27 protein-coding genes and 3 pseudogenes (2 of these 30 cut by a window edge) are annotated in these 57,671 nt (G+C 43.3%); 27 read left to right on the top strand and 3 right to left on the bottom strand.

What is annotated here, in order from left to right; genetic code table 11:
- The 5 genes from NXX38_RS07810 to lpxA all read left to right on the top strand — a co-directional run.
- Positions 1-2,240, top strand: partial view of a glycoside hydrolase family 2 TIM barrel-domain containing protein gene (locus NXX38_RS07810; protein ID WP_258979005.1) — the 3' portion only. 868 nt of this gene lie to the left of the window's left edge; 2,240 of the gene's 3,108 nt are visible here — the last part of the coding sequence; its start codon lies beyond the left edge, outside the window; it ends in the stop codon at positions 2,238-2,240.
- A 181-nt stretch (positions 2,241-2,421) separates the two neighbouring features.
- Positions 2,422-3,597: an efflux RND transporter periplasmic adaptor subunit gene (locus tag NXX38_RS07805; RefSeq protein ID WP_195648963.1), complete on the top strand. Its 1,176-nt coding sequence runs from the start codon at positions 2,422-2,424 to the stop codon at positions 3,595-3,597.
- 16 nt (positions 3,598-3,613) lie between these two features.
- Positions 3,614-7,042, top strand: coding sequence for an efflux RND transporter permease subunit (locus NXX38_RS07800; protein ID WP_074558191.1), 3,429 nt, complete (start codon positions 3,614-3,616; stop codon positions 7,040-7,042).
- A gap of 11 nt (positions 7,043-7,053) precedes the next feature.
- Complete coding sequence (locus tag NXX38_RS07795) at positions 7,054-8,445, top strand: efflux transporter outer membrane subunit (protein WP_148365496.1); 1,392 nt, start codon at positions 7,054-7,056, stop codon at positions 8,443-8,445.
- Between the two features lie 18 nt (positions 8,446-8,463).
- A complete protein-coding gene (lpxA, locus tag NXX38_RS07790) occupies positions 8,464-9,234 on the top strand; it encodes an acyl-ACP--UDP-N-acetylglucosamine O-acyltransferase (protein ID WP_148365495.1) in 771 nt (256 codons plus the stop codon).
- Between the two features lie 133 nt (positions 9,235-9,367).
- Here the strand turns inward: lpxA and NXX38_RS07785 are convergent, their stop codons facing one another.
- Positions 9,368-10,009 carry a carbohydrate-binding family 9-like protein gene (locus NXX38_RS07785; protein WP_148365494.1) on the bottom strand — a complete coding sequence of 214 codons (642 nt, stop codon included), beginning with the start codon at positions 10,007-10,009 and terminating at the stop codon, positions 9,368-9,370.
- Between the two features lie 187 nt (positions 10,010-10,196).
- On the opposite strand from NXX38_RS07785, the gene NXX38_RS07780 reads away from it, so the two are divergent.
- The 22 genes and pseudogenes from NXX38_RS07780 (at position 10,197) to NXX38_RS07675 (ending at position 54,061) form a co-directional block, all read left to right on the top strand.
- Positions 10,197-11,207: a LacI family DNA-binding transcriptional regulator gene (locus tag NXX38_RS07780; protein ID WP_148365493.1), complete on the top strand. Its 1,011-nt coding sequence runs from the start codon at positions 10,197-10,199 to the stop codon at positions 11,205-11,207.
- Between the two features lie 125 nt (positions 11,208-11,332).
- Positions 11,333-13,970, top strand: a pseudogene (locus tag NXX38_RS07775) (family 78 glycoside hydrolase catalytic domain).
- Between the two features lie 125 nt (positions 13,971-14,095).
- On the top strand, positions 14,096-16,498 hold the full coding sequence (locus tag NXX38_RS07770; RefSeq protein WP_258978999.1) for a glycoside hydrolase family 2 protein: 2,403 nt from the start codon (positions 14,096-14,098) through the stop codon (positions 16,496-16,498).
- A gap of 5 nt (positions 16,499-16,503) precedes the next feature.
- Positions 16,504-17,470 (top strand): annotated as a pseudogene (locus NXX38_RS07765) (ROK family protein).
- 5 nt (positions 17,471-17,475) lie between these two features.
- Positions 17,476-18,054, top strand: coding sequence for an SIS domain-containing protein (locus tag NXX38_RS07760; protein ID WP_122136510.1), 579 nt, complete (start codon positions 17,476-17,478; stop codon positions 18,052-18,054).
- A gap of 22 nt (positions 18,055-18,076) precedes the next feature.
- A complete protein-coding gene (locus NXX38_RS07755; protein WP_008998210.1) occupies positions 18,077-19,678 on the top strand; it encodes a hypothetical protein in 1,602 nt (533 codons plus the stop codon).
- Positions 19,679-19,814: 136 nt separating this feature from the next.
- Positions 19,815-20,969, top strand: a complete 1,155-nt coding sequence (locus tag NXX38_RS07750; protein ID WP_258978997.1) for a sugar MFS transporter — start codon at positions 19,815-19,817, stop codon at positions 20,967-20,969.
- Positions 20,970-20,981: 12 nt separating this feature from the next.
- Complete coding sequence (locus tag NXX38_RS07745) at positions 20,982-23,081, top strand: glycoside hydrolase family 36 protein (protein WP_258978995.1); 2,100 nt, start codon at positions 20,982-20,984, stop codon at positions 23,079-23,081.
- Positions 23,078-26,587: an alpha-galactosidase gene (locus NXX38_RS07740; RefSeq protein WP_258978994.1), complete on the top strand. Its 3,510-nt coding sequence runs from the start codon at positions 23,078-23,080 to the stop codon at positions 26,585-26,587. The genes NXX38_RS07745 and NXX38_RS07740 overlap by 4 nt, the downstream gene beginning before the upstream one ends.
- A 37-nt stretch (positions 26,588-26,624) precedes the next feature.
- On the top strand, positions 26,625-28,373 hold the full coding sequence (locus tag NXX38_RS07735) for a hypothetical protein (RefSeq protein WP_258978992.1): 1,749 nt from the start codon (positions 26,625-26,627) through the stop codon (positions 28,371-28,373).
- A 28-nt stretch (positions 28,374-28,401) separates the two neighbouring features.
- Entirely contained in the window at positions 28,402-31,656 is a 3,255-nt protein-coding gene (locus NXX38_RS07730) for a TonB-dependent receptor (protein ID WP_148365483.1), read from the top strand.
- Between the two features lie 19 nt (positions 31,657-31,675).
- Positions 31,676-33,514, top strand: coding sequence for a RagB/SusD family nutrient uptake outer membrane protein (locus tag NXX38_RS07725; protein WP_195649799.1), 1,839 nt, complete (start codon positions 31,676-31,678; stop codon positions 33,512-33,514).
- Positions 33,515-33,526: 12 nt separating this feature from the next.
- Complete coding sequence (locus NXX38_RS07720; RefSeq protein ID WP_309569413.1) at positions 33,527-36,559, top strand: SusC/RagA family TonB-linked outer membrane protein; 3,033 nt, start codon at positions 33,527-33,529, stop codon at positions 36,557-36,559.
- An 11-nt stretch (positions 36,560-36,570) separates the two neighbouring features.
- A complete protein-coding gene (locus tag NXX38_RS07715; RefSeq protein WP_258978989.1) occupies positions 36,571-38,343 on the top strand; it encodes a RagB/SusD family nutrient uptake outer membrane protein in 1,773 nt (590 codons plus the stop codon).
- A 22-nt stretch (positions 38,344-38,365) separates the two neighbouring features.
- Complete coding sequence (locus NXX38_RS07710; protein WP_258978988.1) at positions 38,366-39,433, top strand: endonuclease/exonuclease/phosphatase family protein; 1,068 nt, start codon at positions 38,366-38,368, stop codon at positions 39,431-39,433.
- 167 nt (positions 39,434-39,600) lie between these two features.
- The gene (locus tag NXX38_RS07705) at positions 39,601-43,659 is read left to right on the top strand and encodes a two-component regulator propeller domain-containing protein (RefSeq protein ID WP_258978987.1); all 4,059 of its coding nucleotides are present in this window, start codon (positions 39,601-39,603) and stop codon (positions 43,657-43,659) included.
- A gap of 293 nt (positions 43,660-43,952) precedes the next feature.
- The gene (locus NXX38_RS07700; RefSeq protein ID WP_258978986.1) at positions 43,953-45,488 is read left to right on the top strand and encodes a sulfatase-like hydrolase/transferase; all 1,536 of its coding nucleotides are present in this window, start codon (positions 43,953-43,955) and stop codon (positions 45,486-45,488) included.
- A gap of 159 nt (positions 45,489-45,647) precedes the next feature.
- Entirely contained in the window at positions 45,648-48,806 is a 3,159-nt protein-coding gene (locus NXX38_RS07695) for a TonB-dependent receptor (protein WP_074558201.1), read from the top strand.
- Between the two features lie 27 nt (positions 48,807-48,833).
- Positions 48,834-50,607: pseudogene (locus NXX38_RS07690) on the top strand (RagB/SusD family nutrient uptake outer membrane protein).
- A gap of 31 nt (positions 50,608-50,638) precedes the next feature.
- The gene (locus tag NXX38_RS07685) at positions 50,639-51,682 is read left to right on the top strand and encodes a DUF5017 domain-containing protein (RefSeq protein WP_258978985.1); all 1,044 of its coding nucleotides are present in this window, start codon (positions 50,639-50,641) and stop codon (positions 51,680-51,682) included.
- Positions 51,683-51,826: 144 nt separating this feature from the next.
- Positions 51,827-52,771 carry a tRNA-dihydrouridine synthase family protein gene (locus NXX38_RS07680; RefSeq protein ID WP_148365474.1) on the top strand — a complete coding sequence of 315 codons (945 nt, stop codon included), beginning with the start codon at positions 51,827-51,829 and terminating at the stop codon, positions 52,769-52,771.
- A 54-nt stretch (positions 52,772-52,825) separates the two neighbouring features.
- Positions 52,826-54,061: a DcaP family trimeric outer membrane transporter gene (locus NXX38_RS07675; RefSeq protein ID WP_195649804.1), complete on the top strand. Its 1,236-nt coding sequence runs from the start codon at positions 52,826-52,828 to the stop codon at positions 54,059-54,061.
- A gap of 331 nt (positions 54,062-54,392) precedes the next feature.
- On the opposite strand, the gene NXX38_RS07670 is transcribed toward NXX38_RS07675, so the two are convergent.
- Positions 54,393-57,464 (bottom strand): chondroitinase family polysaccharide lyase, encoded by a 3,072-nt coding sequence (locus NXX38_RS07670; RefSeq protein ID WP_258978984.1) that lies wholly within the window; start codon positions 57,462-57,464, stop codon positions 54,393-54,395.
- A 35-nt stretch (positions 57,465-57,499) separates the two neighbouring features.
- Positions 57,500-57,671 carry the 3' portion of a DUF6250 domain-containing protein gene (locus NXX38_RS07665; protein WP_148365471.1) on the bottom strand. Its footprint extends 521 nt past the window's final position, so 172 of the gene's 693 nt are visible here — the last part of the coding sequence; its start codon lies off the right edge, out of view — the gene reads right to left on this strand; the stop codon is at positions 57,500-57,502.

Here is a 57,671-nt window from a genome sequence, read left to right as displayed (position 1 = left end):
CGGGCAAATTAAATACAACCTTGTCTGTCTCTAATCCGGCTAAATGGACTGCCGAGACACCTAACCTCTACACGCTGACCGCTACACTGAAAAACGGCAATAATGTAGTAGAAGTAATCCCCGTTAAAGTAGGTTTCCGCAAGATTGAGCTGAAAGGCGGACAGATACTCGTAAACGGACAACCGGTACTCTTCAAAGGAGCCGACCGTCACGAAATGGACCCGGACGGTGGTTATGTCGTTTCTCTCGAACGTATGCTACAGGATATCAAAGTGATGAAAGAACTGAACATCAACGCTGTGCGTACCTGCCATTATCCGGACGACAACCGTTGGTATGACCTTTGTGACCAATATGGTCTGTATGTAGTGGCCGAGGCCAATGTAGAATCTCACGGAATGGGTTACGGCGATCAGACACTGGCAAAGAACCCGAGTTATGCCAAAGCTCACATGGAACGTAACCAACGCAATGTACAACGCGGATACAACCATCCGTCTATCATCTTCTGGTCACTGGGTAACGAAGCCGGCATGGGACCGAACTTTGAGAAATGCTACACTTGGATCAAGAACGAAGACAAGACGCGTGCCGTACAATACGAACAGGCAGGAACCAGCGAATTCACCGATATTTTCTGCCCAATGTATTATGACTACAACGCTTGTATCAAATATAGTGAAGGTAATATCCAGAAACCGTTAATCCAATGCGAATATGCACACGCAATGGGTAATTCGGAAGGCGGATTCAAAGAATACTGGGACATCATCCGTAAATATCCGAAATATCAGGGTGGATTTATTTGGGACTTCGTAGATCAATCCTGCCACTGGAAAAATAAAGACGGAGTGAGTATCTATGGTTATGGCGGCGATTTCAACAAATACGACGCTTCGGACAATAACTTCAACGACAACGGCTTAATCAGCCCCGACCGCGTGCCTAATCCACATGCTTATGAAGTTGCTTATTTCTATCAGGATATATGGACTACTCCTGCGGATCTTGCCAAAGGTGAAATCAATATTTTCAATGAGAACTTCTTCCGCGACCTCTCTGCATACTATATGGAATGGCAATTACTGGCAAACGGGGAAGTAGTGCAAACAGGCATCGTGCCCGACCTGAAAGTTGCACCCCAGCAAACCGTCAAAGTGCAAATTCCGTTTGACGTGAAGAATATCTGCCCTTGCAAGGAATTATTGCTCAATGTGAGCTACAAACTGAAAGCTGCCGAAACACTGCTGCCGGCAGGAACGACTATCGCTTACGACCAGTTAAGCATCCGCGACTACAAAGCACCGGAACTGAAACTGGAAAACCAACAGGCTTCCAACGTTCCGGTTATCGTACCCGATATTTTGGATAACGACCGCAATTACCTGATCGTGAAAGGTGAGAACTTCTCCATGGATTTCAACAAACAGGACGGTTACCTCTGCCGTTACGACGTCAACGGTATGCAAATGATGGAAGACGGCAGCGCACTGACTCCTAACTTCTGGCGTGCACCGACCGACAATGATTTCGGAGCCGGACTGCAACACAAATACGCTGCATGGAAGAATCCGGAACTGAAACTGACTTCTCTGAAACACGCGATTGAAAACGATCAGGCAGTGGTTCGTGCTGAATATGACATGAAGTCGATAGGTGGAACATTGTCGCTGACTTATACCATTAATAATAAAGGTGCAGTGAAGGTTACTCAAAAGATGGTGGCAGACAAGAGCAAGAAGGTTTCTGAAATGTTCCGCTTCGGTATGCAAATGCGTATGCCTGTCAACTTCAACGAGGTAGAATACTACGGCCGTGGTCCGGGAGAGAACTATGCCGACCGTAACCACGGAGCCATGTTGGGCAAATACCGCCAAACGGTAGAAGAACAATTCTATCCTTACATCCGCCCGCAGGAAACCGGAACAAAAACGGACATCCGTTGGTGGAGACTTCTGAATATCAGCGGCAACGGACTACAATTCGTATCGGATGCTCCTTTCTCTGCTTCTGCACTGAATTATACCATCGAATCATTGGATGACGGTGACGGTAAAGACCAGCGTCACTCACCGGAAGTAGAAAAGGCGGACTTCACCAATTTCTGTATCGACAAGGCGCAAGCAGGTCTTGCCTGTGTCAACAGTTGGGGAGCTATACCACTGGAAAAATACCGTCTTCCTTACCAAGATTATGAGTTAAGTTTTATTATGACTCCTGTATATCATAAACTAAAGTAAAAAACATAGTTAAAAAACACGGTATCAGAGAACAAGAATACCGAATTTAAAGTACTTTTGCAGCCGGAAACTAATTTGCCTAAATTAGTTTCCGGCTTTTCTTCCTTAAAACCCTTGACTATATGAATGAACAGCACACTGGGAACAAACGCATTAAATTAAAAAACAGATATTTATAAGTATGAAAAGTAGAATTGTTTTATTTGCATTTTGCGTAGCCCTCTTGTCTAGTTGTGGCAATAAGGGCAATGGAACAGGAAAGGTTCCTGAATATGCAGTACAAGAGTTACAAAAGACGACTGCCCATTTAACAACTGCCTATCCGGCTACAATCAAAGGTAAACAAGACGTAGAAATCCGTCCGCAGGTATCGGGTTTCATCACGAAACTATGCGTGGATGAAGGAGCAACTGTCCGTAAGGGACAAGTATTGTTCATTGTTGATCCTACACAATACGAAGCTGCAGTGCGCACAGCAAAAGCTGCCGTTGCTACAGCCGAAGCTGCTGTCAGCACTCAACAAATGACGGTAGACAATAAGCGTGAGCTTAACAAGAAGAACATCATCAGTGACTACGACTTGTCAATGGCAGAAAATACGCTGGCGCAATCACAGGCACAACTGGCACAAGCAAAAGCACAGCTTACCACTGCACAGCAGAATCTCTCTTTCACCCAAGTGAAGAGTCCTTCTGACGGTGTAATCAACGATATTCCGTATCGTCTGGGAGCATTGGTAAGCCCTTCCATCTCTACTCCGATGACTACTGTTTCTGAAATTGATGAAGTATATGTATATTTCTCCATGACAGAAAAAGAGCTGTTGGCCATGACTAAAACCGGAGGTACTATCAAAGAAGAAATCAGCAAAATTCCAGCTATCAAATTGCAGCTGATCGACGGTACAGAGTACAGCATCGAGGGTAAAGTAGACGCAATTACAGGAGTGATCGACCAGTCAACCGGTTCGGTAAGTATGCGTGCCCTTTTCCCGAACAAAGAACACATCTTACGCAGTGGCGGAACAGCAAACGTACTGATTCCTTACACGATGGAAAATGTGATTACGATACCGCAATCAGCAACAGTAGAAATTCAGGATAAGAAGTTCGTTTACGTTTTGCAACCGGATAACACGGTGAAATATACAGAAATCAAGATCTTCAATCTAGACAACGGAAAAGAATATCTCGTAACTTCAGGTCTGAATCCTGGAGATAAAATTGTAATCGAAGGCGTGCAGAGTCTGAAAGATGGCCAGAGCATACAGCCTATCACACCTGCTCAAAAAGAAGCGAACTATCAACAGCATTTGAAAGACCAGCACGATGGTAATTTAGCTACAGCTTTCAATTAATAATTTAGATAATCGTATGAAGTTAGATAAATTTATTAACCGTCCGGTACTATCAACGGTTATTTCTATTTTGATAGTCATTCTGGGTGCTATCGGACTGGCAACACTGCCAATCACCCAGTATCCGGACATTGCGCCTCCTACCGTATCGGTAAGGGCCACTTATACGGGTGCCAGCGCGTCAACCGTATTGAATTCCGTGATTGCCCCGCTAGAGGAACAAATCAATGGTGTGGAAAATATGATGTATATGACCTCCAACGCATCCAACACCGGTGCAGGTGATATATCCATCTATTTTAAACAGGGAACAGACCCGGATATGGCTGCCGTTAACGTGCAGAACCGTGTTTCTATGGCACAGGGATTACTGCCTGCCGAAGTAACCAAAGTCGGTGTGACAACTCAGAAACGCCAGACTTCCATGCTAGTGGTGTTCTCTCTTTACGACGAAAGTGATACATATACAGAATCATTTATCGAAAACTATGCTAAGATCAACCTGATTCCGCAAGTTCAGCGTGTACCGGGTGTGGGTGATGCCTCTGTGATGGGACAGGACTACTCTATGCGTATCTGGCTACGTCCGGACGTAATGGCGCAATACAAGCTGGTTCCGGGCGACGTATCCGCAGCCTTGGCAGAACAGAACGTGGAAGCTGCTCCGGGACAATTCGGTGAACGCAGCAACCAGACTTTCCAATATACCATCCGCTACAAAGGACGTCTGCAACAACCGGAGGAATTCGAAAATATCGTCATCAAATCTTTGCCCGACGGTGAAGTGCTTCGCCTGAACGATATTGCAGAAATCCAACTGGACCGTTTGGGATACAACTTTACCAACCGTGTAAACGGACATAAGGCTGTAACCTGTATCGTTTATCAGATGGCAGGAACAAATGCGACACAAACCATCAGCGACATTCAGGTGTTGCTGGATGAAGCGTCCAAATCACTGCCTGCCGGTTTGAAGATAAACGTATCCATGAATGCCAACGACTTCTTGTTCGCTTCTATCCATGAGGTATTGAAAACATTGATCGAGGCATTTATCCTGGTATTTATCGTAGTATATATCTTCCTGCAGGACTTACGTTCTACATTGATTCCGACCATCGCCATCCCGGTAGCTCTTATCGGTACATTCTTTATCCTGTCCTTAGTAGGATTCAGTTTGAACTTGCTGACGTTATGTGCGCTTGTACTCGCCATCGCCATTGTGGTCGATGACGCCATTGTGGTCGTCGAGGGTGTACACGCCAAGCTAGACCAAGGCTATACTTCCGCCCGTCTGGCTTCCATCGACGCAATGAACGAATTGGGCGGTGCTATCGTATCCATTACACTGGTCATGATGGCCGTATTTATCCCGGTAAGTTTCATGGGTGGAACGGCGGGAACATTCTATCGCCAATTTGGTATGACTATGGCCATCGCCATCGGTCTGTCCGCTCTGAACGCTTTGACATTAAGCCCCGCCTTGTGTGCCGTTCTTCTGAAACCGCACAAGCAGGAAGGTTCCGAAGAAGTTCCTCCATTGAAGGAGCGTATGAAAACAGCCTACAAGACGGCTCATACAACAATGATAAACAGATATACCGAAGCAATCGGAAAGATGTTGCATCCGGGAATCACACTCACATTCACACTTGTTGCCATTCTCGGTATGATTTTCGGATTCTTCAGTATCAATCCGGTGATTACCGCCATCCTCATACTTCTTAGTATTTTGGCACTAATCGGAATGAGCACGAATAAATTCAAGAACAGATTCAACGATACCTATGAATCTATCCTGAAACGATATAAAAAGCACGTACTGTTCTTCATCCAGAAGAAATGGTTGTCCATGGGGTTGGTCGTTGCTTCTATTGTATTGCTTATGTTCTTCATGAACACCACTCCGACAGGTATGGTGCCCAACGAAGATACCGGTACACTGATGGGAGCTGTGACTTTGCCGCCGGGCACGTCACAAGACCGCTCGGAAGAGATTCTGGCACGTGTAGACAGCCTGATTGCCGCTGATCCGGCCGTATCTTCGCGCACATTGATTTCCGGTTTCAGTTTCATCGGTGGACAGGGACCGTCCTACGGTTCTTTCATCATCAAACTGAAAGATTGGGATGAACGTTCGATGATACAAAACTCTGACGTTGTGGTGGGGTCCTTATATATGCGTGCACAGAAGATCATCAAGGAAGCACAGGTGTTGTTCTTTGCTCCGCCGATGATCCCGGGTTATTCAGCATCTACGGATATTGAGGTGAATATGCAGGATAAGACGGGCGGTGACTTGAACAAGTTCTTCGATGTAGTCAACGACTATACCGCCGCACTGGAAGCCCGCCCTGAAATCAATTCTGCCAAAACAACGTTCAACCCGAACTTCCCGCAATATATGATTGATATTGACGCGGCAGCTTGTAAGAAGGCAGGCATCAGCCCGAGCGACATCCTTACCACTATGCAAGGATATTATGGTGGTCTGTATGCATCCAACTTCAACCGTTTTGGTAAGATGTATCGTGTAATGATTCAGTCGGACCCGTTATCACGTAAGAACCTGGAATCTTTGAAGAATATCAAGGTTCGTAACAGTGCCGGTGAAATGGCTCCTATCTCTCAATTCATTACGATTGATAAAGTGTATGGCCCGGATATCATCAGCCGCTTCAACCTTTACACTTCCATGAAAGTGATGGTGGCTCCTGCCAGTGGTTATACATCCGGACAGGCATTGGCTGCGCTGGCAGAAGTAGCCAAGCAGAATCTTCCGACCGGTTACACCTACGAGTTGGGTGGTATGGCGCGCGAAGAAGCTCAGAGCAGTGGAAGCGCTACCGGATTGATTTTCATCCTCTGCTTCGTATTCGTTTATCTGTTGCTGAGTGCACAGTACGAAAGTTACATACTTCCGTTAGCCGTATTATTGTCCGTTCCGTTCGGTCTGCTAGGCAGCTTCCTGTTTGTGAACGGAGTAAGTGCTATCGGTAATATCTCGATGTTGAAGATGATTCTGGGGACAATGTCCAACAATATCTATATGCAGATTGCGTTGATCATGTTGATGGGTCTGTTGGCGAAAAATGCCATCCTGATTGTAGAGTTCGCCCTTGACCGCCGCAAGATGGGTATGAGTATCACATGGGCAGCCGTATTGGGCGCCGGTGCCCGTCTCCGCCCGATCCTGATGACATCATTGGCAATGGTAGTCGGATTGCTTCCGTTGATGTTTGCCTTTGGTGTAGGTGCTCACGGTAACCGTACACTGGGTACTGCTTCTATCGGTGGTATGTTGATCGGTATGATTTGCCAGATTTTCATCGTTCCTGCCTTGTTCGTAATCTTCCAATATCTGCAAGAGAAAGTAAAACCGATGGAATGGGAAGATATTGACAATACAGATGCTGTAACAGAGATTGAACAATACGCTAAATAATGAAATTCGATATGAAGAAACAGATTCTATATATGTTGTGTGCAACTGCTCTCTTGAGCAGCTGCCACATCTATAAGTCGTATGACAGACCCGAAGATATCACCACTTCCGGCCTGTATCGCGATCCGGTAGCGAATAATGATACACTGGTTTCGGATACAGCCAACTTCGGTAATCTGCCGTGGAGAGAAGTCTTCACCGACCCGCAACTCCAGTCTCTCATCGAAGCGGGACTGAAACAAAACACTGACCTCTTGTCGGCCGCTCAGAATGTGAAAGCAGCAGAAGCATCCCTGATGTCTGCACGTCTGGCTTATGCTCCGTCACTGGGGTTATCACCGCAAGGAACAATCAGTAGTTTTGATAAAAACGCAGCAACAAAAACGTACTCATTGCCCGTTACAGCTAGCTGGCAGATCGACTTGTTCGGTCAGTTGCTCAACTCCAAACGAAATGCACAAGTTACTCTGAAGCAAGTGAAAGCTTACCGTCAGGCTGTGCAGACACAGGTTGTCTCCAACATCGCCAATATGTATTATACATTAATGATGTTAGACCGCCAGCTGGAAATAACCAAAGCCACAGCTGAAATTCTGAAACAGAATGCCGAAACAATGGAAGCGATGAAAAACTCTGCTATGTACAATATCAATTCGGCCGGTGTAGAACAGAGCAAGGCTGCTTACGCGCAGGTACTTGCCACTATTCCGGACATTGAACAAAGCATACGTGAGACGGAAAATGCCCTGTCTACTTTCTTGGGCGAAGCTCCGCACGCCATCAAACGTGGCGTATTGGAGGCACAAGTACTTCCGACGGAACTTTCCGCAGGTGTACCTATCCAGTTGCTATCCAACCGTCCGGACGTAAAAGCTGCTGAAATGTCATTGGCAAGCTGCTATTACAATACTAATTCGGCACGTGCCGCATTCTATCCGCAAATCACGCTTAGCGGCTCTGCCGGATGGACCAACAGTGCCGGTAGCGCAATTATCAATCCGGGAAAGCTGTTGGCTTCCGCCATTGGTTCACTTACGCAGCCTCTATTCTACCGGGGACAGAACATTGCCCGGCTGAAAGCAGCGAAAGCACAGGAGGAACAAGCTAAACTATCCTTCCAACAAACACTTCTGAATGCCGGAAGTGAGGTCAGCAATGCGCTAAGTTTATACCAAAAGACCAGTGAAAAAGTAGAATCACGCCAAATGCAGGTAGAATCTGCAAAGAAAGCTTCGGAAGATACAAAAGAATTGTTTAACTTAGGGACCTCAACCTATCTGGAAGTACTGTCAGCACAACAGTCTTACCTGAGTGCACAAATCTCTCAGGTTTCCGATTGCTTTGATCAGATGCAGGCCGTAGTAAGCCTTTACCAGGCATTGGGTGGTGGAAGAGAAGAATAACTTTAAACATATACTATTATGATTAGTCCGTTAGCTTATGTAGACCCTGAAGCAAAGTTAGGCAAGAACGTAACAGTCCAGCCTTTTGCCTACATTGAAAAGAATGTGGAAATCGGAGATGACTGTGTCATCATGTCCTACGCCAGTATCCTGAAAGGTACTAGAATGGGAAAAGGAAACAAGGTACATCAGAACGCTGTTTTGGGAGCGGAACCGCAAGATTTCCACTATACAGGAGAAGACAGTAGCCTGATTATCGGTGACAACAACGATATTCGTGAGAATGTAGTAATCAGCCGCGCTACGTTTGCCGGTAATGCTACCAAAATTGGAAACGGAAACTACCTGATGGATAAAGTACATCTCTGCCATGATGTACAAATCAGCAATAACTGTGTAGTAGGTATAGGTACTACCATCGCAGGAGAATGTACGTTAGATGACTGCGTTATTCTAAGCGGTAATGTAACCCTGCACCAATATTGTCACATAGGTAGCTGGACACTGGTACAAAGTGGGTGCCGTATATCCAAGGATGTACCTCCCTATGTTATTATGTCCGGAAATCCTGTAGCATATCACGGTGTGAACGCTGTAGTTCTTTCCCAACATCACAATACATCAGAAAGAATCCTCCGCCACATCGCCAATGCATACCGTTTGATTTATCAGGGTAATTTCAGTGTTCAGGATGCTGTACAAAAGATTGTCGATCAGGTTCCTATGAGTGAAGAGATCGAGAACATTGTAAATTTCGTAAAGAGCTCGGAAAGAGGGATTGTGAAATAGACAAAAGAACTTACTATAAAGAAAGGGTGATGCTCAAAGAAAAGCGTCACCCTTCTTATTTTATAGATGGATGACGCTTTTATAGGTAGATGATGCTCTGGTGATTTATCTTTCAATCCAGAGATTCAATTCATTATTCAAATTCCAAAGTACCGAAGAAATCAGGACGGTGAAAATCCGGCTGTTGAATCTCTATCGGATTCCATGAAAGGAAATGAGGAGTCTGCAATTCATCTCCACACTTATAGAAATTAGCTTTTATCTCCTTTTCATCAAGCGAATCGATCTGATGCTTAAAGAACACAGAATACGGAATAATAAGAGCCACTTCCCAATCCGTTTCACCGATACGTTCTGCAAAAGGCTGATTACCCAAACTAGACCAGCGTTGTACAAGAGCAGTCACTTCTTTCGGTGCATGTTCCCGGTTGTTACGGACAGGACCTGCACCCACCAAGATCGTTCCGATGCAATTGCATTCTATATTATAATAGATCCCGTCACCTGCTGGTATAGAAAAGAATTCCACGCAGGAGTCAGTCCATACAGAACCATTATCCTCCCCGTACTTGGCACGCACACTCTCCTCTTTCACTTTAAAATGTAGTAAAATTGAGTTCTGTGTGTGAGCAATTCGAAAATTCACTTTAGGTTTGTAAGGATATTCAGCCCAATTGACACACTGGATCGGCTGAAAATCTATTTTCTCTTCATCGAATAATTTAGGAAGCGAACAAGCCTCCACGTTAGCCGCACTAATTTTCTTTACTTTCATATATCTTTCGTTTGAATGATACAAATATAGTTACTTTCTTTGGTTTACGCCTTATTTCCATGTTATTTTTAAACTGCAAATTATCCTATCATATTGCAATTATTAGTTAAATATATATCAAATATTATATAATGAGATATTTTTTTATATATTTGCCGTCACTTAACCGATTAAACAAATACTATTTATGAAAACATCCCTTAAAGACATAGCAGAAACCTTAAAATTATCCAAGACTACAGTCTCTTGGGTACTTTCTGGTAAAGGGGATGAAAAAGGCATTAGTCTCGCTACACAGGAAAAAGTCTTTCAATGTGCCAAGCAACTGAATTACCAACCAAACTTATTGGCCAGAAGTCTGAATACAGGCATATCAGGCACTATCGGACTAATTATACCAGACATTACAGACTCCTTCTATTCCAAAGTTGCCCGTTCTATAGAAATGGAAGCAGAAGCACAAGGCTATTCATTAATGATTTGTAGTTCCGAATCAGAAATAGAAAGAGAAAACAGGATGATTCGATTGTTCAAAGCGAAACAAGTGGACGGGATTATAGTAGCCCCCACAAAAGTTTCCAAAATTGAAATACAGAATCTAGTCAAAGAAGGCTATCCTCTAGTCTTATTCGACCGCTACTTTCCCGAAATGCAGACAAACTATATCATTATTGACAACGAAGGAAGCAGCTACGAACTGGTTAAAAGAATGATTGACAATGGAGCATCCAAGATAGCTATTATCACGACTAATCCCCATCTCCGCACAATGAATATGAGGCGAGAAGGATATGCCAGAGCTTTAATCGAGGCCAATCTACCCGTTGATCCTGATTTATACGGAGAAGTGACTTTTGTGGATTATGAAGAGAATGTTTTCAAGGCACTGGATCAGATCTTCGGCAAAGTACCTGATGTAGATGGTTTCTTTTTCACAACACACATTCTAGCTTTGGAAGCATTCCGCTACTTTTATGAAAAAGGAATCAATATAAATAATGGATATGAACTAGCTTGTATTCATGGAGTATCCGCATTCCGTGTCTTAGCCCCCAATATGAACATTGCAAGGATGCCAATAGAAGAGATTGGGAAAAATGCAGTAAGGATTCTACTTGGCGATATTAAGTATCGCCTTGAAAATTCCAATGGCAAGAAAGAAGTAGAAACACTTGTCCTGCCGTGTTCATTACCTTAATCGTCATTTTATATTTTTTCCCTGATTACTTAACCGGTTTAGTGAAAATAAATAATGATATTAAATTAACAGATGTAACAAAAGAGAAAAACACTCCTTGATTATTAACAAAAAGAAACAGGATTATGAAGTTCCAAACTAAAAATGAAAAATACATGCTGGCTTTATTAGGACTACTAGTATGGGCATGTAACAGCAACAATATTGATATTGAAAATATGCGATGTGAATACCAAGTCGCTCCGCTCGGTATTGATTCACCAGCCCCGCGTTTTACCTGGAATTACACAACCAATAATAAAAATGGAAAAGAGTTTTCTCAAGACAGTTATCAGCTATATATAGCCACTCGGGAACAAGACTTGGGAAAAACATCCGATAATAGCTGGCAATCTGACACAATTTACTCTAATACTCCTCATGCGATCTATCAAGGATCAGAAAAACTAAAAACCAGAACTCGTTATTATTGGCAAGTAATAGCATGGGATAAAACAAAGAGACATAAGATTACCTCTCCGATATCCAGTTTTGAAACAGCTCAACTCAATCAAAGTGACTGGACAGGAGCATGGATTACTGATAATCATGATAAAGATTATATGCCAGCACCCATGTTGCGCAAGTCATTTATCGCTCAAGATGAGATACAGCAAGCAAGATTATATGTAAGTGCCGCTGCATACTATAAAATGACATTGAATGGTGAATCAGTAACATCTTCACATCTCAATCCGGGTTTCACTCATTATGATAAAAGAAATCTGTATAACACATACGATGTAACTCCCCTACTGCTTAAAGGAGAAAACGTACTATCTGCAGTGCTTGGAAACGGATTTTATAATGGAAGCAGCTCCTGTAGCAACATGGAGCTATGAGCAAGCCCGCTGGCGTAACCGCTCAAGAATGATCTGCGAAATGGAGATATTATATAAAAATGGAGAAAAGCAAACTATCCACTCAGATTCTACTTGGAAAGCGACTACCGGTCCTTATATACAAAACAATATTTATAGTGGCGATACGTATGATGCGCGTCTTACAATTGCCGGATGGAATAAACCGGGTTTTGATGACTCTAAATGGACAAATGCAATTCAGGTAGCTGCCCCTTCTCCCCTACTAGTATCACAAAACATGCCTGCCATTGAAACGGAACAATTTATCACTCCAATCAATATGCGTTCTTTTGGTGATACAGTCTATGTATACGATTTTGGAGTTAATATGTCAGGCGTCTGTACTCTTTCTGTTAATGGCGAGAAAGGCACTAAAGTCAGTATGCAACACGGCGAATTGCTAAAAAATAACGGACGCTTGGAAATACGCAACTTAGATATTTACTACAAACCACTACCTGGCCTCGCTTTTCAAACAGACACTTATATATTGGACGGAAAACAAGGTACATTCACTCCAGATTTTACATACCATGGATTTCAATATGTAGAAGTTCGTTCAGACCGTCCTGTGAAACTTACCAAAGAGAGCTTAACCGCACAATTCATACATACGGCTGTTCCTCCTGTTGGCAAATTCAGTTGTTCAAATGAACTATTAAATAAAATATGGAAAGCTGCTAATCAATCATACTTATCAAATCTGATGAGTATCCCGACTGACTGTCCCCAACGAGAGAAAAATGGATGGACTGCCGATGCACACATAACAATGGATTTAGGATTATTAAACTTCGATGGCATTACTTTCTATGAAAAATGGCTGGATGATATGATTGATAATCAAAATGAAGAAGGACGTATATCGGGAATCATTCCGAGTTCCGGATGGGGCTATGATGACTGGATAGGTCCTGTATGGGATGCTGCCATGTTTATCGTACCTATGGCAATTTACCACTATTATGGAGATACAAGAAGCATCGAAAAACTATGGCCTGTATGTACTAAATACCTTAATTACCTTGCAGGACGCGAAGATGTGGAAGGAACTGTAACTTACGGAATTGGTGACTGGGTATTCCATAAGACACAAACCCCTACAGAATTCACCACTACCTGTTATTATTATTTAGACAATCTGTATATGGCTAAATTTGCAGAGCTCATAGGAAAAGATGGCAGTAGTTATGCAAAGAAAGCAGAAGAATTGAAATTGCTTATCAATCACAAATACTTCGATACATCCAAAGCTATTTATGCCAATGGATCGCAAGCGGCACAAGGAGTCGCCTTATACCTTGGAATCGTTCCTAAAGAATACGAACAGCAGGTTGCAGATAATCTTTCTACAATGATAAAAGCCAATAATAATCTGCTCGATTTTGGAGTTTTAGGCAGTAAAACAGTCCTGCGGATGCTTTCCAAATATGGATATGCTGACTTAGCATACCAGATGGCCACACAAGAAGAAGCTCCATCTTGGGGTAACTGGATAAAACAAGGTTTCACTACACTGGCAGAAACATGGATACTTTCACCGGAGTTTAGAGACGCCTCTGTAAATCACATGTTTCTTGGAGACATTAATGCATGGATGTACAATGTATTGGCAGGCATTAATTATGATGAACAGGAACCCGGATTCAAACATATTCTTATCCAACCTCATTTCGTAAAAGGTCTTGACTGGGTAAAAGCCGAATATAAATCTGTAAATGGAATCATCCGTTCTGAATGGGAACGTAAAGAAGAACAGGTGATTCTCAAAGTCACGATCCCAGTCAATACGAATGCAACAATAGAATGTAATGGTAGAAAGATAGATTTAGGGTCAGGAGAACATCAACTCACGTTTTAATGGAAATAAAAGAAAGGAGGTTTTAATACAGATATACACAAAGAAGTAAAAATGAGACCGTTATGTAATACTATAAAAATACAGCACTAGTTACTTTGTCACACCATCAATTAAATCTATTAACAATGAATAAAATCAGTACACTACTATTTTTGATATTTCTCACTTGTACAAGTGGTGTTTTTGCCGATTCCGGTAATTCCATCTCCTTAAATGGAACATGGGAACTCTCTTATTGGATGCAACCTGAAGAACCTATAACTTCGCCCAAGGACATGCAACTCGCTGAAGTAAAGCATCTACCAGCCCAAGTCCCCGGTAATGTAGAACTGGACCTAATGGCTGCCAACTTAATCAAAGATCCGATGATTGGCAGTAATGTAAATGAATTACGCAAATGGGAAGGCTATCAATGGTGTTATTCCAAATCATTCGTAGCGCCACAACTAAAATCAGGGCAACAATATCAACTCTTTTTTGCCGGAATAGACTGTCTGGCCGATATATGGCTGAATGGAAAGCACATTGGCAAAGCAGAAAATATGATGATTGAACATGCTTTTGATGTAACTAAGGAAATAAAAGCAGGAGAAAGTAATCAACTCCAAGTGATACTCCGTTCATCTGTTATCGAAGGACAAAAACATCTGTTAGGGACATTCAGTATTGGAAACTTCCCGTCTGAAGAATCCGTATTCATCAGAAAAGCTCCCCACACCTATGGATGGGACATTCTGCCACGATTAGTCAGTGCAGGTTTGTGGAGAGATGTAGAATTACGCGTATTGAATTCGGCACGTCTCACAGATGTTCACTATATGGTCGCCAATGTAGACACTGCTACCAGAAATGTACGCTTATATACTGATGTACAAGTAAAACTACCTTTCGAAAAGTTCGACAAAGTGAAAGCCGTATATACATTAAGTCGCCATGGGAAAGAAATATATAAAGGAAGCTCTGTTGTCGTTTCCCCAGCATTCCGATATATAATGGAAATCAAGAATGCTGATTTATGGTGGCCAAGAGGATATGGAGAACCGGCTTTATATGATGCAAAAGTAGAGTTAGTAGATTCTGACGGCACTATTTTATCAACAGATAATAAACAGGTAGGTCTCCGCACGATTCAACTAGAGATTACAGACATCAACCTCCCACCGGATCATCCGGGTAAGTTCTGTTTCATTGTCAATGGAGAACCTATTTTTATCCACGGAACCAATTGGGTGCCCATGGATGCACTCCATAGCCGGGATCATTCTTTCGTAGACGAATCTATCCGCATGGCTGTAGAATTAAACTGCAATATGATACGTTGTTGGGGTGGCAACGTGTATGAAGATCATCATTTCTTTGATTTATGCGATGAAAACGGCATTATGGTATGGCAGGATTTTACGATGGGATGCACTTTCTATCCTCAACGCAGCTCATTTACACAAGCATTGGAAGAAGAGGCCATTTCTGTTGTATGCAAGTTACGCAATCATCCATCACTCGTTTTATGGTCAGGAAATAATGAAGACGATTGTGCACTGCGCTGGTCTTTGCAACCATTTAATATTAATCCAAATCAGGATGTAGTTAGCCGCAAGGTCCTTCCGGCAGTTATTTATGAGTTTGACCCTACTCGCCCTTATCTTCCCAGCTCTCCTTACTACAGCCAAGCGGTATATGAAAGAGGAAGTGCTGACCAATATTTACCAGAAAACCATTTATGGGGTCCCAGAGGATATTACAAAGACAAATTCTATACGGATGCTACCTGCTGCTTTGTCAGTGAAATCGGCTATCACGGCTGCCCTAATTTAGAAAGTCTCCAGAAAATGATGACGAAAGATGCCGTATATCCCTGGACAAAAAATCATGAATGGAATGATGAATGGGTTACCAAATCTGTTCGTAGATTCCCAGAATGGGGAAAGACATTCGATCGCAATAATCTTATGATTAATCAGGTACGTTTACTTTTTGGTGAAGTTCCCTCCAAACTGGATGATTTTATATTCGCTTCTCAATCCGTACAGGCAGAAGCTATGAAATATTTCATAGAAATGTGGCGTGGAAAGAAGTTTGACGACAAGACTGGTATTATCTGGTGGAACCTGCGGGATGGATGGCCAGTGATCTCTGATGCGATTGTTGACTACTACAATTCAAAGAAGATGGCATATTATTTCATCAAGAATATTCAACAGGATGTTTGTGTACTAATCAATGATGCAGAAGGCGGAAATTACCCACTGATAGGAACGAATGACACACGCAACGTACAAAGTGGTAATGTAACGGTAACAGATGCATCCTCGGGACGTAAAATCTATGAGAGCACTTTCCGTATTCCAGCCAATCAAAAGGTCAGAATAGCCTCACTACCGGAAGAAAGCGGTCAAGGAATCTATCTGATCCAATACCAGATCGGTAATCAGAAATTCATGAATCATTACCTATACGGCAAGGCACCTTTCAACTTGAAAGAATACAAGCGGCTGTTACAAAAAACCGGATTATACGCTAAAAAATAATAGTTATGAAAGAGAACTTGTTAGGAATTGACGTAGGAGGCACCAAATGCGCCATCATCTACGGTATCAAAGAAAACGACGAGCTACATATCATCGACAAAAAGAAATTTGATACGACCACAGTCGACGAAACAATAGCCAGAATTCTCTGTGAAACCGAAAAGATGATGAATCTCCACCAGCTAACCCCTACTAATACAAAAGCGATTGGAATCTGTTGCGGAGGTCCTCTCAACAGTGAAACAGGCATCGTGATGTCTCCCCTAACCTACCGGGATGGGACAACATCCCCATTGTGGCAATGGTGGAAAAAAGACGGGCATTAAAACCAGTCTACACAATGATGCCAATGCCTGTGCTTTGGCCGAATGGAAGTTCGGGGCAGGAAAAGGAACTAAGAATATGGTCTTTCTCACATTCGGTACGGGACTGGGAGCTGGATTAATATTAAATGGCAAACTGTATACGGGCACCAATGACAATGCCGGAGAACTGGGACACATCCGCCTGTCGGATTTCGGTCCGGTAGGTTACGGTAAAAAGGGCTCTTTTGAGGGATTTGCCAGCGGTGGAGGTATTGCTCAACTCTCCAAAATGTATGTGATGGAGAAATTGCAGACCGGACAGAAAGTTGAATGGTGTACCTTACAGGAACTAGATCAGCTTACTGCCCGAAAAGTGGCTGAAGAAGCTGCCAAAGGTGATAAATTAGCCCAAAGCATATATGAGACGTCTGCCATTTATCTGGGAAAAGGATTATCCATGGTGATCGATATCTTGAATCCGGAAGTCATTGTGATAGGTGGCATCTATACCCGGAATAAAAATATGATGGAACCCATCATGCAAAAGATAATCGACCAGGAGGCATTATCCTGTGCAAACAGAGTATGTAAAGTGAAACCAGCCGCTTTGGGAGAGCAGATAGGAGATTATGCAGCTCTTTCTGTAGCCGCTAACTTAACCGATTAACTATTATGAAAGAGCTTATTGAAACAACACTGGAAGAGGCTCGGCAAACGTTGGAGAGCTTTCTTGAGGAAACAACAACAGTCGGGGTTATTTCACAGGCAGCCTCTACCTGCGCCGAAGCATTAAAAGCCGGAAATAAGATTATCAGCTGTGGTAATGGAGGTTCTTTATGTGACGCCACCCACTTTGCAGAAGAACTAACCGGACGTTACCGCAACAACCGCATCCCGCTACCGGCAATTGCAATCAATGACCCGGCTTACATGACCTGTGTGGGAAATGATTTTTCGTTCAACGAGATCTTCTCCCGCTATGTAGAAGCTATGGGATGTAAGGGAGATGTATTATTGGCCATCAGCACAAGCGGACATTCCGAGAACATACTGAAAGCTGCCGTACAAGCACACAACAATGGAATGAAAGTGATAGCGCTGACTTCAAAAGGAGAGAATGAACTGTCACGACTGGCAGACATTGCAGTCTGCGCCCCACGAGCAGCACATTCCGACAGAATACAAGAAATTCATATCAAAGTTATCCACATTCTGATTCAGGCAATTGAGGCAGAATTAGGCTTTGAATAATAACCTACTAAATTTAATCAATATGGCAATGAAAATGACACATATCAGTAAAACTCTATTGAGTATTGTTTGCACACTTTGGGGAATGTCCGCCTGCTCGGATGATTATAACAAATATGACGATTGCCCGGCTTGCAACTATTATCCTGTTGCAGTAGGGAATTCAACAGGAACTCCGGTTCATGCTATCGGTGTCGAGATGGATCCGCACTTCTTCTCACAAAACATCACCCGCAATGATGGTTCAAAGGCTGAAGATTGGGAAAATATAGTTGTACAACGGGTAAAGAAAATGAAAGTACAACAATTCCGAATCATGATGCAGCCACAATGGTGGGAACCCTCCAATGACAACAACGATCCTAATGTCGCGGATATGAGCAAATTCACTTTTGATTCGGAAGAAATGCAGTCTGTATACAAAGTATTGGATCTGGCCCAGGAAAATAATATCGGAGTGACATTAGTCGTATGGGGAGCCATTACCAATATCGACTTACTATCAGGCATTAACAATGGTCAAAAGCATTTCTTGTGTGATGCACGAAGTTATAACGTTAATCCGGGTTGGATTGCCGGTATAGATAACTATGAAGAATTTGCTGAAAACTTCTCCACAATGGTGAAATACCTGATTGAAGAAAAGCATTATACCTGTATCAATCAAATTACTCCATTCAATGAACCTGACAGTCATATAGCAGGTTACGGCCGCATCATGTGGCAAGGTGATTTTGAAACCATGGGTTGGCAGGACACCTACGCCCCCATGGTGAAAGCACTGGATGCCAAGTTTAAAGCAGATGGAATACGCAGTAAGGTACACTTCAACCTTTCTGACAATACAGACGGTACACCCGGATATATCGCTGCCTGTGTTTCCGCTTTCACAAACGATGAAGCCGACCTGTATAACTCTCATGTATACAAGTTTGACTACAACACCCCTAATTCGACTCTCGTAAATTGGGAACGTCAAAATATAGCTTCTGCAGGAGGTAAAAGACATTTTGTTGGAGAATTCGGTTTCCCTGGATACGGAAGTGCCCGTCAATATGGTATAGACACATATACGCGAGGGGTACAGCTAATCCGCGTTGCTCTGAACTATCTGAATGCCGGTGCTTGCGGAGTAAGCTACTGGAGTCTGATCGATCAATATTATAACCGCAATGCCTCCTATTCGGAAATGCAGCAACTCGGTTTATGGAAATATCTAAAATCCGCTTATACCGAAGACCCAGATGTATATTCCAAAATCAAGGAAGACTACGAGGTACGTCCTCAATACTATGCATATAGTCTGTTGACACGTTTTGTCCGCCAGGGCGACGAAGTATATCCATTGGATCTCGGCGACGAGTTGATAGCCGGAAGTGCTTTTCTCAACACAGAGGGAAAATGGACGTATGTACTTTCCAACGCTACAGACAAAGACAAGATGATACAGTTGGAAAATGATAAAGAAGGTGCCAATGGAGAATACAATGTCTACAAATATATGGAAGGACGCCTACCGGAAGGTGATAATCTGATAGAATCAACAGAAACGGTCAACACGCAAGAGAATAACCTAAAACTTAAATTATCTCGTTCATCAATCAGGGTATTAGTACAAAAATAGAAGTATATATACCCCATTTAGTGGGGATATATATACACCGTATTGGGCATATATATTCACCATGTTAGCCATATATATCCACCGTGCTGGATATATATGCCCACCAACCAAGTAATTTATCATCAAAAGTACACGAATGAAAAAAGAAATATCCATAGTAAAAATGCTCTCCGTCATGTTCGGATTCTTCGTTATGGGATTTGTTGACATTGTCGGAATAACCACGAGCTATGTGAAGAATGATTTCAGCCATCTCACCGATACGATGGTTAATCTCATCTCTCTATCCTGTTTCTTGTGGTTCCTAGTGCTTTCTATTCCCACCGGAATGTTAATGAATCGCATCGGACGCAAGAAAACCGTACTACTTAGCTTCGCATTCCATGTATTAGCCATGTGCCTTCCACTCGTTGCATACGACTTTACCGCCATATTAATCGCATTTGCCTTGATAGGTATCGGTAACACTCTATTGCAAGTTTCACTCAATCCATTAGTAACGGATGTCGTTGCAAACGAGAAGTTGACAGGTACATTAACCCTAGGACAATTTGTCAAAGCAGTCAGTTCATTCCTGGGTCCTATCCTGGCAGCTTGGGTGACTGGTAGTTTTTTCGGATGGAAAATGATATTCCCCATTTATGCCGGACTGTCACTGCTCGCTTTGATATGGCTATGGCTTACGCCTATACAAGAAAAACAACAGGAACGGAAGAACATTTCTTTTAAAGTCACTCTTGAATTATTCAAAGACAAATACATTCTTGCTTTCTTTATCGGTATTCTCGTGCTGGTAGGTGTAGACGTAGGTATCAATATGACTTTCCCTAAATTCCTGATGGAACGTTGCGATCTACCACTGACAGATGCAGGAATGGGAAATAGTGTGTATTTCTTCGCCCGCACTGTAGGAGCCTTTTTGGGTGGTATCCTACTGATGAAATATTCAGAAAGTAAATTCTATATTTATAGCGTCTGGATAGCTCTCGCAGGATTGATACTGATGACCATTAGCACTAATCTCTGGTTTATCCTCGGATGTGTAGCAGTTTTCGGGATAGGATATGCCAATCTGTTTTCCATCATCTTCTCTCTGTCTTTGAAACGTGTTCCCGAGAAAGCGAACGAAGTATCTGCACTTCTTATCGTCGGTGTATCCGGCGGTGCCGTCCTCCCGCCTATTTTAGGAATAATCACTGATTCATTCCACAGTCAGTTATCTGCAATTATAGTACTTGCCATTGTATGGTGCTATCTGATCGGAATAATGAGAAAAGTAAAAACCACATAAACCTATATTCTAATGAAACATTTCAAGAAAATCGAATCGAAATTCCTGTTCTCATTACTGATTATGAGTGTGTGGAGCATCATAGCCGTGGGTCAGACGACGGCTAAAATCTCCAAACACATTCCTGAAATCGAAAAATGGATTCAGAAACAATTCGCTAAAGGAAAAACACCTCCGTTCTCGTTTATATGTGACGGGAAACCTTCCGCAGAATTTATCCGCCAATGGGACTATTCCCAGCAAAAGATAGAATCCGAAGAAGCGGATGTGATAAAGTATCTCTTTACCTACTACAATCCTACCAACGGACTGAAAGTAGAATGTACCGTAAAAGGCTATCCCAGTTATCAGGCTGCCGAATGGGTATTGAACTTCACCAACAAAGGTACGAGCAACTCTCCCACTCTGGAACAAGTGAAAGTAGTGGACCTTGCCATGCAATACGCTTCTAAAGGAGAATTCAAGTTACACTATGCAGATGGAAACCATATCTCCAAATATGATTTCCATCCACGTTCAGTTACTCTAGCAACGGGTGAAACCAAACAGATGTCTCCACAAGGAGGACGCTCTTCAGAAGGGGACTATCTTCCTTTCTTCAACATTGAATCACCTGCCGGACAGGGAGTCATATTAGGAGTAGGCTGGTCGGGCACCTGGTATGCAGATGTATGCGCACAAGATAATCGTACAATATCCATGGCTTCGGGAATGAAAACCATGAAATTATACTTACGTCCACAGGAAACAATTCGTACCCCAAGTATCAGTCTGATGTTTTGGGAAAATATCGACCGGATGGCAGGACACAATAAATTCCGCCGTTTTGTCCTGGCACACAAGTCACGGAAAATCAACGGAAAATTTGCCGAATATCCTCTTTCCAGCGGATTCAACTATCGGGACCCCGCACCTTGTACGGAATACTCATGCCTGACAGCCGATTATGCCATTGCCATGGTGAAACGTTACATACAGTTCGGATTGAAGCCCGAAGTATTCTGGCTGGATGCCGGATGGAACACCGATGCTGCAGACTTCGAACATGGCAAGACCTGGGCCAACACAGCCGGTAACTGGACTGTAGATACATTGCGCTTCCCCAAAGGACTTCGTCCTGTAGCCGACGAAATACACAAAGTAGGAGCTAAATTCATGGTCTGGTTCGAACCCGAGCGTGTCATCCGTGGTACCCAATGGGCAGTAGAACACCCCGACTGGATGCTCGACATTCCCGAACACAACAATGACACCTACCTACTGTTCGATCTGGGAAATCCGGAAGCCTGCCACTGGATGAGTAAATATATAGGCGATATGCTCGAAGAAAACGGCATAGACTATTACCGTCAGGATTTCAATATGCAGCCGGATATCTACTGGGCAGCCAACGATGAGCCCGGACGTACAGGAATGAAAGAGATACGACACATCGAAGGACTATACTACTTCTGGGATTATCTGCTGAACCGATTCCCGAACCTGCTCATAGACAACTGTGCCAGTGGGGGACGACGTATTGACTGGGAAACAATCGGCCGAAGCGCACCACTATGGAGGAGTGATTATTATCATTACGACGATCCGGACGGCTACCAATGTCACACGTATGGCCTGAATTTCTTCCTACCTTTACATGGAACAGGTAGTTTACAGACCGATCCGTATTCTTTCCGCTCAAGCATCAGCACTGCTTTGATTTATAACTGGAAAATAACCGATAAAAATGCCTCCGTTTACGAAATGCAACGTTGTCTGAAAGAATTCCACGAAATCAGACCTTACTATTACGAAGATTATTACCCACTGACGGGTACAGAAGACATGACGCGGGATGATATCTGGCTAGCCTATCAAATGCATCGTCCGTCGGACGACAGTGGTATTATCGTTGCTTTCCGCAGAACCGCCTCCAAAGACAAACAAATCACCGTCAGACTTTCAGGAGTGGATCCGGAAAAATACTATACAGTGACAAACATGGATAGCCGACAGAGCAAAATCTATCAGGGAAAAGAACTGGCCAGTCAGTTGCCACTGATCCTCGAAAAGCCACATAGTTCCTTATTACTAAAATATAAAGTTACCAACGAAAAACCGAATAAAGAATGAAAAAAAGAATACTATATTATCTATTCATTCTGCTTCTGTTCCCTCATAATGGAACAGGACAGACGGTAGCCCGCATGAGCGACCGCCCGGTAAACACCAGCCAATGGATAACCACCCACTTTGCCCGCGGTGTGGTCCCTCCTTTCTCTTTCGAATATGGAGGTAAACCTTCACAGGAATTTATCAAAAGCTGGTCTTATACGGCTACGCGTCAGAAAAGTGACGATCCCAAGGTTCTGAAATACCTTTATACTTATCGTGAACCATCCGGAGGATTAAAAGTCGAATGTGAAGTGAAAGGCTTTACCGACTTCAATACGGTGGAATGGGTACTCCGTTTCACCAACCAGGGAAAGAAAAATACGCCGGAGATTGCCAACGTAAAAGTGTCTGATATCACATTCCGCTACCAGCATCCGGGAGCATTCAACCTTCATCATTCCGAAGGCAGCCATGCATCCAAATCAGATTTCAGCCAGCAACTTACAATCTTGTCTCCAGGTGATAATCTTTATATGAGACCGGAAGGTGGACGCTCTTCACAAATGCGTATGCCATTCTTCAATATTGAATCTCCGGCCAATCAAGGAGTTATCGTAGCCATCGGATGGACAGGAACCTGGTTTGCCGATGTGCGCTGTGCAGACCAGCAAAGCGTAGCGCTTACCTCCGGAATTGAACGTTTGAAAACCTATCTGTATCCGGAAGAGAGCATCCGCACTTCCAGTGTATGCCTGTCATTCTGGAACGGTTCCGACCGGATGAAAGGACACAACCAGTTCCGCCGTTTCGTGCAAGCCCACCACACTTGGAAAGTAGATGGTAAACCGACCGTATATCCAATATCGACCAGTTTCAACTACGGTGATCCTACTCCCTGTAATGAATATACCTGCCTGACTACAGATTATGCCATTGCTATGGTGAAACGGTATGAACAATTCAAATTAGTACCCGAAGTATTCTGGCTGGATGCCGGATGGTACAATCACTCTGCAGATGTAGCCAATCATAAGAATTGGGCGAACACCGTAGGAAACTGGACCGTCGACTCTATTCGTTTCCCCGAAGGGTTACGCCCCATCGCCGACGAAGTGCATAGAGTTGGTTCCAAGTTCATGGTATGGTTTGAACCGGAGCGTGTTATGAAAGGCTCAGCTTGGGCACTGCAACACCCTCAATGGATGTTGGATGCCAGAGGAAAAGCCAAACAGGAAGACTGGACAAAAGATGGTGAGCACGACTCTTATCTATTCAATCTCGGAAATCCGGAGGCATGTCGATGGATGAGTAAATATATCGGAGACTTCCTCGAAGAAAATGGCATAGACTACTACCGCCAGGATTTCAATATAGAGCCGGAAGGTTTCTGGGCTGCCAATGATGAACCTGGCAGACAAGGTATCTGCGAAATCCGATACATTGAAGGACTTTATTCTTTCTGGGAATATCTGCTGAACCGCTTTCCGGGCTTGCTGGTTGATAATTGTGCCAGTGGCGGACGCCGTATTGACCTCGAAAGTATCTCACGCAGTGCACCGATGTGGAGAACAGACTACAGTTATGGAGAACCAATCGGTTATCAATGCCATACTTACGGATTGAACTTATACCTTCCCCTGCATGGTACAGGAACTGTGAGTGCCGATAAATTCACTTTCCGTTCCAGCCTCGGAACCTCTATTATCTACAACTGGAAAATAACCGAAGCCGGACAATCCATCTATGATATGCGCGACCGCCAGGCAGAGTTCAAAGAACTCCGTCCCTATTTCTATGAAGATTACTATCCGTTGAGTGGAATAAACAACATTACTTCGGAAAATATCTGGCTAGCATACCAACTTTATCGTCCGTCGGATGACAGCGGATACATCGTAGCTTTCCGCCGCAAAGACAATCCGGACAAGAGCTATACTGTCAATTTATCAGGACTACACCCTGACCACACTTATATACTCACCAATAAAGATACAGGAGAGGCTATAAAGAAAACCGGTAAAGAACTGGCTAACGGCTTCACGCTGACACTGGATAACCCGCAAAGTAGTCTGATAATCAAATACCAAAGTTCAACAACTGCCATACAGAAACTTTCTGTAGGAAAGAAAACCGGTGTAAACCTCCGTGCTATAGGTGCAGAACTAGATCCCCACTTCCTCTCACAAAATGTGACCCGCAATGATGGAGCCAAAGCTGAAGACTGGGAGCGCATCGTTGTGAAGCGTGTCAAAGAAATGGGACTGCAAAGCTTACGGGTGATGGTGATGCCACAATGGTATGAACCAAAGAATGACAATCCGGACGCATCCAAAATCGAGTGGCATAATTTCACATTCGACTCTTTAGAAATGCAATCACTCTACAAAGTATTGGATATGGCACAAGAACAGAAAATGGAAGTCACCCTTGTACTTTGGGGAGCCCCTCCGGGACATTTCCTGGCCGAAGGGAATTATGGTAACTGGGTAGTAGCCCCGACTAACTATGAAGAATGGAGCGAGAACTTTTCTGCACTTGTACAACACCTGCTCAACAACAAAAAATACACGTGCATCAAAGAGATTACTCCGATCAACGAACCAGATTGGTCATATATCATCAAAGGTAAAGCTGCTCCCACCGCCGACTATATTGAAATGTGTAAAGTACTCGACAGACGTTTCAAAGAGGATGGAATACGAAATAAAGTACATTTCAGTCTTTCTGACAATTCGGACGGAGGTACAGGAACGCATAAATATCTGGCAGCCTGCACGAAAGGACTGGCGAACGTTGCTGACGTATTCAACTCCCACACCTATATCTTCGGCTACGAAACTCCGAACTCCACAATTCTGGATTGGGAAAAACAAAACTCTCAATTGGCCGCTTCAGTTGGAAAAGCCCATTTCATCGGTGAATTCGGAGGTAATCAATGCGTAGGTGCCACCAGACAAAAAGATATCGACTTGTATGAACGAGGAGTACTCATGACACGCATAGTCATCAATCTACTCAATGCAGGAGCAAGCGGTGTTAGTTATTGGAGCCTGATAGACCAATACTACGGTAAAGATGCAGACTACGGAGCAATGCAGCAACTGGGTTTATGGAAGTATGTAAAAAAGACATACGCTTCGGAACCATACTACAACGATATCAAAAGTGATTACGAGGTACGCCCGCAGTACTATGCCTATTCTCTGTTGACACGTTTCATACGCCCGGGAGCTGAAATCTATCCGATAGCAACACCGGAGGAATGGTATGCAGGAACTGCCGTCCGGAACACAAATGGCAAATGGGTGTATGTCTTTGCCAACGGAATGGATCAGGAGAAAACAATAAGCCTCATCAACAAACATGCGCAAACCAATGGGAATTACAAGGTTTACCGGTATACCAAAGACAGTCTGCCTGTTACAGACCAAATGCTGCCTCCGGATGCCGAACCTCTAAAGGTAAAAGATGAAATTCAATGCTCTATACCACCTCATTCAGTGGTTGTCTTAAAACAAGAATAACGATATACTCTATTTATTCATTAAACAAATAGTATTTATGAAAACACATTTCTACATTTTATTAATGCTTGGAATGGTATTCCTTTTGGGATGTGAAGACGAAAAGTTAGGCACAGACCTGGGAGTAACCAATGTAGTGCTTCCGGACATTTCGGAAGAATCCCTGGGCACAGAGATTACCATTCAGGGAAATGGCTTTATTGACTGTGATGTACTGGCACTTTCTCCTTTATCAGGAGGGACAGAACAGCCCATCTACATGGAAACCAGAGAAGTATCCTCCGACCATATTACGGTACTATACCCCTCTACTGCAAACAAAGATTCTTATGGACTTGTATTAGTACGTGGTAGTAAAATGCGAACATTGGGAGTCATCAACAGTACTGTAGGAGTAATGCCCGATGAGAACTTGCGCAATGCCCTCTCTGCTCTCTTCCCCGATATATTCAAAGGAGAGAAGATTTCTTCCAGTGCGAAGTATGTCACATTCACTGATGGCGCACTGGATATCAGCGATAAGAATATCACTTCTTTGGAAGGACTCGAGTATTTCAGCAACATCCGTAAACTGATCTGCAACAACAATGATATAAGCGAAATTCCTGCTGAAGTTCTGTCCAGGCTGTCCGAATTGACTGCACAAAACACAGGATTGACTAAACTGGAACTGGCTACTGTAGAACATCCGAATAGCACATTGGTTTCTCTCAACATAGACGGAAGCATCCAACTAGAATCTATCGATCTGTATTACTGTTATACCATTGAAAGATTCTCTGCTCTAAACTGCAAACTGGTCTATTTGGATGTACGTAACTACCACAGCATCTATGGCGGATGTCTGAACTATAACAGTACAGACTTCAAATTTACTTTCAGTGACGATGCAAGCAAAGAACGACTTCTGAAAATGGAATCCTGGTGGATGGACTCATACTATAGCAATAGCGGTTCTATCGTAGATGCCATCAATAATGGAGTGACAGTGGAAGGGTACGATTGGATGCACGACTATCCGGATGGAAACAACAACTACTATTACAGTTACGGAAAATATCAGAAAACATTGAAAAAGTACGGGGAAATTCCTGATATAAACCTACGGAATGCCCTCAAAGCCTTGGTTCCGGATGTCTTCGAAGGGGATAAAGTTCTGACAGTGGCAGCTCTGAATACAGAATACTTCAAGAACAACACAACTCTTGATCTTAGCAACAAGGGAATCACCAATCTGGAAGGGTTGCAATACTTCTGCGGATATAAGAGCCTCATCTTGGACGGTAATAATCTGGGAGAGATCGACCTAAGTAAATATGCAATCAGCACCAGCTATACAGCAGGTCCGGTAGATGAGAAAGGCATTCAATCTTTCAGTGCTAAGAACGCAGGATTGACCAAGTTTATTTCCGGAGACCAGTATATGATAACCTCTATTGATGTAAGCAATAATCCGGGGCTGACATATCTGGATATAAACCGTTGCAAGTCCATCACAACATTAAATGCATCCGGTTGTCCGCTCGTTTATGTCGATCTGCGTAATTTGGCAGGCACTTATTCTGTTTTAGGTTATTCCGGAGGAACAATAGATCCTTCGAAAGTTCAGTTCTCATTTACTAACAACTCTTCAACTCAAAGAAAACTATTAGTAGAAGAGTGGTGGATGGATAGCTCATGGAATGGCACAAGTCCTTGTATTACCGCAAAAGACCAAGGTGTCCGGATAGAACGCTATGAATACATAGGATACGACAAGGACAAAATGTTGAGTTCATTTAATTAGACAGAAAATAATCTTAAACGTTATAGTTATGAAAAGAAGTTATTGGCTATACAAAATGTGCCTGTTGCTCGGGTTGGGAATCTGTATTCCCGTTACAGGAAATGCATCAGATATTGGAGATGCTACCCTGATACAGCAACAGTCCAAGATAACAGCCTCCGGAGTCGTCGTGGACGAGTCCGGTGAAAGCCTGATCGGAGCTTCCGTCATGGAAAAAGGAGCAGCAACGAATGGTACTATTACAGACATAGACGGTCGTTTCTCTTTATCGGTTGCTCCCAACGCAATACTGGAGATCAGTTATGTAGGTTATCAAAAACAAGATGTACCTGCAAAAAAAGACATGCGCATCATTATGCATCCGGACGTAGCGAATCTGGAAGAAGTTGTAGTAGTGGCTTACGGTACCCAGAAAAAAGTTTCTGTCATTGGCTCCGTTGCTTCCATCGACCGAAAAGAATTGATGAAGTCTTCATCGCCCAACTTAAGCTCCGCTTTATCCGGAAAGCTCCCCGGACTGACCACTATCCAGACTTCCGGTGAACCGGGACGTGACGAAGTGACCATGTTCCTTCGTGGTGCAGCCACCACAAACGGTACAAATCCATTAATCATGGTAGATGGAGTAGCTGTAGACGATATGCGTTCCATCGATCCGAACGAAATCGCTAATATTTCCGTATTGAAAGATGCTTCCGCAACGGCAGTATTCGGTGTACGAGGTGCCAATGGAGTTATAATGATCACCACCCGGAGAGGTGAAAAAGGAACTGCCCGTATCAGTGCCAATGTAGAATTCAGTATGCAGGAAATGGCCTTCAAACCCGAACGCCTGGACTCATGGGATTGGGTAAGACTTCGCAATGAAGCACTCACTAACGATGGGAACTCTGCCGAGTTCTTCGGACCGGACATCGACAAGTTCGACTCATGGAAAACAGGTAACCCCGTAGATCCTGATTTCTATCCGAATAATAACTGGCAAGATATCTTATTCAGAGATTATGCACCTATGACCAGAGCTAACATGAACGTTTCCGGAGGTTCGGACAAACTTCAGTATTTTGTAAGTGCAGGCTACCTGCATCAGGGAGGTATGTTCAACGTAGAACCTAAATCCAAGTTAGGTTACAATGCCCAGTCTTCATTAGACCGATACAACTTCCGTTCAAATATTGACTATAAAGTCAATAAGTCAGTGAAGATCAACTTAAATGCCTCCTCTTATCTGGAACGGATCAACGGGACTTCTGCAAGCATGACAAGTGTATTCAATAGTGCTCTGACTTCACGGCCTACTTCCATGTATCTGACTCCGGAAGGTGCATACGCCACCGACGCTATACGCACCTTCCCTATCGGAGCCGGATTATCTGTAGAAGATCCTGCCAACAATTCGTTGAGCGCATATCCTTTAATCAACCGTTCGGGTTATCAACTGGAGACCAGATCGGGAATCAATGTCATCGGAGGAGTGGAAATTGATTTGGGATTTATCACCAAAGGGCTCTCTGTCAAAGGACAAGTATCTTTCGACTCCAAAGGATTCGGCAAAACAATAGGAAAACGTTCCTACACCTGGTATACCTATCAGACGTTAGCTTCAGGAGAACATCTGTTTATCAACCGGCATCCTAGCCTGGAAGATGAAGATGGTCCAATCGAGCTGACCAAGTCTTCCGAGTCCTATTGGACAATGAACCTGCAAGCGCAAATCAACTACAACCGTAGTTTTGCTGAGAAACACAATATTACTGCCATGTTCCTGGCACAGCGGGATGTTAAAGAATCTAAAGAGACATCAGGTGATCTGCTACTGCCTTATAATGTAATCGGTATTGCAGGACGTGCAACTTATGATTATGACAGGCGTTATTTTGTAGAAGTAAATATGGGTTACAACGGTTCGGAGCAATTCTCTCCAGACAAACGATTCGGATTCTTCCCCGCCGCCTCTCTTGGTTGGTTAGTAACTAACGAAAGCTTTCTTCAGGATAATCCAGTCCTGACGAATCTGAAATTAAGAGCTTCTTGGGGAAAAGTAGGAAATGATGCATTTACAACCAGTGACGGAAAGCCTGCCCGCTTCCTTTATCTGGATAATATCAGTCAATATTCCGTAGTAACAGACAGTAAAGGAGACCACTGGTTATCTCCTAGTTTGGGGTACGCTTCCAACGGTTCCGGCTGGGGACAAGGTTACAAAATCGCCGAAAACTACATAGGAAACAAAAGTATCACATGGGAAACAGCTGAAAAACAAAATTATGGTATAGACATATCTTTGTACCATGATCTTTCTTTCTCGTTCGACTACTTCGTTGAAAAAAGAAAGAACATCCTGATCATCCCTCAAACTACTCCTATGATTCAAGGTCTACCCTCCTCTGCCCTTCCATTGATGAACGATGGTGAAGTCAAGAACCAGGGATTTGAGATGGTACTCGGATATCAGAAGCAATTCAAGAACGGACTATCCGTTTCTGCCAATGCAAACTTCAGTTATGCCAGAAACAAAGTTTTGGAATATGACGAACCGCTATTAGGTAAGGATTATGCATACCGCACCCGCACCACCGGATTTTCATTAGGACAAAACTGGGGATATATTATCGACCACAGCTATGATCCCGAAAAAGGCCGTGACGGAACCGGTTTCTTCTACAGTGACGAAAGTATCGCCAAAAGCGGACTGACTTACGAAGGTGTAGGAACACCGGAACCCGGAGACTTTATTTATAAAGATCTCAACGGAGACGGTGTGATCAATGACCGTGACAAAGCTCCTATCGGCTATTCATCTCTGTTACCCCGCATCAACTACGGTTTCTCTTTATCTGCCAATTGGAAAGGATTCGACGTTTCCATCATGTTGCAAGGAGTAGGCCAATACAGCAAGACTTATTCGGGAGCCGGTATCTACGAAAGCAGTGGCAACTTCTACAAAATGCACATGGGACGTTGGAGCGAAGAACGCTATAATAATCATGAAAAGATTACGTATCCCCGTTTATCCAGCAGTGGCGGGCCAAGCTTACAGCCCAATGATTTCTTTATCATGGATGCCTCCTATATACGTCTGAAAAATGCAGAAGTAGGATATACATTACCGGAAAGCATCAGCAAGAAAATCGGTGCATCGAATGTACGTTTCTATTTAAGCGGTAACAATCTGTATACATGGACTCACCTCAAAACCGATAGCTTCGATCCGGAACAGAACGGTCCGGCAGCTTATCCGACAATGCGCACTTACAATGTAGGTTTAAATATTACATTTTAACGGCTAAAACAAACCCGATATGAAAAAAAGATTTATTTATATATGCATGTTTGCTTCTCTGCTCACATTCAGTTCTTGTAACGAAGCATTGGATGTAGCTCCTGACGGAAGATTATCGCTGGATGAAGTATTTCAGGATCCTGATCTGACCAAAGCTTATTTCAGCACTTGTTTTGACTACCTGCCCAAAAAGAGTTTGCGATATCACTTCTGGAGCAACTATCCTGTGGCACTTAGTGACGAAGCATGGGATTGCACAGATGGTTCCGGCGGTGGCTTTGCACATGCCGCATCAGGTAACTGTACTACTACAGACTTCTATCTTGATGTTCGTAGAGACATGGGTGATACCTACTCGGAAGGAGGATACTGGCAATTATACTGGGGACAAATCCGCACCATCAACACATTCCTCCAACGGGCAGCCACTGCTGCCATCCCGAGCGAAACAGATCGTGACCGCTGGGTAGCGGAAGCTCATGTACTCCGCGCTTATTTCTATATGGAACTGTTGAAATGGTATGGTCCTGTACCTATTGAAAAGGAGCCTTACGGGCTGGATTATGATTTTTCAACCTTATCACGCCCCAGCTTTGAGGACTGTGCCCGCTTCATTGTAGACGATTGCGAAACAGCCCTTAAATCAGCCAATCTTCCCTGGAGGCTGACAACGCTCAACGAAAAGATCAGAATGACCAAAGGCATCGCAATGGCTATCCGTTCCGAAGCATCTTTGTTTGCTGCCAGCACTTATAACAATGGTGGAAAGGATCTATGGGAATGGGCTTACACGATCAATAAAGACTGTTTGGAACAACTGAAAGCCAACGGCTACGAACTCTATACTAAATGTTCGGATACGGAAAAGTATTATAACAATGCTTATATGGAGTACTTCACGCTCAATAACTACATTGGAACAGATCCCAGTGACAAAGAAACAATCTGGCAAAGCACAGAAGGTTATTGGCCCGACCCGTATACAAATCCTTTGTATGATGTTATCGGAGCACCGGTATTAGGGAATGCCCAACTCACCATTGTGCCTTCTCAGGAGTTAGTAGACGCCTATGATATGTTAGCAACCGGAAAACCAATATTGAATTTGTCAAAACCTTATAATGATGAGAAGCATCTGTCTCCTAATTACAATCCCAATAGTGGTTATGATCCTGCAAATCCCTATAATGGACGCGATTTACGTTTACAGGCTACTGTTTTTTACAATAACAGTCCAGTTCTGTTAGGCAAAGAACCGGCAGTTGTAGAAACATATGTAGGAGGAAACAGCGAAATCCGTACCAGTGGAAATACCAACACACGTACCGGTTATTATTGGAGAAAGAGAATGGTGAACGGTAACTGTAAAGCAGCCGGAGTGGCTGGATATGACGGACGTTTCCGTTTCTACCGGTTAGGCAAAATCTATCTGAACGCAGCCGAAGCAGCCATTGAAAGCGGTCATCTCACCGAAGGTCTGGGATGGATCAATGAAATCCGCCACCGGGCAGGCTTTGATCCCTCGGTTGATTTGTCTACAAATGATAAGAACGAAGCACGCTTGTTAGTACGCCATGAACGTCAGGTAGAACTGGCTTGCGAAGAAGACAGATATTTCGACATCCGCCGCTGGACACCAGCAAATGAGAACATGGAAAACGAGAAGTTTACCACAGGTATGAAAATCACCAAGAATGGAAATTCATTCTCTTATGAAAGAATTATTTTAGGAACAGACGGTGGCAAGCCGAGTAAAATGAGTTATGAAAAGAAATGGCACGTATATCCTATCCCTGCCAGTGAAGCAGCCGTATTGGAAGGCACGACAGGACAGACGTGGCAAAATGCAGGATGGTAATCATAAAACAGAATGTATATGAAAAACAGAATAATCACACTTTTGTGCATCGTATGCCTGTTTGCGGGCAACGAAGTATGCCGGGCACAAGTGCAAGAAGTAATATCCGGTGTGGTGCGGAATGAGAGCAACGAACCCTTAGAGGGTGCAATCATTTCTGTTCCGGACAATCCCGAATACACCACAAGCAGTGACAAAGACGGAAAGTTCATCATGGAAATACCGTCAGAAGCCAATATGGCAGTTTGTAAGATTCCGGGATACCGGAACCAGACAATGAAACTCACTCTGAACAAACCGGTTGAATTTCGCCTGGTATCAGATATCGCCGGTCAGGATACACCTATCGAAGTAGCTATGCTACAAAAAGAGAAAAAAGGAAGTTATACCGGAGCTATCTCTACTGTTCAGGGAGACGAATTGGCAAAAACGCCCAATAGCGGATTTTCAGCCACACTGACCGGACGTTTGGCCGGGTTGACCTCTATCCAGTCAACCAGCACACCGGCCGACGATGCAACAACGATGTATATACGTGGCCTGAACTCTATAAATGGTAATTCACCTTTGGTCGTGCTCGACGGAATTCCGGCTCCACTGTTCGACATGAACACACTTGATGCCAATGCTGTTGAATCTGTCAGTATTCTGAAAGATGCCGCAGCTAAAGCATTATATGGTCCCCGGGCTTCCTCCGGAGTGATTCTTATTACTACCAAAAGAGGAGAAATAGGACGTACCAAAGTAAATGTAAACATGGACTTCTCTATACAGCAGGCTACCCAGCGCCCCAAAACAGTAGGTACAGGTGAATATGCACAGATGCGTAATCAGGCACTACTCAATGATGGTGGCACTCCGCTTTATTCTTTATATGAAATAGCAGGATTCACAGATGGGACTATACCCGGACATGACTGGTATGACACCTTTATGAATGATGCAGCCAGTATGCAACGTTACAACATCAATATCAGCGGAGGTAATAACCGGGTTAAGTATCTTGTTAATGCCGGCTATCTTCACCAAAACAGCCTGATTGACGCAGAGAAGAACGACAACTATAACCCCGCGCTCAAATTGCATCGTTTCAATATCCTAGCCAATGTAGACGTTACTCTGCACCGTTATCTGAATTGTTTCCTCAATACTAATGTCACTATCGACCGGATGAACCAAGGGTATAATGGAACAGGAGATATTATGAATTCAATCTATCAGATGGCTCCCACCGTACCGGGACCTGTCACCGAAGATGGAAAGGTAATTACCACAGAATATAACGAATACCCTACTTACGGACTTATCAACCGTTCCGGATATAGCCACCGGACAGGTATCAACCTGAATGTCGCCTATGGAATGAACTTGGATCTGGGATTCCTGACCAAAGGATTAAGCGTAAAAGGAATAGTAGGTTACGAAGCAAACTATGACGGTACAATCTACGGTTCTACCGACTATGCACGTTACGCAGCCAATGGCAACGGGCTTTTCGGCACACACACCACTCTTCCTCTAAGCCTAAGTAAGACTGCCAATATGCGTTATTTTATCAACTTCCAGGGGTTTGTCAACTACAACCGTACTTTTGGAGAAAAGCATGAAGTAGACGCATTTATCAGCTATTTCAATGAGAATATGATGAAAAACGGAGATCTTCCATACGACCGTTTGTCACTGATGGGACATCTCAAATATGGTTATGGTTCACGGTATTATATACAGGGAGATTTCACTTATGACGGTACGGAACAGTTCAAACCGGGCAACCGTTTTAAATTCTTTCCGACGGTATCCGCCGCCTGGGTGGTATCCAACGAAAGTTTCCTGAAAGACAGTGACTGGTTGTCTTTCCTCAAAGTACGTGCGTCTGCGGGCTGGCTGGGAAATGACCAAATATCCGCAACACGTTTCCTGTATGCTACCGATGTACGTTATCAGTTGCAAGGCTATTTGTTAAGTAACTACTATGCAGCTCAAACAGTAGAAGGTATGCAAGGTAATCCATATATCCACTATGAAAAGTCTTTCCAGCAAAACTACGGAATTGATATCACTCTGCTCAATTCATTAAGTTTCACATTTGACTACTGGAACGTAAAGCAGACCAATATGGCTATCCAAGACAATAGTATCTCTTCTGCACAAGGTATTGCCAGCAATTATCTGCCCTTCGAAAATCTAGGTAAGATGAATAACAAGGGATTCGATGTCGAATTATCTTACACCAAGAAGCTAAAATGCGGATTAAATATGACATTCAGAGGCAACATGGGATACAATAAAAACGAAGTGATTGATGTCAAAGAGTTAAATCGTACAACCAGCGGATATTACTATCCATATCGTAAGACCGGTTATTCTGCCGGACAGCAGTTTGGCTATCTCATTGACTACTCCAACGGAAACGGATATTATAACAGTCAGGAAGAAATAGACAAGAGCGGACTCCGATTCTCCGGAGCTTCTCCCCGTCCGGGCGACTTTGTCTACAAGGACCTGAACAACGACGGAAATATCGACGAACGCGACCAAGCCCCAATGGATAAAGCACAAACGCTACCGACCATCGCCTATGGCGGATCTATCCAATTAGAATATAGGAACTTTGATTTATATGTTCAGTTGCAGGGCGTGTCGGGCACAGCCGCCTATTATAGTGGGTGCGGTATCTTCGACAATAGCTATCAAGGCGTGTACACCGACCTGCACCGTAATGCATGGACAGCAGAACGTTATGCTGCCAATGAAGAGATTTCCTACCCGGCTCTGACCACCGGAAACTCTTCCAGCCTCCAAAGCAATGAGTTCTTCTATTCTAAGAATAACTATTTGCGAGTAAAAAATGTAGTATTAGGATATACATTGCCAAAACGTTGGAGCAGTAAACTAAAACTGGAGAAGATGAGATTTTATATCAGCGGTGCTAACCTGCTGACTACTTCATCTCTTAAGTTTGACAATCTGGACCCTGAACAATATGCTTATACCGCATATCCTATTTACAGAACATTTAATATCGGACTTAACTTGAATTTCTAAAGACTAAAGTTATGAAAATAAAACAACTTATATTAGGAGTGCTCTCCCTATTTGTATTGCCAGCATTGAACGGATGCACCGATATTGAGGATCACCCGGACGGTCGTACAGATTACAGTGATTTGTTTACCACTAATCGCAAAACGTATGCCTATATGAACCAATGCTACGGATGGATTCTAAACTATGGAATGAACTATAATTATACCATGCTTGCAGGCTGTACGGACGAAGCAAAAGATGCTTGGGAACTACAGAACGGAGCTACCCGCAAATGGAATGAGGGACAATTATCCCCCTTCAGCAATCCATTGGAAAACATCGAAGGTAATCCGGAAAATTACAACCATTATTATCAAGGGATTCGCGCTTGCAACATCTTCCTTGCCAATATCCCTACTGCCAGTGTCTACTCGGAAGAGATACGTAACAGTTTCAAAGCACAGGTATTAACATTACGTGCTTTCTATTATCTTCAATTGGTAAAGCGTTATGGAGGCGTTCCTGTCATAACAACTCCTGACTACGATTATACCAAAGTCAAGAGAGGTACATTCGGCGAATGTGCCCGTCAAATATTGACCGATTGTCAGGATGCCATCGACATTCCCACTGTTGAAGAATGGGGGTGGCGTTCATTGGACAAGGAAAACTACCGTCATGTAATGACGAAAGCCATCTGTGCAGCCATCCGTTCGCAAATAGCACTCTATGCGGCCAGCCCCCTGTACAATGACGGAACAATCACCTGGAAAGAAGCTGCAGAAATCACGAAGAAATCTTTGGACGACTGCCTGGCAAACGACTATGAACTTTATAAGAAACAGCCGAATGCCACTGCCGGTTACTCTCCTTATGATGTTTATTTCTACTCACGTACTGACCTTCCAGTAGTAAACGACAAAGAAACTATTATGGAAGTTGGACAGATGTATATGTGGAGTTATGCCGGTCTGCCAGCTACTGATGGTCAGACAGATGCTGGAGCCTGTCCGTCCCAAGAATTACTTGATGCTTATGAAGTTGTGAATGCGGATATGACAGAAGCCTATCCCCTTCTCAATCTTGAAAATCCCTATCAAGACGCCAATCACCTGCAGCCCAATCTGAATTCGGCTGTCCAGAATCTCTACAATCAAGCTAAGCCGTATGAAAACCGTGATCCACGTCTTAAAGCTTCTATCTATTATGATGGTTCCAAGCTGAATCTGGAGACGGGTACATTAGTCTCAACCAAGACAGGAGGAAACTGTGCTCTTGATCCGAGCAATGCACGTTACACCTGCACCGGTTATTATACACGTAAGTTCTCACATTACAAATCCGGACGTTCCGGTAATTTGGACGGATATTTTAAAGAGTTCCGTCTGGCCGAATTATATTTGAATTATGCGGAAGCTGCTAACGAAGCATCAACTACCGGAATCGTACCTAATGATGCAGTAGATGCAGTTAATACAGTGCGTTCCAGAGTAGGTATGCCGGGAATTCCTTACGGATTATCCTGCGACCAATTCCGTCTGCGAGTCAGAAATGAAAGACGTGTGGAACTTGCTTTTGAAGAACATCGCTTCTTCGACGTGCGCCGTTGGAAAATTTTGGATCAGACAGACAAGGTCGTCACCGGAATGAAAGCAAATGCGGATGGAAGCTATTCCCGCTTTGTTGTAGATAGTGACCGAAGAGCATACAGTGAGAAATTCTTATTATATCCCATACCGGGTGATGAAGCAATCCGGTTGCAAAATGCATCAGGAACTAACTGCCAAAATCCGGGATGGTAATCAACTATTAAAAATACAGATTATGCAAAAGTGGTTATTAACGATTATTATTGCCATACTTCCTGTTATCACGGCATGTTCCAAAAGCGATACTGATATATCTGCACCGGAAGAAAAAACAGGAAAGAAAACAGAGTTCAAATTCTTCCAACTCAACTTATGGGTGGAATGTACCAAAGTGGAACATGCCCCGGAATACCTAATTGAACAAATTGCCACCATACAGCCAGATGTGGCAACGTTTTGCGAATTATATAAAGGTCCGCAAGACGACCCTGTGATGCCTAAACTGATGCAAGGACTTAAAGATAAAGGACTTACCTATTACGATGCACGCATAGACGGAAGGGCAGTCATATCGAAGTTCCCGATCAAAGCAACAGAGCGCATCAATAAATGGATGTTCAAAGCTATTCTGGATGTAAGCGGGAAACGGGTAGCTGTTTACCCGGCACACTCGGAATACCGCTACTACACATGCTATTATCCACGCGGATACAATGACGGTAGTGTTAATTGGGATAAACTTCCGGCTCCTATCACAGACGTGGACAAAATTCTGTCCGTATGTGAAGAATCAGACCGTATAGAATCTGCCCAGGCTTTTATCAACGATGCTGCCAAAGAACTGGAGCAAGGCGCATTTGTTTTCTTTGCCGGAGATCTGAACGAACCTTCTTATCTGGATTGGCAGAACGATACAAAAGATTTATTCGATCATCGGGGATGTATCGTTAATTGGGGAACTTCCAAATTGCTGATTCAAAGAGGATATAAAGATGCCTATCGGGTGATGCATCCCGACCCGGTTAAATATCCGGGGTTCACTTTTCCCGCCGACAACAAAGCAATCGCACCGGCAAACCTCTCATGGGCACCGGAAGCAGATGAACGTGAACGGATTGATTTCGTTTATTATTATCCGAATAAGGACTTGCAAGTGAAAAACGCGCAGATAGTAGGTCCGACAGGCTCTATCGTACGCGGGCAAAGAATAAAAGAACAAACCAAGGATCCGATTATTCCACCCGTAAACAATCAATGGCCAAGCGATCATAAAGGAGTATTGGTCACATTCTACATTAAATAGTCATGGGCACTATATAAAAGGTTAGTCAGGTTAGAAACCGGGAGAGTAATTCTGTTAAATAGGATTCTCTCCCGGTACTTTATAGTTACTTTCTTCTAATAAGGTTCACAGAAATCGAATAAAAATAATATATTTGCATAGATGTAAACACCTTAAAAAATAAATTAGTGAGAAAAGTAATTCTTTTATTTCTGCTATTTTTAAGCGTAGCTGGAGTCCGCACACAAGGTCAAAACATCACTTTTAGCCACTTGACCACGGACGACGGACTCTCCCAATTTTCTGTCAATAGCCTTTATATTGATGAACGGGGAATTATATGGATCGGCACTCGTGAAGGACTGAACCGGTATAACGGTAACGATATCAAAAGTTTCAAACTTAATAAAAACGACCCGAACAGCTTGTTCAGCAATACAGTGCTGCGCATCACCGGAAACAAAAACGGAAAGGTATACCTGCTCTGTACGGACGGGGTGGCAGAATTCGATCTGACCACACAAAGATTCAAAACGTTGCTGCAAGGCAATGTGGATGCTATTTATTTCAATGAGAAATTATATATCGGGAAAAGAGAAGAAGTATTTGTATATAATGAAAGTACGGGAAACTTCGATCTCTACTATCATCTTGCCGGAAAAGATATCACCCTCTCCTGCCTCCACCTGGACGAAAAGAAAAATCTGTGGATGGGAACTACCAGTAACGGACTTTACTGCCTGTCCGACGATAAGAAAATTTCCCAACCTGTCACAAGAGGTAATATTGCCAGCATCTACGAAGATTCTTCCAAAGAATTATGGATAGGCAGTTGGGAAGAAGGACTTTACCACGTAAAGAAAGACGGAAGCATCGAAAACCTCCACCACGAACCCGGAAACCCGAACAGCCTTTGCTCCAACTTCGTAAGAAGTTGTAGCGAGGACAACGCAGGCAACTTATGGATAGGAACCTTTCACGGGTTAAATCGCTATGAAAAGAGCACAGGCAAATTCCAACTTTACACTGCCAACGCGAACAAACCCGACGGTCTCACCCACTCCTCTATCTGGTGCATCGTCAAAGATGAACAAGGAACAATTTGGCTGGGCACTTATTTCGGAGGAGTCAACTATTTCAATCCGGAATATGAAATCTATACCCGCTACAAGACGGGAGATACAGAAAAAGAAGGTTTAAGTAGCCCGATTGTCGGCAGAATGACTGAGGACAAAGACGGAAACTTATGGATCTGTACAGAAGGCGGTGGCGTGAATGTGTACGACCGGAAAAATAATACCTATCGGTGGTATCGCCACGAAGAGGGCAAAAATAGTATTTCCCATAACAACGTCAAAGCAATCTATTACGACCGGACTAATGAAATTATGTGGATAGGTACACACTTGGGAGGATTGAACAAACTCGACCTGCGTACCAACCGTTTCACAGTCTACCGGATGAAAGCGGGAGACCCAACTTCGCTACCTTCGGATATCGTCCGAGACATTGTACCTTATAAGGACAAGCTGGTTGTCGCCACACAAAACGGTGTCTGTCTTTTCAATCCGGCAACAGGTGCTTGCCAACAACTCTTTAAAGAAACCAAAGAAGGAAGAGGCATTGGCATGGTAGCCAGTCTTTGCATCGACAAAGACGGTACATTGTGGATTGCGGCTACCGGGGAGGGTGTTTATTCTTACCGGTTCGACAGCGGTAAACTTACTAATTATCCGCATAATCCCGCTAATCCGAACAGTCTTAGCAACAATAATATCAACAGTATCATGCAGGACAGTAATGGTAATCTGTGGTTCTGCACCTCCGGAAGCGGTCTCGACCGTTACCGTAAGGCAAGTGATGACTTTGAAAACTTCGATGTACAAACAGATGGTTTATCCAGCGACTGCATCTACGAAGTATGCGAATCATCCATACAGAAAGGCGACTTATTGCTGATTACCAATCAAGGGTTCTCACAGTTTGACTATCCAAGCAAGAAATTCTATAATTACGGTACGGAAAACGGATTCCCGCTAACCGCCGTTAATGAAAACGCACTATTTGTGACACATGACGGAGAAGTGTTCCTTGGTGGTATTCAGGGAATGATTTCTTTCTGGGAAAAGAAGCTACACTTCACTCCCAAATCATATAATATCATTCTTTCCCGCCTGCTTGTCAACGGAAAAGAAGTAGTTCCGGGAGATGAAAGCGGCATCCTGGAACAGTCAATCTGTCACACTCCGGAAATCAGTCTGAAAGCGAATCAATCAATGTTTAGCATCGAATATGCCACTTCCAACTTCATCCCTGCCAACAGAGATGAGATTCTCTATCGTCTGGAGGGTTTCTCGAACGAATGGAACCATACTTACCGGAAGCAAACGCTGATTACTTATACAAACCTGAATCCGGGTAAATATACCCTTGTCATCAAATCACAAAAGGAAGGAATAAAAGAGGCCAGACTGCTGATTATCGTACTCCCTTCATGGTATGAGACATGGTGGGCTTACCTGATTTATACCATTGTCACTATCAGCCTGTTATGGTATCTTATTCAGAACTATAATTCGCGCATCAAACTCCGTGAGTCTTTGAAGTACGAGAAGAAGCATATTGAAGACCTTGAAGCATTGAACCAGTCGAAACTCCGTTTCTTCACTAACATCTCACACGAATTCCGCACACCGTTAACGCTGATCGTGGGACAAGTGGAAACTTTGTTGCAGGTGCAGACATTTACGCCTAATATATATAATAAGGTGTTGGGAATCTACAAGAACAGTCTCCAATTACGGGAACTGATTACGGAACTACTTGATTTCCGTAAACAGGAACAGGGTCACATGAAGATCAAAGTAAGCCAGCACAACCTGGTTAACTTCCTGTATGAGAATTATCTGCTCTTCCTCGAATACGCCAGCAGCAAACAAATCAACTTCAAGTTCAACAAACAGAAGGATGACATTGAAGTGTGGTATGACCAAAAACAAATGCAGAAAGTAATAAACAACCTGCTGTCTAATGCAGTAAAACATACCAAGGCCGAAGATACGATTTCGATTAATGTATCGCAGGAGAAAGACCATGTCATCATTGAAATAAAAGATACCGGTACAGGTATCGCCGCTGCCGAAATTGATAAGATATTCGACCGCTTTTATCAGACCGAACATCTCAACTCGCTGAATACCGGAGCCGGTACAGGCATCGGACTGGCACTGACGAAAGGTATTGTGGAACTTCATCACGGCACAATCCGGGTGGAAAGCGAACCGGGCAAAGGAAGCAGTTTCATCATTACCCTCAAACTAGGCAAGGAACACTTTACAGAAGAGCAAATAGCAAAGGATGATACGGAAACCCTCCAACAAACAGAAACTATTGTTCCTTCAGTAGAAGTAATCCCTGATTCGGAATGGAAAGAAGAAGATAACAAGCGTATCGAAGACGCCAAAATGTTGATAGTGGAAGACAATGAGTCTATCAAGCAGATGTTAGTCGGTATTTTCGAAACATTCTATCAGGTCAGTACGGCTTCCGATGGAGTAGAAGCATTAGAGATGATACAGAAGGATATGCCAAGCATCATTTTAAGTGATGTCGTGATGCCACGTATGTCGGGTACGGAACTTTGCAAACAGATCAAGACGGACTTTAATACCTGCCATATTCCGGTGGTATTATTAACTGCGCGTACTGCCATAGAGCACAATATCGAAGGTTTGAAGATTGGTGCGGATGATTATATCACGAAACCGTTTAATACCAATCTTCTGATTTCCCGCTGCAATAATTTGGTTAATTCCCGCCGACTACTGCAAGAGAAGTTCAGCAAACAACCACAGGCTTTTGCCCAAATGTTGGCTACCAACCCGATGGATAAGGAGATGCTCGACCGTGCGATGGCTATTATCGAACGTCATCTGGACAATACGGATTTCAACGTCAATATCTTCGCTCGCGAAATGGGTATGGCACGTACGAACCTATTCACCAAACTGAAAGCTGTGACAGGTCAGACTCCGAATGATTTCATCCTAAGCATACGTCTCAAAAAGGGTGCTGTCATGTTAAGGAATAACCCGGAGCTGAATATCACGGAGATTTCCGACCGGATCGGGTTCTCCTCCTCCCGCTATTTCAGTAAATGTTTCAAGGAGATTTATCACGTCAGTCCGCTGGCTTACCGTAAAGGAGAAGAGAGCGGAGAAGAAGGAGACGGGGAAGAAACAGATTAGCAGGCAATTGTACAAGCACTCTTGCAAAATAATCTTATATTATTAGGCACGGATCACACGGATTTCACGGATTAAAAAAACAATGAGTATGAAAACTACAGCGTTCATCCGTGTGATCCGTGCCTAAATTTATAATATAAACGGTTTCTTAGTCCGGACATCTTCGCCCGAATAAAAAAGGTAACTTCTTAAGTGTACTATTTTGTACTTCACTTGTACATTCCTACTCATTCTTTTTCTTCCAATCGCTTATCTTTGTGTTCATTACATTATTTCCTAAAACACTCAGCATTATGAAAAACGTTTCGCGTCTACTTCCCCTGTTGTCCGGCATCGTCACGCTGTCAGGATGCAATCAAGCACCCCAAAAGAGCAATGGGCAGAATAACCAAAAGCCTAACATTATTTATATATTTGCAGATGATCTCGGCATTGGTGATTTAAGCTGTTATGGAGCAACGAAAGTGAGTACCCCCAACATCGACCGGCTGGCAGGACAAGGAGTACAATTTACCAATGCTTATGCAACTTCCGCCACCAGCACTCCTTCCCGTTTCGGACTCCTGACCGGTATGTATCCATGGAGACAAGAAAACACAGGGATTGCTCCCGGCAACTCTGAACTCATTATCGACACTACCTGCGTCACCATGGCAGATATGCTGAAAGATGCAGGATACGCAACCGGTGCAGTAGGCAAATGGCATCTGGGACTCGGTCCGAAAGGTGGAACCGACTTTAACAACCGGATTACCCCTAACGCACAAAGCATCGGTTTTGACTACGAATTTATTATTCCGGCTACCGTAGACCGTGTACCTTGTGTATTTGTAGAAAACGGACATGTCGTAGGACTTGACCCCAATGATCCTATCACCGTAAGTTATGACCACAAAGTCGGCGACTGGCCTACGGGAGAAGAGAACCCGGAGCTCGTCACTTTAAAACCCAGTCAGGGACACAATAATACAATTATCAACGGTATTCCCCGTATCGGCTGGATGACCGGAGGAAAATCCGCTCTTTGGAAAGATGAAGACATAGCTGATATCATCACCAACAAGGCTAAGAATTTCATTGCATCCCATCAGGAAGAACCCTTCTTCTTATATATGGGTACGCAAGACGTACATGTACCGCGCATCCCCCACCCACGTTTCGCAGGCAAAAGCGGACTCGGCACTCGTGGCGACGTCATCCTGCAACTGGACTGGACCATCGGTGAAATCATGCACACACTGGATAGCCTCCACATCGCAGACAACACCATCCTTATCTTTACCAGCGACAACGGTCCTGTTATCGACGACGGCTATCAAGACCAAGCTTACGAACTTCTCAACGGACATACTCCGATGGGGATCTACCGTGGCGGGAAATACAGTGCTTACGAAGCGGGTACACGCGTTCCGTTTATTGTCCGTTGGCCTGCCCGGGTGAAGCCGAACAAGCAACAAGCTCTCTTCTCTCAAATAGATGTGTATGCATCGCTCGCCTCACTTCTGGACCAACCTTTACGCAAGGGAGCTGCCCCCGACAGTCAGGAACATCTGAACGTTCTCCTCGGCAAGAATAATACAAACCGTGAGTATGTCGTTCAACAGAATCTCAATAACACACTTGCCATCATAAAAGGCCAATGGAAATACATCGAACCGAGTGACGGCCCCGCCATCGAACATTGGACGAAAATGGAGTTAGGCAACGACAGACAGTCTCAACTTTACGATTTATCCTCCGATCCATCGGAGAAAACGAATGTATCAAAACAACATCCCGACATAGTGAAAGAGTTATCCGAATTACTAGAATCCGTAAAAGAGAAATAGTTTATGAGAACAGAAAAATTGTATGATTTTGCACCAATCTTGAATAATTCTATCCATATTAGAATATTCAATCCGTCTATCTTTGCAAGCGTAGATTCAATAAAATCACTTAATTTTTAATATATGAAAAAACATTTATCCACTCAAACTAGAAAAAGGATGCTCTCCTCCATCGGACTGATCCTGTTTTCTGTTTCTTTTGTACTTGCACAGGTACTTGTTAAAGGTACAGTGAAGGACAACTTAGGAGAAGGAGTGCCGGGAGCCAGTGTTCAGGTACAAGGTACTTCACAAGGAACAATCACTGACCTTGATGGTAAATTTGCTTTTAACGTACCCAATAAGAATTCAATATTGGTTATTTCTTTCATTGGTTATGTCACTGTAGAAATAAAGGCGGACACTCAAAAGCCAATGGTTATCACATTGAAGGAAGATACAAAGACATTGGACGAAGTGGTAGTAGTCGGCTATCAGGAAATACGCAAGAGAGACCTGACGGGTTCTGTTGCCAAAGCCAGCATGGCAGAACTGCTTAGCACTCCGACCGCTTCTTTCGGCGAGACATTGGGCGGGCGTATCGCCGGTGTCAACGTAAGTTCGGGCGAAGGTATGCCGGGCGGACAGATGAACATCGTTATCCGTGGTAACAACTCATTGACACAGGACAACTCTCCTCTTTATGTCATTGACGGTTTCCCGGTGGAAGACCCTTCCGTAGCCGCAGCCATCAATCAGAATGATATAGAATCTCTTGATTTTCTGAAAGACGCCTCTGCTACCGCTATCTACGGTGCCCGTGGCGCTAATGGCGTTGTGATGATTACCACCAAGAAAGGTACAATCGGACAACCTAAAATTAAATACGACGGAAGTTTCGGTATTCAGCATATCACTAAAACAATCCCGATGATGGATGCCTATGAGTTCGTCAAACTACAGGCGGAACGTAGTCCAAAAGATATGGAAACTACCTACTTCATGAATTATGACGGCAAGAAATGGGGACTGGAAGATTATAGGAATATCCCGCAATATAACTGGCAGGATGAAATCTTCCGCAGCGCATGGATGCAAAGCCACAATGTCAGCCTGACCGGTGGTTCGGAAGGAGTTCGTTACAACGCTTCTTTATCTTATTATGACCAGGACGGTATCTTGTTGGAATCGAACTACAAGCGTATACAAGGCCGTATGGGTACTACCATTCAAAAGAAGAAACTGAAAATCTATCTGACAACCAACTATTCAAGCACTACAACCACCGGTGGTTCTCCTTCGCAGAACTCATATAGTGGTATGAACAACCTGTTCTATAGCGTATGGGGATATCGCCCCGTGACGGAACCGGACAGACCTTTAAATTCATTGATGGATAACATCATGGACGATGCGATAAACAATACCAACGACTATCGTTTCAATCCTATCATGTCTTTGAAAAACGAATATCGCAAGACGTATGCCAACTATATCCAGTTCAACGGATTTGCAGAATATGAATTTATCAAAGGATTGAAGTTGAAAGTTTCCGGCGGTTACACGTTCGATACCCGCAAAGGGGAAACATTCAACAACTCGAAGACCCGTTATGGTAATCCGAAATCATCCGATAAGGTGAATGCAGAAATCTATCATTCTCAACGTGCAACATGGTTGAACGAAAATATTCTGACCTATCAGACCAATATCAAACGGAAGCATTTCTTCAATAGTATGGTAGGTGTAACCCTGCAAAATTCTGACTATGAATACTATTCATACAAGACAGTGCAAATTCCGAACGAAGCACTCGGGATGGCAGGAATGAGCGAAGGAATTCCCAGTACGACCAAATCACTAAAGAGTTCCTGGTCTATGCTTTCTTTCCTGGGACGTTTGAATTATAACTATAAATCATTGTATTACGCAACAGTTTCTTTCCGTTCCGACGGTTCTTCCAAGTTCCGTGGTGATAACCGTTTCGGTTACTTCCCTTCCGGTTCATTGGCTTGGGGATTCATGGAAGAGGATTTCATGAAACCATTGAAATCTGTTGTTTCTTCCGGTAAATTAAGAGCAAGCTGGGGATTAACCGGTAACAACCGCGTAGGTGAATATGACACATATGCTTTATATCAGATATTAAAAGATAAAGTTGGAGATTTTATTTCGATCGGTAGCCTACCAAGTGGTGTATATCCGTTCGAAAACAGTCTGACAAGTGTAGGTACAGTGCCTACTTCTTTAAGAAACAGAAAACTGAAATGGGAAACGACCGAGCAGTGGAATCTGGGTCTGGACTTGGGCTTCCTGGACGAACGTATCGGACTAACCGTAGACTGGTATCGTAAAACGACTCGTGATTTGTTGCTGAATACTGCACTTCCCACTTCTTCCGGCTATTTCAGTGCCATGAAGAATGTAGGAAAGGTACGCAACCAAGGTGTCGAATTTACCTTGAACACGACCAATATCAGGAACCGCCATTTCTCTTGGACTACCAACTTTAATATCGCATTCAACAAGAACAAAGTATTGGAATTGGCCGAAAACCAATCCTCTCTGTTGAGTGCAGCCAAATTTGACCAGAACTACAACTCACAATACAGCTACATTGCCAAAGTGGGTTATCCGATGGGAATGATGTACGGATTCATCTATGAAGGTACATACAAATATGAAGATTTTGATAAAGTGGGCGATACATATACACTGAAACGTAATGTTCCTTACTTCTCTTCCGAAAGCAATACACAACCGGGTATGCCGAAATACGCAGACTTGAATGGTGACGGCATTATCGACGATAACGACCGTACTATGATCGGTAACGGTATGCCGAAACATACAGGTGGATTTACCAACAATTTCGAATACAAAGGATTCGACTTGAGTATCTTCTTCCAATGGTCGTATGGAAACGATGTATTGAATGCCAACCGCCTGTTCTTCGAGAACAGCAATAAGACACGCGACTTGAACCAATACGCAAGTTACGCAAATCGTTGGACACCGGAAAACCCGGAAAGCAATATTCCGAGAGCTACCGACTCCGGCTCTAACAAAGTGTTCTCTACACGTATTATCGAAGACGGTTCTTTCCTTCGTCTGAAAACCGTATCTTTAGGATATACACTGCCGAAGCAACTGACCAAGAAATGGAAGATAGACAATGCGCGTGTATTCGTTGCAGGTCAGAATCTATGGACATGTACAGGATATTCCGGTTACGATCCGGAAGTATCTATCCGTGAAGGCGCACTGACTCCGGGACTGGACTTCTCCGCTTATCCGAGAGCCTACTCTATCAGTTTTGGTATAAACTTAGGTTTCTAATCAATCATCCTTCAAACAATTATGTATATGAAAACAATAAAAATAATCATCATATCACTTCTTGTCGGACTTAACCTGACTTCCTGCGATTTCCTGGAAAAAGACCCGACGTACACTACCCCTGAAAATTACTTCAAGAATGAAGCGGATGCTGCCTCTTGGCTAACAGGAACCTATGCTATTCTGGGGCAAAGTTCCTTCTACGGAAATGAATTCTTATACCTTGTAGGAGGTGACGATCTGGGACACTATGGAGGGGCTAACCGCGGACCTAACAAAAGTGGCTTGATCTGCAACAATGCCAATACGAGTGATCCGACTGTTGCAGCATTGTGGTATACCTTATACTCCGGTATCAACAGAGCCAATATTTTCCTGGAGAATATTGATGCAGTGCCCGATATAAACGATGATACCCGCAAGCAGTATAAAGCGGAAGCCCGCTTCTTACGCGCATTCTATTATTTCACTTTGGTAGAATGTTGGGGAGATGTACCTTTTAAGACTACTTCTACAGAAGATGCTTACAATCTCTCTATTCCACGTACGGACAAACAGACGATTTATGACTTTATCATCAAAGAGATGTATGGTTCTGCCGAGGATCTTAAATCTGCTCAAGAGTTGAACTATTTGCCGGGACGTGTTTCCAAATCGGCAGCTTGGGGAATGCTGGCACGTGTGTATATGTTCAGAGCCGGTGAGCCTAAACGTGACAAGGAAGTAGGTTTGGCCAACAGTACGACCAGCGCCGAGATTACAGAATATTTCAAGAAGGCAAGTTACTATGCGCAGTTAGTTAAAAACGAAGGCCATTCACTGACTGCCAAATATTGGGATTTCTTTATCGACATTTGTTCTGACAAGTATAACACAGCTCTCAATAAGGATGGTGCCAAAGCTAATGAGAGTATCTGGGAGGTAGAATTTGCTGGTAACCGTTCAACGGATGTACGCGCAGAAGGTAGAATTGGTAATATCATCGGTATTCAGGGAAAAGACCTTTCTTCCAAAGCCTCCATCACCGGTAAAGGTGACCCGGGTTATGCATACGCTTTTATCTGGAATACCCCTAAGCTACTGGAATTGTATGGAAGCAAACGGTGACATTGACCGTTGCAACTGGAATATAGCTCCATTCACCTACACCCAATCAGCAGGAGAAGGCACTCCGGTAGACGGTCGTGAATTTGTGAAAGGAAAAAGAGATGAAGTGGAACAACAATATTGGGATCAATCCTTCAGCTATGGCAAAACAGATCCAGGTTCTACTTACGGTGATCGCGAATCGAAGAATGATGCTAATAAGAACCGTAACAGAGCTGCAGCCAAATATCGTAGAGAATACGAAGCAGACAAGAAGAGCAAGAACGATACTTCCATCAACTTTCCTCTTCTCCGCTACTCTGACATTCTGCTGATGATTGCAGAAGCTGAAAATGAAGTCAACCATGGTCCTAATGATCTTGCTTATGAGTGTATCAATGCAGTAAGAGAACGTGCAGGAATCAGCAAGCTTCAAGCAAATCTGGATGAAGAGAACTTCCGCAAAGCTATCAAAGACGAACGCGCTATGGAACTCTGCTTCGAATATACACGACGCTTCGACCTGATCCGTTGGGGAGACTATTACAAACTGATGCAGGAACAAGTGGACAAGGCACAGACTGACGAATCCTGGAAATTCGGAATCAATGTATACACTTACTTCAATATTCCGAAGTCTTACAACTATTTCCCGATTCCTGCCAATGAAATAGGATCGAACGGTGCTATTAAAACGAATAATCCGGGTTGGTAAATCTCTTATTAACTTTAAAAAGAAAAAGGATATGAAGACAATATATAAAAGTTTGATGACTATCGCTTTTGCCGGACTCTGTCTCGCTTCATGCGACAAGGAATTGAAAGAAGAGACAGCAATGGAAGTTGGCGTGGTGACAGACAGCAATGTCAGCTTCGACGGCAAAACTGTGACTGTAAAGAAAGGAAGCCCGGTAACGTTCAGCTTCGATGGTGATCCGGATTTTATAACATTCTTTAGTGGAGAAATTGACCATGAATATAGATTTCGGAACCGGACAGAAATGAAAATAGAGGATATCGAAAAATGTGAAATTAATTTCGATATGATTGCCCAATATGATGCGCCGCCTAAAAACACACCGCAGACTGCATTAGACATTTTCATTTCCGATAAATTTCCGGGAATGGCCAAGAATAATTTCGAAGCAGACAAGCAACTAGTGGAAGGATTTGACTGGACCTATTTAATACCGACAGATGAATTGCCGGTGAAAGTAGAAAATAATAATAAATCATATCCATACATTAAGAACTTGTCGTCTTATCTTGGAAAGCAAATCACCATTGCTTTCCATTACAAAGGCGGTCAGGATGGTGCTGTTAGACAACCTAAATTTTCCTTTAACAATATACGCATAGAATTGGCTTTTAATAATAATAAATCAGAAACTGTCTATGCAAAAAATCTAGGTTTCACACCACTAAACATTGTAAATAATGAAAGTGACCAGCAATCGGACAAAGTTAAAGACAGAGAGTATGGAGCAGTTGATGGCGGTGTCCCCGGATTCTGGAAAACAAATTTACCGACGGAAATAATTGTATCTAGCTCTGCGGCTGGAGCTACACTAAAAAATAGTTGGCTAATCTCTGAACCACTTTTACTCAACGGTTCCTGCGATCCTGACGCTGGTGTAGCGATTAAGAATATCTCGCAATCGTTGGAGATATACTCACATACCTATGAAGAGACCGGTACATATACCGCTACCTTCGTAGCCAACAATGCAAACTACGTCCATCAAGGTGGTCAAGTAGTACGTGAACTGACTATAAACGTTGTAGAATAAAAATATATCCCCCAATTTTTCTAACCTTCAATCATAGAAAACGTTTATAAAAATCAGACTTTAATCAATTTAACATCAGAAAGAGAGGGACCGCGAGGCTCCTCTCTTTTACTTTTTCTGTATCTTTGCACAAAAATAAAAACAATGCCAAAGACTCTTCCTATTCATTTTGCCCCATTACAAGGTTACACCGAAGTGTTTTACCGTAATGCTCATGCTGCCTGCTTCGGAGGTATAGATACTTATTACACCCCATTTGTACGACTCGAAAAAGGAGGATTCCGCCATAGAGATGTCCGGGGAATCGAACCCGGGAACAATCAAGTACCCCACCTGATTCCCCAACTGATAGCCCCCTCTTTTGAGAAAGCAGAAAAAATCTTATCCCTATTCATTGAAAAGGGATATAAAGAAGTCGATATCAATATGGGATGTCCTTTTCCTATGCTGGCTAAACGTCACAATGGTTCCGGTATTCTTCCTTATCCTGAAGAAGTTCAGGCATTACTTAACCTGATTACAGAATATCCACAAATAAGTTTCTCTATCAAAATGAGGTTGGGTTGGGAAGATTCGGAAGAATGTCTGAAACTGGCTCCGATTATCAATGAGCTACCCTTGCGACAAGTGGCAATGCATCCCCGCTTGGGAAAACAGCAATATAAAGGAGAAGTTGACCTTAAAGCGTTTGAAGCTTTTCAGGGAGTCTGCAAACATCCGCTCATCTATAATGGGGATATCAATGGCGTAGAAGATATTCACCGCATTCAGGAACAGTTTCCCGGATTAGCCGGAATTATGATAGGACGGGGATTGCTTGCCAACCCGGCATTAGCATTGGAATATAGACAAAACCGTGCACTTGAGTCCGATGAAATGAGGGAGAAATTGCAATCTATGCATAAATGCGTATACAGTCAATACGCAGAACAGTTGGAAGGAGGAGACGAACAGCTTTTGAATAAAATGAAAACTTTCTGGGAATATTTAATGCCGCAAGCAGACAGAAAATCACTGAAAGCAATTCATAAAAGCACAAGCCTCAACAAATATAATCAGGCAATCCTTGCCTTTTTTAATCAACGATAAACTAATAACCAGTAATTTTTCGTAATTTTGCGCCCGTTTATAAACAAGCACATTATGAAAAAATACATTCTAATCTTTCTTTGTCTGATAACCGTATCAGGCAGCTTCGCACAAATGCAGGATTTCAAGTTTAAGTTCTACGGACAGATTCGTACTGACTTCTATTATAATAGTCGTGCTAACGAGGAAACCGTAGATGGATTGTTTTATATGTATCCGAAAGACAAAGTGCGCGATCCGGACGGGAACGATCTGAATTCAACACCCAACAGTAACTTCTATACTTTATACTCACGTCTCGGAGTAGACGTTGCCGGTCCCAAACTGGGAACAGCCAAGACGTCTGCCAAAGTAGAAGTTGACTTCCGCGGCACAGGTACTTCTTATTCAGTCATTCGTCTCCGTCATGCTTATTTGAATCTGGATTGGGGAAAATCAGCTTTATTACTCGGGCAGAACTGGCATCCGCTATTCGGAGATGTGTCTCCGCAGATTCTTAATCTCTCTGTAGGAGCACCGTTCCAACCCTTCAGCCGTGCGCCACAAATTCGTTATCGCTATACAAACAAGAATTTCCAACTTACCGGAGCCGCAGTGTGGCAATCACAATATACTTCACAAGGACCGGAAGGGAAAACACATAAGTATCTGAAGCAAAGCTGTATTCCCGAATTTTATGTCGGGGCTGATTATAAGAATGATGGTTTGCTGGCCGGCGTAGGCATTGAGTTGTTATCATTGAAACCACGTACGGAGTCCACTGTAAATAAAGATACATATAAGGTAGACGAACGCATCACAACTCTTTCATACGAAGCTCATGTGAAATACACCAACAAAGACTGGTTCATCGCTGCGAAGAGTGTATTAGGATCCAATCTGACACAAGCTTCCGGCTTGGGCGGATTCGGGATCAAGTCTGTCAACGAACAAACGGGAGAACAAAAATATACTCCGATACGTTTCTCCAGCTCTTGGTTCAACGTTGTCTACGGAAAAAAATGGAAGCCGGGAATCTTCGTAGGCTATGCCAAGAATCTGGGAACAAGTGATGCACTATATGCTCCCAAAGGAAATGATGCAAAACTTTATGGAACAGGAACAGACCTTAACCAATTAGTTACGGCAGGAGCAGAACTGACCTACAATGTCCCCCACTGGAAATTCGGGTTGGAATATACATTAAGTTCTGCATGGTATGGTTCGCTCAATACGTCCAATGGGAAAATTCAAGATACCCATGCCGTATGTAACAACCGTATTGTTGCCGTTGCCATGTTTATGTTCTAACCTCTCTATACAATTATTTTAATTATATATCTGTCACCTGTCACCGATTGCTGCTTAACGATTTGATTATTAACAATTAACACTGTGACAGCAATAGGTGACAGCAGTGTGACAACAATAATGCTGTCACCTTTGTTTCTCGTGGGGAAACTTTTAGTTTCAACGCTTGGAACCAAAGGTTTTGTACCGGGAAACTAAAGTTTCAGCATTGGGAAACTGTAGTTTCAGCACCGAGAAACAATAGTTTCAACGGCATGGAAACTATGGTTTCTCCAAGAGAAACTACTGTTCCCCTATCAGGGAAAGCAAATGATCTCCTGTTGTCTGACTTTTATCTCCTTAACTCCACTTCAAAGCTAGCGCCATCTTTGCAACAGAACTGCAAAACTGTTTGCTTCTTATCAGAAGAAATCACCTTGCAAAACGGAGTTTCTTCTACATTCCATTGCCCTTTTATCGTTACAGTCACAGGTATTTCACCACTGGCATTTTCAATCCATGGTCGGGAATAGATACTACGTTCGATGCGTTTCCCATCTTTATCAAACGCTTCATCGCTTGGACCGCGATACAAAGCCAAATCCGGTTGTGCCACCGTCAACTTAATCTTATCAGCAGATTCTTTATGAGTCATAACCAGACAGGAAGTATCCACACGTTGTAAAAAACCACCCGGCAATGTCGTTTCAGGAGTTTCAAACAACACATAAGAAATGATCTGTTCGGAAACGGACTCTACAATATGTGCATTCCGGTCTTGCCGTAATACCTTATAAGTGGGCTTCTTTGCAAATTTCTTCATGAGAGCTTCATTCGTCTGAGGCAGAACAGCGTATTCATAACTTCCGTTTTTCGGTGCCTTTCCATGATCTACAACCAAAGAAACCCAATCACCCTTTGTTTCTTTTCCTGTATTTTGCATTCGCGAGTATTGAGGAAAGTTCTTCTCAAACCGGATGGGAGTCGGAACATAATAACCCGTTCCCAAATGATCTACCCATACGTTCTTATCCCTTTGATAATTTTTCCAATAATCATGCCCTGCTTTATCAGTAACCGCTAATTGGAAGATAGTCGTTTCTGTCGGGAACTCCGTATTTGTATTTTCAATATCCGAACCAAGACAGACAATCATTCCATCGATGAAATGGTAAGATTTACGTGCCCGATGTGATCCGTTGTACTTATCATGCTCATGCAACTTCATTCCGAAATTACCATTCATCTTCTGTTGAGACAAACCACCGGCAAAAGCCTCGTCGGAGTAAAGCATCTCTTCCATTCCGGAGTAACTATCTACATTGAGCACCTTAGCCTGCAGTTGCTCCAATGGCAAATGAATAGATGTCACTCCCGGAATACGGTTCCAGTCAAAACCTTCCTGCTGCCAGCCACTAGTGGTGGGAGTTACTGTCTGTCCCGGCGCAGCAGTCAATATCTGTAAACTGCCGTGTGCCAGATAACGACCGTATAGATTTGCCCCCAGATAATGCTCTGCCGCCCATAAATAACGGGAATGTCCGCGTGCCACAGCCGACCAGTTACTACGACGTTGAACAGAGATGCAACCATATCCCATTGCTATATTTCCCTGCGGGTCCGTCTCCGGACGGAAACCTTTCTCTATAAGAAGTTTTGCCACCTTACGCTCTTCAGCATTTGAAACCTTAGGCATATATTCGGGAGAGTCATTTTCAATACTTGGGTCTGAAATCAGACGGAGGTAAGAAGAAGCCATTTCACTATCATATTCCTCCTTTCCATCGGGAGAACCGGCTAAAGCCATCATAGCAAAATGCATAGGAACCAGTTTACCTTTTCCATCCGGATGACGACCGGACATGGAAAGAGGGAAGTTCAGCTTATTGCAGTAAAAACGCATGGTCAACAGTACATTTTTCACGGTTTCATGAGCTAACTCGGAAATAGCAAATTCCGTCCGGCTGAAAAGATAGATCATATTGGTTGCTCCATCGAGTCCGCCCACAGCATAAGCCGGATAGTTGTTTCGATGATGGAAAGCACCTCCGTCTACTTTAAACGAACCGGACAATCCCAATGCAGGACGGCAACCAAAATCAATCCAACGGGAGAAAGACCGGAGATATTGTAGTTTTTCCGGTGTATCTTCCATCATTAAAATGCTGGCAATGCGTCCGGTGGTCTGTGTATTGAAAGAGTCCATATCAATTCCGTTGACTTCCGGTTTAGGGTATACTTCGTTAGTAATCGCATACCAGCGCAATGTCCGTTCGGCTTCCTGAAGTTTACCAGCTTCCCTAAGCACATCTTTCATCAGAAAATATGCCAGGTACAGACCGCGGACACTATAGCCGTAATGATGGATGTTTCCCCAACAACTACCATAAGCTACTCCCTGATCGGTTATATGATCGTACATTGCCAAGAACTTCTTCTTCATTTCTTCCCGAATCACCGGATTTGCCGCATTATTATATGCAACGGCAATTCTTTTCATCAGGTCGAAATAAGCACGCATTTCCACTCCCATTTTAGTCAGCATATCTTTGTCCCAGTTCGGTATGATCCGTTCATAAGCTTCTGAAGCACGTACCATATAAACAGGTACTCCCGATACTTGACCGTTCTTGTAGGTTATCTGATAGAAATCATATTTCTTGCGGATAGTTTCCACTTCTTTATCTGTAGTTTTCCCTTTCGTGTAGATCATATCACGAAAACGCTTTTCCAACAGTTGCATTTCTGCTCTTTGCTTATCGTTCACAGGAGTCAATTCAATATCCGGTTTCAAAAGCGAGTGTTGATAGACAACCAGCCAATGGTTGGTGGTTCCGGCATTGACAAAAGGGACTTGCAGATCGGCTGTCTGTTGACGTGCATCAACCTTAGTGGCCGTAATCAGATGATCGATGAAAAGGCTTCCTTTTGAATTTGGAGCAATCATCCGAAGTTCATTCATGCCTTCCTCCGGTGTGCCTTGCATATCACGTTCATAGCAGACCCATGCAGCACGCCAACCACTGAAATTAATGCCAAAAGGGAAAGATGTGCATTGTTTGCCATCTTTCAGAAACTGAAACTCAATGGTCGCATTCTGGGGAACTTCATTATAAACCCACACAATAAAAGCGGAAAGGTATAAATCCTTGCCGGTCGGATCTTTCTTCTCAAACTTCAAATCTTTCTTGAGTTCCAATATACCACCCGGTTCAAATGTCCATTCCAACGAATGTTTTCCATCTTTATAATGCAGATCAGATACCGACAGGCGGGATTGGGTAGCGGTGATACAATCCGGGATTTGCGGTTCTTCAAAAGAAAACATCCGCTCATCTGTTACGACTTGTGCATGAAGGAATGCTGAGCACAAAAGAGAAAACAGAGTTGTCACTCCAAATTTAGTAAAAGGTTGTTTCATCATGGAAATATTGTCTTATCAGGTTTTCAGTATATCAGTCAAAGTATGGTCGCTTTAAAATCTGTAAAGAGTATATGATTCTGCAAAAGACGTAAACCGAAGTGTCCGTCACCTTCACCACCCGCAAGGGTATAGCGGAACAACTCTTCATCATTCACAGAATAAGTTGTGATTCCCTTTTCCACTCGAATCCGAATCTCATACCACTGA

Origin of the sequence: Bacteroides sp. BFG-637, assembly GCF_024793605.1 — a bacterium.
Taxonomy (GTDB): domain Bacteria; phylum Bacteroidota; class Bacteroidia; order Bacteroidales; family Bacteroidaceae; genus Bacteroides; species Bacteroides vicugnae.
The sequence above is the reverse complement of the archived record's forward strand: the minus strand, read 5'-3'. Positions and strand labels throughout refer to the sequence as shown.

What these genes read in the sequence shown, in the direction of transcription:
- NXX38_RS07670 (WP_258978984.1), bottom strand. Translation starts at nt 57,464, where the DNA reads ATGATGAAACAACCTTTTACTAAATTTGGAGTGACAACTCTGTTTTCT.
- NXX38_RS07675 (WP_195649804.1), top strand. Translation starts at nt 52,826, where the DNA reads ATGAAAAAATACATTCTAATCTTTCTTTGTCTGATAACCGTATCAGGC.
- NXX38_RS07710 (WP_258978988.1), top strand. Translation starts at nt 38,366, where the DNA reads ATGCAAAAGTGGTTATTAACGATTATTATTGCCATACTTCCTGTTATC.
- NXX38_RS07805 (WP_195648963.1), top strand. Translation starts at nt 2,422, where the DNA reads ATGAAAAGTAGAATTGTTTTATTTGCATTTTGCGTAGCCCTCTTGTCT.
- NXX38_RS07695 (WP_074558201.1), top strand. Translation starts at nt 45,648, where the DNA reads ATGCTCTCCTCCATCGGACTGATCCTGTTTTCTGTTTCTTTTGTACTT.
- lpxA (WP_148365495.1), top strand. Translation starts at nt 8,464, where the DNA reads ATGATTAGTCCGTTAGCTTATGTAGACCCTGAAGCAAAGTTAGGCAAG.
- NXX38_RS07725 (WP_195649799.1), top strand. Translation starts at nt 31,676, where the DNA reads ATGAAAAAAAGATTTATTTATATATGCATGTTTGCTTCTCTGCTCACA.
- NXX38_RS07700 (WP_258978986.1), top strand. Translation starts at nt 43,953, where the DNA reads ATGAAAAACGTTTCGCGTCTACTTCCCCTGTTGTCCGGCATCGTCACG.
- NXX38_RS07720 (WP_309569413.1), top strand. Translation starts at nt 33,527, where the DNA reads ATGTATATGAAAAACAGAATAATCACACTTTTGTGCATCGTATGCCTG.
- NXX38_RS07755 (WP_008998210.1), top strand. Translation starts at nt 18,077, where the DNA reads ATGGCAATGAAAATGACACATATCAGTAAAACTCTATTGAGTATTGTT.
- NXX38_RS07760 (WP_122136510.1), top strand. Translation starts at nt 17,476, where the DNA reads ATGAAAGAGCTTATTGAAACAACACTGGAAGAGGCTCGGCAAACGTTG.
- NXX38_RS07730 (WP_148365483.1), top strand. Translation starts at nt 28,402, where the DNA reads ATGAAAAGAAGTTATTGGCTATACAAAATGTGCCTGTTGCTCGGGTTG.
- NXX38_RS07795 (WP_148365496.1), top strand. Translation starts at nt 7,054, where the DNA reads ATGAAGAAACAGATTCTATATATGTTGTGTGCAACTGCTCTCTTGAGC.
- NXX38_RS07685 (WP_258978985.1), top strand. Translation starts at nt 50,639, where the DNA reads ATGAAGACAATATATAAAAGTTTGATGACTATCGCTTTTGCCGGACTC.
- NXX38_RS07750 (WP_258978997.1), top strand. Translation starts at nt 19,815, where the DNA reads ATGAAAAAAGAAATATCCATAGTAAAAATGCTCTCCGTCATGTTCGGA.
- NXX38_RS07800 (WP_074558191.1), top strand. Translation starts at nt 3,614, where the DNA reads ATGAAGTTAGATAAATTTATTAACCGTCCGGTACTATCAACGGTTATT.
- NXX38_RS07785 (WP_148365494.1), bottom strand. Translation starts at nt 10,009, where the DNA reads ATGAAAGTAAAGAAAATTAGTGCGGCTAACGTGGAGGCTTGTTCGCTT.
- NXX38_RS07770 (WP_258978999.1), top strand. Translation starts at nt 14,096, where the DNA reads ATGAATAAAATCAGTACACTACTATTTTTGATATTTCTCACTTGTACA.
- NXX38_RS07745 (WP_258978995.1), top strand. Translation starts at nt 20,982, where the DNA reads ATGAAACATTTCAAGAAAATCGAATCGAAATTCCTGTTCTCATTACTG.
- NXX38_RS07680 (WP_148365474.1), top strand. Translation starts at nt 51,827, where the DNA reads ATGCCAAAGACTCTTCCTATTCATTTTGCCCCATTACAAGGTTACACC.
- NXX38_RS07740 (WP_258978994.1), top strand. Translation starts at nt 23,078, where the DNA reads ATGAAAAAAAGAATACTATATTATCTATTCATTCTGCTTCTGTTCCCT.
- NXX38_RS07735 (WP_258978992.1), top strand. Translation starts at nt 26,625, where the DNA reads ATGAAAACACATTTCTACATTTTATTAATGCTTGGAATGGTATTCCTT.
- NXX38_RS07780 (WP_148365493.1), top strand. Translation starts at nt 10,197, where the DNA reads ATGAAAACATCCCTTAAAGACATAGCAGAAACCTTAAAATTATCCAAG.
- NXX38_RS07715 (WP_258978989.1), top strand. Translation starts at nt 36,571, where the DNA reads ATGAAAATAAAACAACTTATATTAGGAGTGCTCTCCCTATTTGTATTG.